Here is a 57671-nt window from a genome sequence, read left to right as displayed (position 1 = left end):
GCCGCCGACGGCCCCTCCGCCACCTTCGCGGGCCTGCCCGAACCGGCCGCGGCCGAGCGGCCCTCGCTGGTCGCCCCGCAGGCCTCCGGGATCTTCCGGCAGCCGACCTCGGTGCTGCGGCTGCCCGGCCGCACCGTCCGGATCGGCCGGGCCGGCGACAACGACCTGGTCCTGAACGACCTGGTGGTCTCCCGCCACCACGCCGAGCTGCGCACCCTGCCGGACGGCGGCCACGAGATCGTCGACCTGTCCAGCCACAACGGCACGTACCTCAACGGCCGGGCGATCGAACGGGCCCCCGTGGGCTCCGCCGACATCATCGGCATCGGCCACGCGGCACTCTGCCTGGCCGACGGCGAACTGGTCGAGTACACCGACACCGGCGAGATCTCGCTCAACGTGCAGGGCCTGGTCGTCCGGGTCGGCTCGGACCACCGGGTGCTGCTGGACGGCGTCAGCTTCCCGCTCGCCGAGAAGGCCCTGCTCGCCGTGGCCGGTCCCTCCGGCGCGGGCAAGTCCACCCTGCTCAACGCCCTCACCGGCCTGCGCCCCGCCGACGATGGAACCGTCCTGTACGACGGCCGCGACCTCTACCGCGACTACGCGGAGCTGCGCCGACGGATCGGCCTCGTCCCGCAGGACGACATCCTGCACACCCAGCTCAGCGTGCGCCGCGCGCTGTCCTACGCCGCCGAATTACGCTTCCCCGGCGACACCGAGCGGCACGAGCGGCAGGCCCGGGTCGACGAGGTGATCCACGAGCTCGGCCTGGACAGCCGCGCCGACCTGGTCATCTCCAGCCTCTCCGGCGGCCAGCGCAAGCGCGTCAGCGTCGCCCTGGAGCTCCTCACCAAGCCCTCGCTGCTCTTCCTGGACGAGCCGACCTCCGGCCTGGACCCGGGGATGGAGCGCTCGGTGATGCAGATGCTGCGCGGCCTCGCCGACGACGGCCGCACGGTCGTCGTGGTCACCCACAGCGTGCTCAGCCTGGACGTCTGCGACCGCCTCCTGGTGCTCGCCCCCGGCGGCCGCACCGCCTACTACGGCCCGCCCGACGAGGCCCTGCCGTTCTTCGGCTTCACCGAGTGGCCGGAGGCCTTCGAGGCCTTCGAGAACGAGGACCACGCCGCCTGGCAGCGCCGCTTCCGCGAGTCCCCGCAGTACGACCGGTACGTGGCCGCCACCGCGCTCCCCCCGGCGCTGCGGGCGCCGCCCCCCGCCTCCCCGATCGGGCCGGAGAAGCCGCAGAGCTGGCCGTCCCAGCTGAGCACCCTGATCCGCCGCTACACCGCGGTGCTGGCCGCCGACCGGCTGTTCCTCACCGTGATGATCGCGCTGCCGTTCATCATCGGCATCATGTGCCGGGCGATGGCCGGCTCGCGGCTGAGCTCGGACAACGCCCTCAACTGCCTGCTCACCCTCTGCATCGGCGGCCTGCTCACCGGCTCCGCCAACGCCGTGCGCGAGATCGTCAAGGAACGGCCGATCTACCAGCGCGAACGGGTGGTCGGGCTGTCCAGATCCGCGTACCTGGTCTCCAAGGTGGTGGTGCTCGGCACGATCACGGTCGTCCAGGCCGCCGTACTGACGCTCGTCGGCCTGGGCGGGGTGGACCTCAGTCCGCCGCTGCCGGGCGGCGGCCAGGTGCCCAGCGGGGTCGTGCTGCCGCCGCTGGTCGAACTCATCCTGGCCGTGGCGCTGCTGTCCTTCTCCGCGATGATGCTCGGCCTGCTGGTCTCCGCGCTGGTGCGCAAGGAGGAGGCCACCATGCCGCTGCTCGTCCTGCTCTCGGTGGTGCAGATCGTGTTCAGCGGGGCCATGCTGAAGCTGCACGGGGTTCCGGGCCTCGAACAGTTCGCCTGGCTGATCCCCTCCCGCTGGGGCCTGGCCGCGATGGCCCAGACCATCGACCTGCACGCGATCCTGCCCACCGCCATCACGGCCGATCCGCTGTTCCGCCCCGACCGCAGCGCCTGGCTGCGCGGGATGGTCCTGCTGGTGGGGCTGTCGGCGGTGTTCGGGCTCGCCGTGCTCGCGCTGCTGCGCCGCCAGGAGCCCGCGATCATGCGCAAGTGAAGCGGCCGCCGATGGACGGAGCCCACGGAGCCCATGGACGAATTCGCCTTCCACCCGACCCACGTCGCCCCGCCGGACGGCATGGCCACCTGGACCGCGCCCGACCCGGCCCGGCCCTCGACCCGGCTGGACCCGCTGCTGCCGGTCCAGCTGATCGGCCGCGAGGGCGACTGGGGGCACGTCCTGTGCTCCAACGGGTGGTCCACCTGGGTGGACGGCCGGCTGCTGATCAGCCTCCCGGACGCGCCGCCCGCCGCCACCGGTCCGCCCAGCCGGACCGCCGACCCCCGGCCGGTGCTCGCCCAGGCGGAGGGCGCACTGGCCCGCTACCGGTCGCTGCTGGAGGACCTCGCCGCCGGGGGCGCCGACCTGGAGACCTTCCAGCAGCGCACCCGGGGGCTGCGCACCGGCCTGGTCATCGACGGCGACGCGCTCTGGGTGTTCGACCCGGTGCACGACCGCTGGTGCTACTGCGACGGGCTCCAGCTCCAGACCTACGCCGCCGCCGTCCGGCCGACCGGCACACCGCCCGCGACGCCCTCCACACCGGTGCCGCGGGTGCCGCCGGAGCCGCCCGGCGCCTACGAGCCGACCCGGGCGGGTGAGCCGTGATCCCCCCGGAGCGGGACGGCGGCGGGGAGCCGGCCGAGGAGGCCGAGACCCGGGGCTCGCCGAGCCTGCCGTCCGGCATGGTAGGACGGCGGGTGGCCGGCTACCGGCTGGAGGAGGAGATCGGGCGGGGCGGCATGGCGGTCGTCTACCGGGCCAAGGACCTGCGGCTCGGCAGGACCGTCGCGGTCAAGCTGCTGGCGCCCGAACTGGCCCGCAACGAGATGTTCCGCCAGCGCTTCACCCGCGAGTCCGAGGCCGCCGCCGCGATCGACCACCCGCACATCATCCCGGTGTTCGAGGCCGGCGAGACGGAGGGCATCCTGTTCATCGCGATGCGCTTCGTCGAGGGCGGCGACCTGCGCGGCCTGATCACCCGCAGCGGGCCGTTCCCGGTCGACCGCGCCGCCCGGCTCGCCCTGCAGGTCGGCTCCGCGCTGGACGCCGCGCACGACCGCGACCTGGTCCACCGGGACGTCAAGCCCGGCAACATCCTGGTCGCCGCCGGGACGGACGACGAGCACCCCGAGCACCTCTACCTGGCCGACTTCGGCCTCACCAAGAAGTCGCTCTCGCTGAGCGGGCTGACCAGCGTCGGCCAGATCGTCGGCACCCTGGACTACGCGGCGCCCGAGCAGATCTCCGGGCGGCCGCTGGACGGCCGGTGCGACCAGTACAGCCTGGGCTGCGTGGTCTTCGAGATGCTGGCCGGGGCGCCGCCGTTCCGCCGGGAGAGCGACCTCGCGCTGCTCTGGGCGCAGCTCAACGACCCGCCGCCCACCCTGCGGACCCTGCGCCCCGACCTGTCCGAGGCCGTGGACGCCGTGGTGGCCCGCTCCCTCGCCAAGACGCCCGAGGACCGCTGGGCCAGCTGTCTGCAGTTCGTCGCCGAGCTGCGCGCCGCCGCGACGCCCGTCCCCGGTCCCTGGGAGTCCGCCGGCCCGCCGACCCAGGTGGTCCCGGCCTTCGGCACGCCGGCCTCGGCCGACGTCCCGCAGCCGCCCGCCTGGGCCACCCCGGTGGTCTACCCGGTCCGGTCTGCGCCGCTCTGAGCGCGGCGCCCGCCTCGCGGCGCTCTCAGGCGCCCGCCTCGCGGCGCTCAGAGCGCAGCCCTGCGACCGTGGCCCTGCGACCCGCGCCCCTCCGGCCGCGTTCCTCCACCCGTTCGGCGGTATGCCGCCGGGTGAACCTCCGGCTACCGCCGCCCCGGCGGCGGGCCTGCGGGGGGCGGCCCGGCGGGTGGCGGCCCCGCGGAGGGCGGGCCGCTCGGAGGTGCCGCGGCGGGGGGCGGCGCCCCGTCCACCGGCACCTCGCCGCGCCGCCCGATCCGCGCGGCCAGCAGGCCGCCCAGCAACCCCGCGACCAGCCCCCAGGCCGCCGCCAGCGGCACGGTCACCCACTGCACCGGGTCCAGCACCAGCGCGCCCCCGCCCAGGCCTGCGACCGGGTTGTCGCCCAGCACCTCGCCGAGCAGGTCCCCCAGCCCGCCCTGCCCGACACCGACGCCGAGCACCGAGAGGCCGTAGGCCGCCGACACCCGCGACCAGACGCCCACCAGCAGCATGGCGACCGCCGCCGCCAGGCCCAGCCGGACGGCGTGCTGCCAGAGCCGCACGCCCCGCGGTGAGCGGTAGGCGGCCAGCACCCCGGCCGCGAGCATCAGCACGGCGGCCACCGGCAGCAGCCACCAGGCCCGGGCGTCGTAGGCGGCCAGCGACCCCAGGTCGACGGTGGCGTCCTGCCCCTCGGGCGCCCGCAGCACGTCGGCGAGGACGGGCGGCATCGGCAGCCCGATCCCGCCCGCCAGGTGGCCCTGCCACTGCCCGCCGAGCCCCACCCCGAACCCCATCCAGGCCAGGTTGGGCATGGCCAGCAGCACGACCGCCATCGTCTCGCGGCCGTTGCCGTGCACCAGGGCGGTGACGATCCCGGCCACCACCCCGACCACCACGTACACCAGCAGCACCAGCAGCACCGCGAAGGCCGCGGGCCGGACGACCCGCTGGAACGGCACCAGGCCGCGCGGCAGCGGCGCCCGGCGGGAGACCGCGAACAGCACCGCCAGCACCACCAGCAGCCAGAGCAGGCCGAACCCGAGCGTGCTCACCGCGTCCGCGTGGAAGCCGATCTCCGGCGTCAGCCCGAGGGCGCCGGAGAGCGACTGCGCGAGGTCCCCGCCGATCGGGACGACGAAGGTGTGCCGGGCGGCCGCGGTGAGCAGTGCGAGGGCCGCCAGCCAGACCACCAGGGTCCGGGCCACCCGGCCGAGCAGCTCACCGCCGCCGGCCACGGCCCGGAAGCGCAGCTGCCGCAGGAACACCTCGGCCGTCACCAGTGCGCCGACCAGGCTGACGGACAGCGGCATCGCGGTGATCCCGGCGTCCACCTGGGCGAAGAAGCCCGCGCCGCCGTCCATCCGGACCGTCCCGCCCACGGCGAGGGTCAGGGTGGCGGCCAGGACGGACGGGAAGCCGCCGCCCGGGAGGTCGTCGGCGCCGGCCAGCCAGAGGCCGAGGGCGGCCACCGCCGCCATCGCGGCGACCCCGGCGAGCACCACCGCCAGGGCGTCCAGCCAGCCGCGCAGGGCGCCGGGCGGGCCGGGCGGCCGGGCCGCCGCGCTGAGGGGCTCCTGGTGCATGCGGGCTCCTGGTTCGACTCGGGTGCCCCCCTCGGGTCTGCCTCCAGGTTCACCCAGGTCGGCCGCCCGCGCGCTGCGCACGGCGACGGCCGCCTCACCTGCTGTTGCGGACTCCGGAAAGCCGGGGCAGAAATAGAAAGCCAGTGGCAGGAGCCCCTCGCGTCGGCGGCTTTCGCCGACCGCCTGCGAAACGGAGCCCCGATGAGTTCCCAACCGCCCCCTTCCGGTCCCCCGTTCGGCCCGCCGTCCGGCCCTCCCTCGGGCCCGCTCGCCGGGCCGCCGTCGGGCGGCGGCTCGGGACCGAATTCCACGCCCCCGCCGCCCTCCGGCCCCGGCGGCCCGCCGAGCGGGCCGGCCAGCGGATCCGGTGCGCCCTCCGGTCCCGGCGGGTCCGGAGGGCGCCCGACGCCCTGGTGGCGGTCGGGGAAGAAGCTGGCGCTGGCCGCGGGCACCGCGGTGCTGGCGGTCGTGGCGACGGTGCTGATCGTCAACAACAACAGCAGCAAGCCCAGTGACGCCATCCCGGCCGCCAACGAGGTCGCCCTGCAGTCCCCCTCCGACCCCGGCGCGGCGCCGTTCACCGAGTCGGTGCAGACCACCGCCGTGTCGGCCCCGGCGCCGTCGTCCGTCCAGCCGACCGCGACCCACAGCGCCGGGACGGCCACGACCGCGGCGACCTCGCCGTCGGGCCTGCACGCCGTCGAGGGGACGAGCAGCGGGCTCTACGCGGGCGAGATGTCCAAGCCGAGCTGTGACACCGAGCGGCTGATCGGCATGGTCTCCGGCGGGGACAACGGCCGGGCCTGGGCCTCCGCCCAGGGCATCGAGCAGTCGGCCATCCCGAGCTACCTGCGCTCGCTCACCTCGACCTACCTGCGGGTGGACACCCGGGTGACCAACCACGGCTACAAGGGCGGCGCCGCGGTCGCGTACCAGTCCGTCCTGCAGGCCGGCACCGCCGTCCTGGTCGACTCGCAGGGCGTGCCGCGCGTGCGGTGCAGCTGCGGCAACCCGTTGAAGCCCCCGACGCTGGTGTCGAACGCCAAGTACACCGGCAAGTCCTGGCAGGGCTTCCAGCCGACCTCGGTGGTCGTCGTGACGCCGGCGCCCGCGCCGGTGAAGGAGCTCGTGCTGGTGAACGTGGTCACCGGCGGCTTCTTCGTCCGGGTGACCGGACGGATCGAGGTGATCGACAAGACCGTACCGGCGCCCAAGGGGCCGCTCGCACCGGGTATTCCGGCGCCCGGACCGATGAAGCCGGTCTCGCCGTCGGCCTCCGTCTCCACCTCGGCGTCCGGCTCGACCTCGGGCTCCGGTTCGGCCTCGACGTCCGGGGCGACCACCTCCTCCGGCGGTCCGACCTCCGGGTCCGCGTCGGCCTCGACCACCTCGGGGTCTCCGTCCGGGCCGTCCTCGGGCTCCTCCACCTCCTCCGGGTCCTCGGGCCCGTCGTCCTCGGCGTCCACGGCCACCGGGTCGTCCGGCCCGACGACCACGGTGGCCAAGCCGACGACCACGGTGGCCAAGCCGACCACCACCGTGGCCACGACCGCCACCACGACCACGACGACCGCGGCGGGAGCGACCACGACGACGACCACGTCCTCGCCCCCGCCGTCCCAGAGCGCCCTCACGGCGACCTGTGCCACCACCGCGCCGTCCACGCTCCCGCCCTGCACCACCGTCTCGGCCGGGTCCTCCGAGTGACGACCTGACCGGAGCCGCTCCCACGCCCCCTCGGCCGCACCTCAACCGCACCTCGGCCCCGCTTCGGCCCCGCTTCGGCGGGGCCGAGGTGCGTCGGCGCCCCCTCCCCCTCTGAGTGAGTTGGAATATCAAACTCACATGGCTATGGTGAGTCCCACATTCCAACTCACCCTGGAGAGCGCCGTGACCCACCTGTCCCCGGAGGTACCCGATGCAGCGCGCTGACCGCGCCGGGCTCGTCCTGCTCGCCGCCTGCCTCGGCCTGTTCACGGTGTTCGTGCAGACCACGCAGACCATCGGCACCCTGGGTGCGGTCCGTGCGGACCTCGGCCTCGACTCCGCGGACCTGGTCTGGGTCCCGAGCACGTACACCCTGGTGGTGGCGTCCTTCGTACTCGGCGCGGGCGCCTTCGCCGACCGCTGGGGGCGGCGGCGGATCTTCCTGGCCGGCACCCTCGCGATGGCCGCCGGCGGCGTGGTCCTGGTGTGCGCCGACGGTCTGCCGGCCGTCCTCGCGGGCCAGGCGGTCGCCGGCCTCGGCGGCGCGCTGATCACCCCCAGCTCCCTCGCCCTGATCACCAACGCCTTCCCCGATCCGCGCCGCCGGGCCGGTGCGATCTCCGCCTGGGCCGCCGCCTCCGGCCTCGGTCTGGCCATCGGCCCGATCACGGCCGGGCTCGCGCTGCGCTGGTCGACCTGGCAGACCGCCTTCTGGCTCGGCCCCGCGATCGCCGCGCTCGCCGCCACCGCCGCGCTGCTCGGCGTCTCCGAGTCCCGGGTCGAGGGCGGCCGACTGGACTGGGCCGGCCAGCTCCTCGCCACCACCGGGCTCGCGCTGCTCGTCCACTGGCTGATCGACGGCGGCCGCCACGGCTACCTCGACGGCCGCCCGCTCGCCGCCGCGGTGACCGCCGCCGTCCTGCTGGCCGCCTTCGCGGTGGTCGAACTACGGCTGCGCCAACCCCTGTTGGACCTGCGACTGATGCGCGACCCGTCGTACAGCGCCGCGCTGCTGCTGGCCGCGACCGTACTGTTCGGCTTCGTCGGCCTGTCGCTGCTCCAGGTGCTCTGGCTCCAGCAGGTGCGCGGGCTGACCGCCCTCCAGGTCGGCGTCCAACTCCTCGCGGAATTCGGCACCTTCATCCTCGCCTCGGTGGCGGCCGGGCTGCTCGGGCGGCGGTTCGGCGCCGCGCCGCTGATCGTCACCGGGCTGCTGCTGGCCGCGGCGGGCGCCGCGCTGTTCGCCACCGTCGAACCCACCGACGCCTTCGGCGGCTACGCCCTCTCGCTGGTGGTCTTCGGGTTCGGCTGCGGCCTGGCCAACGCCCCGTCCACGGCCCTCGCGGTCGGACACGTGCCGCGCGGCAAGGAGGGCGCGGCGGCCGGCACGGTCAACGCCGCCCGCCAGGTCGGGGCGGTGCTCGGCACCAGCATCCTCGGCACCCTGATGACCAGTCGGTTCGAGGAGCGCCTCGGCGGGCTCGGCCGACCGCGGCCCCAGGACGTCGCCCGGGCCTTCACGGAGGCCGTCGGCCACGCGGTCTCGATCGGTGCGGTGGTCCTGCTCGCCGGTACCGCGGCGGCGGTGGGCCTGCTGGCCCTGGCCCGCCGCAACCGGCCCGCCCCGGTGGTGCTGCTCCCCGCGCCCGCCGAACGGGCCGAGGCGGTGGCGCTGTCGGCGCCCGACTCCGTCCAGGGCTGAACGGTCGTCGCCACCGCCGTCGCCACCGCTCGTCGGGCGGGCGGTGGCGACGACCACCCCGCGCCGGGCGGACCCCGGTGCCCCCGCGGACGCCTCAGGGCAGCAGCACCTCGGCGTCCTCCGGCCCGAGCACCCGCCCGTCCGCCGAACGGACCTCCAGCACCGCGACCGGCTCCCCCGCCGAACGGTCCACCAGCCGCGCCCGGGGCTCGCCGTCCTCGAAGAACCAGGCGTCGCCCCACTGGCGCAGCGCCGTGACCACGGGGAAGAGCGCGCGCCCCTTCTCGGTGAGCACGTACTCCTGGTACGGGCTGCCGTCGGCGGCCGGCACCGGTTCGAACACCCCCGTCGCCACGAGGTTGGCCAGCCGCGCGGAGAGGATGTTCTTCGCCAGGCCGAGGTTCCGCTGGAACTGGCCGAACCGCCGCAGCCCGTCGAAGGCGTCGCGGACGATCAACAGCGTCCAGCCGTCGCCGACGACGTCGAGCGGGCGTGCGAGCGGACAGACCGAGTCCTCGTGCGTCGTGCGCTTCGGCACCTGTCCCACCTCTCACCGACCGGGCTGCGCGGGCGGCCTTCGAGCCCACAGGTTGCGCTGCGCAACGCTACCGCGCGCCCGGCGCCCCGACCCTCAACCGGTGACGGCGAGTTCGGCGACCACCGCGCGGTGGTCGGTGCCGGGCACGGTGTGCTCCTCGACGGCCACCGCGCTCAACGCACCGCCGTGCAGGACGTGGTCGATCTGGATCACCGGCGGCAGGAACGGGAAGTCCGCGTTGTCCTCCGGCCAGGTCGGCGAACCGCCCCGGCCGAGCTCGGCATGGGTGTCCGTCAGACCGGTGGCGAGCAGGTCGCGCATCGGCGCGTGGTCCAGGCTGGCGTTGAAGTCGCCCAGGAACACCGCGTTGCGGGTGCTCCCGCTCGCCGCCGCCCGCAGGCCGTCGAAGTCCTCGCCCCACCGCTCGGCGTCGCCCAGCGGGTAGTACGTGTGCACGGCGGTCAGCCGGACGGTCCGCCCGCCCACCGACACCTCGGCGGCCACCTGCGCCCGGGCCGCCGCGGAGGCCGAGGCGTCCAGCCGGGTCAGCGGCAGCCGGGAGTACAGGGCGGTGTCGCCCTCGGGCGCCTCCCGGTAGGGCAGCAACTCGGCGATCCCCGCCCGGTCCAGGGCCCGGGCCGCCGGGGCGCCCAGCTCCTCGACGGCGAGCACGTCCACCCGCTGCTCGCGGACCAGCCGGACCAGGGCGGCCACGTCGACCTGGCCCATGTACGCGTTGCTGGTGGCCACCCGCAGCCTCGGCGCGTCGGCCGCCACGGACCGGCCGTCCGGCACGAAACGCGGGACCAGCCAGCAGAGTTGGACCACCGCGAGCAGCCCGGCCAGACCGGCCGCCCACCAGGAGCGCACGGCCAGCAGCACGCCCAGGAGCAGCAGGGTGCCCGCCGCCGCGTACGGGAGGCCCACCACCGCGAGGGCCAGCGGGCTGCCGTCGTCCAGCCCGGCCAGCCGCACCACGACCAGGGCCGCCGACACCGCGAGCCCGGCTCCACAGAGGGCCACCAGGACCGTCCGCGCCCACCGCCACCGGCTCCGCCCGGCCACCGCGGCCCGTCCGTCTCCCACCCGTCACTCCCGTCCTCGGCTCCGGGAGAAGACGCGACCCGGCACCCACCGGTTCCCCCGGCCACTACGTCGTCCGCCGCCAACGCGAACGTGGCACCGGCTTCGGCACCGTCCTCGGCCGCTCGATGACCCGCCTGGTCTGCGACTGACCACCCGGCCCGGTCCGACCCGGTGGGCCCGCGAGTTCTCCGCTCGCGGGGCCACCGTGGTTAGGGGTGTGCCGGTGTCAGACGGTGGTGCCGAGGTGGGCGGCCCACTTGGCGCGCCAGGTGAGGGCGTCGGTGACGCCCTCGGCGATGGTGCGCCGGGCGGTCCAGCCGAGGAGGTCGCGGGCGGTGTCGACGGAGGTGTAGCAGCCGATCACGTCGCCCGGGCGCGGGGCGGCCTCGCGGACGTCGAGGCGGGCTCCGACGGCCTGTTCGAAGGCGGCGACGAGCTCGCGGACGGTGGTGCCCTCGCCGGTGCCGACGTTGATGACGCGGTAGCGGTCCTCGGCGGTGGGCGGGACGACCTGGTCGAAGCGGGTCAGCGCGGCGACGTGCGCCTCGGCGAGGTCCTGGACGTGGATGTAGTCGCGGATGCCGGAGCCGTCCCGGGTCGCCCAGTCGACGCCGGTCACGGTGAACGGCGCACCCGTGGTGTGGGCCTCGATCAGCTTGCCCAGGGCGTGGGTGGGGTTGAGGTCCTGGAGGCCGGTGCGCAGCTGCGGGTCGGCGCCGATGGGGTTGAAGTAGCGCAGCGCGATGACGCGGATCGCCTCGGCGCCCTCGGCGCGGGTCCAGTCCTGGAGGACCTGCTCCATCATCTGCTTGGTGCGGGCGTAGGGGCTGTTGGCGTCGACCGGGCAGGTCTCGTCGACCCGGGCGTCCGGGGTGGGGGCGTAGATGGACGCGGAGCTGCTGAAGACGACGCGGGTGCAGCCGTTGCGCTGGAGGGAGTCCAGCAGGTCGACGGTCTTGGCCACGTTCTCGCGGTAGTAGTACAGCGGCCTGGCGACGGACTCCGGTACGACGATCTTCGCGGCGCAGTGCACGGCGGCCTCGATGTCGGGGTGCTCGGCGAAGACGCGGTCGAGGAGCGCCGGGTCGGCGATGTCCCCCTGGTAGAAGATCCGGTCCTCGACGAACTCGGCGCGGCCCTTGGAGAGGTCGTCGAGGATGACCGGTGTGATGCCCTGGTCCAGCAGTGCCGAGGCGACGGTGCTGCCGATGAATCCCGCGCCACCGGTGATCAGGACCTTCTTCATACGCGCTGCTCCCTTGCGGTCGGCCGGACGCCTGGGCGGCATCCGATGACTGTGGGGACGGTGGTTCGGGCCCGACGGTTCCCCGGCGGGGCGGATCAGCGCAGGCGGGCGCCGGTGCGGGGGCGGGTCCCGCGGCGGAGCCAGTAGCCGGCGGCGACCAGGAGTACGGCTGCGATCGCGGTGGCGATGGCCGCCCAGGTGGCCGCGTCGGACCCGCCGTCGGACTCCCCCGCGAGCGCCACCGCGGCCGCCCCGGCCGACTGCCCGGCCGACGGCCCCGAGGGCTTCCCGGCGGCGGCCCCGGTCGGTGTGCCGGTCGGCGTCGCGGTCGGGGCGGGGGCCGGAGCGAGGGTCGGGCCGGCCGTGGGGGCGGGGGTCGGCGTGGCGGCGGAGGTGGGCACCGGCAGCGTCGGGTCCGAGATCACGGCCGCGTCGACGTCGAGCTCGCGCTCGCCGTGGCCCAGCGAGGGGAACGCGCAGTCCACCGTGATCCGCCAGTGCCCGGCCGGCAGGATCTCCCGGGTGGTGTACGCCCCGGGGCGGCCGGGGACGGCGACCAGCCGCCACGGGCCGGCCGAGCGCCCGTCGGCGGAGGTGGCGGCGAGCGTCCCCGCGAACTCCTCGGTGACGGGGTCGTGGTCGTTCTCCCAGGTGGCCACGGTGGTGATGTGCCCGCTGTCCTGGCCGGTGACGTCCAGGTGGACGGTGTCGCCGTGGGCGGCGGCGGGCACGGCGGGCGCGAGAACGGCCGCCCCCGCCAGGGCGAGGACGGCCAGGGTGCCGAGCGGACGGGTGTGCATGGTGGGGGCTCCTCGTGGGGGGTGGCGGGCGCGGGCCCGCCGCGCCGTGGCCCGGGGGCGCCCCCCCCCGAGGGGGGCGGGGGGGGGTGGGGGGGGTGGCGGGCCTGGGGGCGTGGGGGGGGGTTGTGATGGGGGGGGCCTCTGGGGGGGGGGGGGGGGGGGGGGCCGGCGCCCGCTGTGCGCGGCGGCGGCCCGCACCCTCGGGTGCCGGGGTGGGTCAGGAGGTCTTCTGCAGCGACCAGGACTGGTAGGCCTGGCCGTTGGGCTTCTGCAGCTCCAGCAGCCACCCGCCGTAGTACCAGCGGCTGCTGACGCCCAGTACCAGGGTCGAGCCCTCGGCGGTGACGGTGAACCCGCCGCCCGACGGGGTCAGCTGCCACTTCTGGGCGGCCGAACCGGAGCAGGGCTGCTGGGCGAGGTACTGGCCGGCCACCGGGTCTCCGCCCAGCTGGAGGCACTTGTCGGAGCGCACGGACTTGATCCGCAGCGCGCCGTTGCCCGCGTCCTCGAAGCTCCACTTCTGGTTGGCGTACCCGGTGCGCTGGTAGGCGATCGCCACGGTGCCGTTGTTGAGCGAGCTGCCCCACAGGTCGGCGGCCTGGCCGGTGAGGCCGTTCACCATCGTGTAGCGGGAGCCGGGCTGCGGGCGGCCCGCGTCGGCCAGGGTGTGGAAGGTCGCCGGGCGTCCGGGCTTGGACACCGCGCCGGCGGCGTCACGGACGGCGATCGCGACGGTGTAGGCGGTGCCGGGGGCGAGGCGGACCACGCCGACGGTGGTGGCGCGCACGGTCCCGATGGCCTGGCCGTTCAGCAGCACGTCGTAACCGGTGGCCGCGGGGACGGCCGGCCAGCTCAGCACGACCGAGTTCGGGGTGACCTGACTGGCCGTCACGTCAGGCCCGGTGGTCCCGGTGCCGGAGGTGGGGCTCGGCGAACCGGTGGGGGTCGCGGTCGGGCTCGACGTCGCGGTGGGCGAGGCGGTGGGGCTCGCGGTCGGCGAGGCGGTCGGTGAGGCGGTGGGGCTCGCGGTCGGGCTCGGGGAGGCCGTCGGCGAGGCGGTCGGCGACGGCGTCCGGGTGGGCGAGGCCGTCGGGGAGGGGGTGTTCGTGGCCGTCGGGCTCGCGGTCGGCGTCGGGCTCGGGTTCGGCCCGGTGCCGCCGCCCGCGATCAGGAAGCGGTTGCTTGCGACGTTCCAGTGCGTGGCCAGGTAACTACCCGCCGCGGGCGAGGTGTTGTAGTAGTCGTCGTGGTGGCAGTCGAGCCGGGCGTCACTCGCGTTGTCCGGGCAGACCGTCTTCATCGCCGGGTAGTAGGGCGTGTCCGAGTAGCACATCAGGTCCCACTCGTCGACGCAGTGGCCGCCCTTGCTGGAGTTGGGCGCGCTGTTGCTCACCGCGCCCAGGTTGTGGCCGAGTTCGTGCGCGGCAGTGTGGCCGCCCCAGCAGCCGGAGTCGGTACGGCCGTACGAGGGGCCGAAGTTGCTCAGGTTGTCCTGGCCGGGGCGCTCGTCACCGGCGAAGGTCCCGATGCCGCAGTACACCTTGGCATCGGTGAACATCATGTACTTGCGGTCCTTGCGGTTGAACCCCTGGGCGGCCACCGCGCGGTTGCTCGCGTTGAAGTCCTGGATCTCGGAGTCGGAGACCTGCACGTTCAACACGGAGGCGGAGCAGTCGGGTTCGGTCACGAACCGGACGTGCCGGACGCCGCCGGTCTCCTGGGCGCTGGCGTTGTAGATGACGTCGACGTCCGCCGCCCACTTCTTGAACGAGGCGAGGTACTGGGCGAACCGGTCGTTGCCGGGCCCGTGGACGTACACCACCTGGACCCGGTTCCCGCTGGTGCCGTCGCCTTCGCAGACCACCCCGGACCCGGCGGCGGGTGCGGCGGCGGGCGCCGCGGCCGGGCCGGCGGCTGCCCCGGCGTCCCCGAGCAGCGCCTTCTGCGCCGCGTCCAGGACCGGTGCCGCGCCCTTCAACAGGTCGGCGGCGGCGGGCGGTTGGGCATCGGCCGGGGGCGTGAGAGCGGGCGCCTGGGCGGCCGCGGCCGCCACCGGGGCAACGTCCTTGCGGATGTCCACGTCCTTCGGCGGCGCGTCCGGGCCGTGGCTGCACAGCTCCCCGCCCGGGACCTCCAGCGAACCCGCGCAGCGGTCGCCGGTCGGCAGCGTCAGACCGGCGTAGACCAGGCCGCGCTCCGGCTGGTCCTTGGGTATCTCCTTCAGCGGTGCGGCCTTCTTCTCCCGCTGCGGCGCGGGCGCCCTGGTGGCCCCCTCCGCCGTCCCGGTCTGCCCGGGATCGCCGTCGTCGCCGGCCGCTCCGACCGTGCCCGCCCCCGCCCGGTCGGCCGAACCGGCCACCGCCGCGGTGTTGCTGGTCCGGTCGGCGGCCGGGTCGAGCGCCGTCTCGATGCCCAGCGCACCGGCGACCAGTCCGGCCGCCACCGCGACCGCCAGGAGCGCCGTCCGGCGCCCGGTCCTTCCGCGCCGCCTGCTGCGGCGCTCTGCGCTCCGGTGTCCCATGCGCTATTCCTCTCCGAGTGCGACGGCCTGAGCGCCACAGAGCGTGACGGTCAGGCCTTCCGACACCCCGGAGACCGAAATCGGCCGGAGGCAATAACAGAAACCTCTTGCGAAAATCGTGCGCGTGCTCGTGAAGGTCCCGTGAGCACCCTCGTCGGCGCGCTCGCGGGCGCGGCCCCCGGCCCGCTCCCCCGGCCCGCTCCCCCGGCCTCGGGCACGGCCCCCGGACCCGGACACGGCCCGGACATGGCGACGCCGCGTCACACGCCCTGCGGCGGCCGGCCCGCAGACCCCTCCGGGGCCGCCACGGTCAGGCTGCCACCCCGACGGCCGGGGCGGTCTCGGCCACCGGGGCCCCCGCCCCGGCGAGCGGCCCGTGCAGCCGCGCGAGCGAGGCCGCCAGTCTGACCGGATCCCCGGCCAGCCAGAGCCGCAGCGCGGCGGCGAGCGCACCACTGGCGGGACCGGTCGGCAGGCCGCTCGTCCGGGTGACCCGATCGCCGACCAGCGGCAGCAGTTCGGCCACCGGCCCGGGCAGCCACAGCGTGACGGCGCACGGCGCCGGCCGGGCGAGGACCCGTGACAGGCGCAGCACATCCGCATCGGCGTACAGCGCGGGGATCACGTCCAGCAGGCCGTCCGCCGCCACGTCGGACACGTCGCTGCCGTGACCGCGCGCCAGTGCGCGCAGCAGCGCCCGCTCGCCGGCGGTGATCCGGACGGTCAGCATGACTTCTTCGCAGTCCATGGTCCCAGTTCCCGTCTTGTGCGTGTGCCCGTCGTCAGGTCGTGAACAGGTCGTGCACGGGTCGTGTCCCCCGTCTGGTGCCGCTGCTCGGTTCCTGCCCATCAACGGGCTTCGGCTACCGCTGTGATCAAGCCGTAGTGACCACCGGTACGGCGCCCGCCGTACCGGCCCGGGCTGCGCCGGCGCGTGCGCGCGGGTGCGGGCGGGCGCCCTGGCGCGGGGGCCCGCCGCGGGATGCGGTGCGCAGGTCGGGGGCGGGCCGGTGGTGCGGACGGGACATCAGGATCCTCCTCGGTTCCGGACCATGCTGGACCCGTGGGGGCGCTCCGGCCGAGGGCCGAAAGACCCTCCGACCCGTCAGGCCGCCAGCACGGCCCCCGACCACCCTGCCGACCGACCACCCTGCCGACCGGCCGGCCTGCCGCCCGCGCCTGCCGTCTCCGCCTCCTCCGCCCGGCACCCGCGCCCGCTCCGCCACCCGTGCCCGCTACCGCCACCCGCCCCGGACCGATCCACCGATGGGGTGATCCGCCCGGGTGCGGCGAAACGCACGCCGGACCGGCGCGTTTCCCAAGGCGTGCGCCCTCAGGCAGTGGCGCGCGCGGGGTTCCGCGCTGGCGGGGCACCGCCTTCCGGCTGCCGCGGCGGCGCATCCGGCGGTACCGCCGCGCTGGTCCATCTGGTGAGAGGTGATGTCATGGTCCTGACGACCGAGACGCGTAGACCAACCGTTTCCCCCAGCACCGTCCGCCCCGGAACCACTCCACCCGCGAGCACTCCACCCAGAACCGACCCGCCCAGAGCCGCCATGCCGAGAAGCACTCCGCCCGGGACCGCCTCACCGGGCACCCCCTGCGCCGTCCCCCCGCTCGCGCCGGGGGCGCTGCCCGGTCTCGGCCACGCCCCCGCCCTGCTGCGCGACCCGCTGGGCTTCCTCGGCTCGCTCTCCCGGTACGGCGGCGTGGTGCGGATCCGCCTCGGGCCCCGCACCGTCTGCGTGGTCACGGACCCCGCCCTGGTGCACACCCTGCTCGTCGCGCTCGCCCACGACTGCCCGCGCGGCGCCGTCCAGGACACCCTGAAGACGGCGTTCGGCGACGGCCTGCTGATGTCCGAGGGCCTGGCCCACCGCGACCGCCGCCGGATCCTCCAACCCGCCTTCGGCCCGGACCGGATGGCCGAGTACGTCGCGGTGATGCACCACGTCACCGAGGAGCGCGCCGGGCGCTGGCGGCCCGGCCAGGTCCTGGACGTGGCCAAGGAGATGAACCACCTCGCGCTGGAGATCGTCACCCGCGCGCTGTTCGACGCCCGGCTCAGCGAGGACGCCACCCTCGCCTTCCACCGGGCCCTTCCCGACCTGGTGAAGGGCCAGATCGTCCAGTCGCTCTACCCCCACCCGGCGCTCGCCCGGCTGCCGCTGCCGGTCAACCGGCGCTTCGACGCCGCCGTCCGGGTGCTCAACCGGGTGGTCGACCAGGCGGTCGGGGGCGGCGCCCGGTCCGGCGCTCCGGCCGGCACCCTGCCCGCGCTGCTGCGCGCCGCCACCGACCCGGCCACCGGGCGGGCGCTGACCGCGGCGGACGTCCGCTCCGAGGCGATCACCATGTTCGGCGCCGGCACCGAGACCGTCTCGACCACGCTCACCTGGCTGTTCGACGAACTGCTGCGCCACCCGCGGGTGGAGGCCCGCGTCCTCGCCGAACTGGACGAGCACCTCCCGGCCGGGGCGGTGCCCACCCCGGAGGTGCTCGCCAGGCTCGGGTACACCCGCAGCGTCGCCCAGGAGGTGCTGCGGCTGCACGCGCCGAACGCCTTCCTGATGCGGACCGCGAGCGTGCCCGTCGAGCTCGGCCGGTACCGGATCCCGGCCGGCACCGAGCTGCTGTACAGCCTCACCGCGCTGCACCGCGACCCGTCGCTGCACCCCGATCCGCTGCGCTTCCGCCCCGACCGCTGGCGGGAGGACGGCGAGGCGGCCGGCGCCGGGCGGCAGTCGTTCCTGCCCTTCGGCGCGGGCAAGCACAAGTGCATCGGCGAGGCCTTCGCCTGGGCTGAGCTGACCGTGGCGGCCGCCACGATCCTGCGCCGCTGGCGGCCGACGGCCGTCCCCGGCGCCCGGGCCCGCGAGGTGGTCTGGACCACTGTGCAGGCCCAGGGCCTGCACGTGCGGCTCGCCCCGCGCGCGACCGACACCCGACCGGCGACCTCCACCCCCGCGGCTACCAGAACAGCTGCCACCGCCACTGCCACCGCCGCAACCCGCGCGGTCTGCCCCGTACCGGGCCGAGCGGCCGCACCCGGGTCCGTGGCACCGGCCCCGGGAGCCGCCCGTCCGCCGGACGAACTGCGCGCCGCCAGCGCCCGACACGCCGACTGGGTCCTCAGCCACGGCCTGCTCACCGCCACCGAGCTGCCCCGCTACCAGGCGTACGCCCTCCCCAAGCTGATCGGCCACGCCTACCCCCGGGCCCGGGGCGCCGAACTCGACCTGCTGGTCGACGTCCTGGGCTGGTTCACCATCCTCGACGACCGCTTCGACGGCCCGCCCGGACACCGCCCCGTCCAGGCCCGTGCCATCGTCGACCCGCTGCTCGCCGTCCTGCACCCGCAGGACCCGCCCGCCCCGGGAGGCCTACCGCCGCAGGCCCTGCCCGCCCCCGGGCTGCTCGGCGCCTGGCAGGAGCTCTGGCACCGCCAGTCCGAACCGATGTCCCCCGCCTGGCGCGCCCGGGCCGCCGGCGAGTGGCGCTCCTGTCTGGAGACCTTCCTCACCGAGAGCACCCACCGGGCCGAGGGCACCGCCCCCGGCCTCGCCGAGACCATGCGGCTGCGGCGCCATGCCAGCTGCCTCTACCCGTTCATGAACATACTGGAGCGGGTCCACGGCGGCGACGCCCCGGCCCGGCTGCACGCCGAGCCCGCGCTGCACCGACTCCGCGCGCACACCGCCGACGCCGCGACGCTGATCAACGACCTCTACTCGCTGGAGCGCGAGGAGCTGCAGCCCGCGGCGGCCTTCAACACCGTGCTGACCGTGCAGCGCGTCCGCGGCTGCACCCGCCGCCGGGCGGCCCGGACGGTCCGCGACCGGATCGTCCGCCTGCGCGAGGAGAGCGAGACCCTCCGCCGCCGGCTGCTGCTCGACCACCCGGGCGGGCAGTGGTACCTCGACGGCACCCGGGAGCTGGTCGACGGCGTCCTGGCCTGGACCAGCACCACCCACCGCTACCTCAGTGCCGGTCCCCGAGGGTGAACAGCAGGATCACGAAGCCCGCGAAGAGGTGCGTGGCGAAGATGTAGATGCCCGCGCGGACGAGCATGGCCCTGCGCCTGCTCTTCTCGTCGCTGATGCCGTCGGTCACGGTCGGGACTCCTTCGGTGGGACGGGCTCGGCGGGGCGCCCGGTGCTCATGCGCTTGTCGTCTGGGCACCGGGCGCCCGCAGCTCGGTGAGCAGGGCGCCCTGGTCGGTGATCAGCTCGGTGAGGATGCGGCGGGCGGCGCGCAGCAGTTCGGCGACGTCGGGGGTGCTCAGCGCGTACACCACGGTGTTCCCCTCACGGGTGGCGGTGACCAGCCGGGTGCGGCGCAGCACGGCGAGCTGCTGGGAGAGGCTGGACGGCTCGATCTCGATCGCCGCCAGCAGCTCGCGCACCGGCCGGGGGCCGTCCTGGAGCAGCTCCAGGACGCGGATCCGCACCGGGTGCCCGAGGGTGCGGAAGAACTCCGCCTTGGCCTGGTACAGCGGGACCGCCATCGTCCGCCCTCTTCCTGGTCTCTGCGCCGTTCCGGTTCGCCGTCGCCGCCTGCCGACGCACGGTCGCGCCTGCGCGCCTGCACGGCCGCCCGCCCGAGCGGCCGGGGAGCATCATCCACGCAGATGAAGAATTCTTCAAGTCGTCATGACCCACCCCGACGCCACGTCCGAGCCCACGGCCGGACCGCCGCACACCCGGCGGTCACGACCCCGCCCCGGCCGGGGCCGTCACGGCTTCGAGCCGGCCGAGGAGGTCGGGTCCGGAGCGCCGGGGGCCGGGAGCTTGGCGCACAGCGCGGTGGGGAACTGCGGCTCGGCCCGCTGGACCGCGGCGCAGCCGGGCTCACCGGCGGCGGTGATCACCGACCAGCCGGTCGGCTGGTAGCGGTAGAACCAGCGCTGACTGCGCGGGTGGCTGTCACAGCCCGAACCGGGGTCGCCGCAGACCGGGCCGGTGGGGTAGGAGATGTCCAGGACGAGCCAGCGCCCGTCGCACCCGCGCGCCCGCCAGGTGCTGTGTTTCGGCGAGTCTGCGCCGGCCATCGCCTTGCCGTAGGCCTCGTCGGTACAGCCGACGGGAGCCGGGTCACAGCCGCCCTGGCCGCATTCGCGCAGGGCCGGCGGGGTGGCACCCCTGGCGGTGTAGAGGTGCGTGTTGTCGATGCTGACCAGCTGGTCGCCGAGTGGCCCGGGCAGCGGGACGCCGATGTTGCTGGGCTCGGACTGGGTGCAGCCGGAGCGGCGGTCCGCGGAGCGGGTCTCGTAGGTGATCCGGACGAAGACGGTGCCGCGTTCGACGGACTGGATCTCGCCCTTCAGCCCGCGTGCGCAGTTCGGCGCGCCGGAGGCGACGGGGAAGTCGACGACCAGGCTACGGCCGCCGTCGGTGGTGCGGACCGCGGTGATGGCCGAAGGGCTGACCGTGGTCCAGGGGATCTCGGCGGTGTCGGTGACCGCGGAGCCGTCCCCGCCGGGCCCGTCCACACTCCCCGAGGGCGCGGCGCGGCTGCCGCAGGCGGTGAGAAGCAGCGCCGCGATCAGGGCCAGGGCCCCGGCAGCGGGCATGCGGGTGCGCACGTGCATGGTCATCGTTACCCCCCGGTACGGTCGTGTGCCCGCCCACCGTACCCGGGACGCCCGCCGCGGACACGCCCGGGCGGCCCTACCGGACCCCACCGGCCCCCAGCGACCGCCCGGCCGTCCCGCGCGCCGCCCAGCCCGCCCCGCCCGGGGCACGCCGGGCGGGGCGGACGGGACGGGTGTCCGGGGCGATCGCCGTGCGGCCGCCTCATCCGGCCCGGGAGCTGCGCGCGCAACTCCCGGACCGGACCGGTCCGATGAGCAGAGGTCAGCAGACCACCGGCACGTCGAGGGTCACCGGCACCGGGCCCCACGGGTAGGTGGCCACGCTGAAGCTGGCGTGCACGGTGGAGCCGCACGGCACGGTGCCGCCGACGCCGCCGACGCGCACGGTCGAGGCGGTGAACAGGGTGCGCCCGCTGACCGAACCGAGCGAGGCACCGCCGACCACCTGGCCGGAGAGGCCGGTGAGGAGCTCCTGGGTCTGCGGCCACGGGGTGCCCGGGCTCGGCGGCCCGGCCAGGCTGATCTGCCCGTACAGCTGGACGCTGTCACCGGTGACCTCGGCACAGACCTTGGTCGACAGTCCGGCCTGCAGGCCGGACGAGCCGCAGGTCACCGTGGTGGTGGCGGTGGTGGTGGCGGCACCGGCCTCGACGGGGACGGCCAGCAGGGCGGCGGCACCGGCGGCGCCAGCCGCGATCAGGGCGATTCGGTTCATCGGAACACTCCTTCAGTCATCTCTGTAACGCCACATGTGAAATTTCACATGTGGCGCTGCAAACTCTCCCATGCGATTCGAATGCCTACGCGATGATCTCCGCCTGAATCCCTCGGCGGACCGGAAATCGACCTTCGATGGCGCGATCCGACCCTCCATCAGATCCGCGAACCGCGCCGCCGTTCAACGCCCCGCCGGTTAACGCCCCGCCGTTCAACGCCCCGCCGGTTAACGCCCCGCCGACCAGCACGCCGCCGACCAGCACCCGGTCCCGCCGGTCAGCACCCCCGCCACCGCTGGTCGACGCCCCCGCCGCACCCCTCAGCGCCCGGGGGTGGCCTCCAGCCCCTCCAGGACGGCCTTGAACTCGTGGGCGATCCTCAGCACGTACTCGCCGTCCTGATAGTCCGTCAACCGGATCACCTCGCCGGGCAACCACCAGTGCAGATGCGGGCTCAGGCCGTCCGGGACCTCGGCGTACCTGGTCCGGGCCCAGCGGGCCAGGGCGGCCAGGCTGGGGTAGAGGCTGCGGCCGCGGATCGCGTGGAAGGCGAGCTGGTAGCGGGACGGGAAGGCGAACACCGCACCCTCCGGGCCGAGCGGCAGGCCCGTCAACTCGTCCACCAGGTCGTCCAGGTAGGTCATCCGGCCGGCGGTGAACACCGAACTGCCGGACACCACGTCGAAGCGGGTGCCGTCCTGGTCCCGGACCACCTCGTGGCGCTCGATCAGCAGACCGCGCAGGTTGTTGCGCGCCTGGAAGCGCAGCGCGACCGGATCCCCCAGCCGCTCCTCGTCCGCCCGGGACAGCGTCCGGGTGCCCTGCGGGGCGTCCACCGCCAGGAACTCGTGGAACCCGGGCGCCACGAACGGCGCGTGGGCGGCGGCCTCCGGAAACGGCAGGGTCGCGGCGTCGACCACCAGCGGGTGGAGCCGGCCGAGGAGTTCCTCCGCCGGGAGCCGCTCCAACGCCGACGGACCGGTCAGCTCCCGCACCAGCTCGGCCACCTCGGCCGCGACCACGGCCCCCCAGTCCTCGCCCGCGAGATCCGCCGCGCGGGCCGCCTCCAGCACCGTGAGCAGGCTGTACTGCCGGCCCTGCCCGTCGGTGGCGACGTCGCCCGCGACGGTCACCGGCAGCCCGTGGTCGTCGAACGCGGCCCGCACCAGCAGGCGCAGCAGCCGGACCCCTTCGGCGGTCGTGAGCCCCGGGCCGCCCGCGCGGTGCGCTCTGACCTCCCCGGCGATGCCGTCGACCATCTCCTCCACGTGAAACGGAGCCAACGGCACACGATCGGCCCGGGCCCTCGCCCGCCGCTCACGCCAGTCCTGGAACCTGCCCACCCGTCACCACTCCCCCTGGTCTCCCCGGGCGCCAGTCTAGGTCCTGTCCGACCGATCTTGGCGGATCAGCGCGGCGCGCGCGGCCGGCGTCGCCCGGCCCGGGTTCCCCCGGTCGGCCGGTATCCGCCGCGCGGGCGGGCGCGTTGGGCGTGATGTGAAGCGCATCCTCGCCGTCGCCGCCGCCGTCCTGGCCCTGGTGACCGCCGCCGCGCCGCCCCCGTACCTGCTCGGCGCCGAGATCCGGCGGATCCCCACGGACGAGCGGGTGATGGCGCTGACCTTCAACGCGGCCTGGGACGAGACCGGGCTGGACACCGTCCTGGCGATCCTGCGGGAGCGGTCGGCCCCGGCCACCTTCTTCCCCACCGGGCAGTACGCCGAGCAGCACCCGGACGCGGTGCGGGCGATGGCGGCCGCCGGCCACGGGCTCGGCAACCACTCCTACAGCCACCCGCAGTTCGACGGGCTCGGCCCGCAGCAGGCCCGCGCCGAGGTGCTGCGCGCGGACGCGGCGATCCGCACGGCCGCCGGTACCGAGCCGCTGCCGTTCTTCCGCTTCCCGTACAGCGAGACCACCCCGCAGGGCATCGCGGACGTCAACGCCCTCGGCTTCGCCGACATCGAGTTCACCACGGACACCAACGGCTACCTCGGCGAGGGCGGCGGCATGACCGTCCGGAAGGCCGTCGACCGGGCCCTCGCCGCCCTCGTCCCCGGCGGGATCCTCCAACTCCACGTCGGCGTGCCCGACCAGGAGGGGACGTGCCTGGACGCGCAGGCCCTGCCCCTGATCCTCGATGCCGCGCGCGCCCGCGGCTACCGGATCCTGGACCTGCGCACCCTGCTCGACGGCGCGACCGCCTCCTGAACCTCCTCCGGACCCGCCTCCTTCACCGGAGCGCCGCGAACTACCCCAGCCCGGAGCGGAGTTCGTCGACCCGGTGGAGGGCCGCCGTGAAGGCCGCGCGGTCCAGGCGGCCGCTGTCCAGGGCCTCGGCGAGGGCCGCGGCGGCCTCCTCGCCCTGCTGGACGTCGCGGGCCGAGCAGAGCAGCAGGTCCATCCCGGCCTCGGCGGCGGCGAGGGCACGCGGGCCGGTCCCGCCGTACGAGGCGAGGGCCTTCGCCTCCAGCGCGTCGGTGACGGTGACGCCCTGGAAGCCGAGGCGCTCACGCAGCTCGCCCTGCACCACGACGGGCGACAGGCCCGCCGGACGCGCCGCGTCGAGGGCCGGGTAGACGGCCCAGGAGGCCATCACCAGCCGGACACCGGCGTCGATCGCGGCCCGGTACGGCTCCTCGCCGCGGGCGCGCAGCTCGGCGAGCGGCACCGGCAGGGTGACCGGCTGCTCGTCGGTGTTCTGGTCGCGGGCGGCGCTGCCGAGACCGGGGAAGTGCTTGGCCGTCGCCGCGACCCGGAGGTCCTGCTGCGCGGCGAGGAAGCTGACGCCCAACTCGCCTACGGTGGAAGGGTCCTGGCCGTAGGAGCGCTCGTGGTGGTCGATGAAGTTGTCGGCGCTGTCGTAGACGTCGAGGACGGGGGCCAGGTTGACGTTGAGCCCGAGGCCCGCGAGGGTGCGTCCGGCGCCGGCGCCGGACCGGGCCGCCCCGGCGACGGGGTCCGCGGACCGGCCGGTCCGGCGGGCCGAGAGGTCGGGCGCGCCGGGCAGCCGGCGAACCTTGCCGCCCTCCTGGTCGGTCATCAGCAGAAGCGGCGCCCCGGTCGGGGACTGCGCCGCCGCCTCGCGCAACTGCCCGACGGCGGCCAGGATCTGGTCCGGTCCGGTGACGTTCTCGCCGAACAGGATCACTCCGGCGGCCCGGCCCTCACGGATGGCCTGGAGCAGTGCGGGCGGCGGGGTCGGGCCCGGGTAGGAGTAGACGATCCGCCGACCGGCGAGCAGTCGGGAGTCCGACGCGGAGCCCGGCTCGGTGCCCGGTGCGGTGCCGGGCGCGGTGTCCGGTGCGGTGCCCGGTATCGACTCCGGCGCGGTCACGGGCGGTGTCCTCTCCGCGGAGGTCGGCGGCTGAAGGGGGGTACGCACCGCGCCGTGCGGCGACGGGAGCAGGACCGCCAGCAGCAGGCCGAGCGCCGCGACAGGGGCGATCCGCCGGAGCCAGAGCACGGGGCCTCCCGGAGGGCGGGGTCGGGTTCGCTGCGCCAGGCTATCGGGGCCGGCGCTCCCCGGCAGCCCGAAAGGCCCGAACCGGCCCGCCACCCGGCCCGCTCGTCGCGCACCCGGCTCACCCCGCCTCGCGCACCAGTCGGCCGAGCACCGCCACCCCCTCGGCGATCTCGCCCGGCGCGCCCGCCGCGTACCCGAGGACCAGGCCCGGCGGGTGCGGCAGCCGGGCGTGCCAGGAGAGCGGCTGCACCTTCACCCCCCGGGCCAGCGCGGCCGTGGCGAGCGCGGTGTCGGAGCAGCGCAGACCGCCCGGGAAGGTGACCATCAGGTGCAGTCCGGCGGCCGCGCCGTGGACGGCCGCGCCCGGCAGCTCGGCGCCGATCGCGGCGATCATCGCGTCCCGGCGGCGCCGGTGGCGGCGGCGCAGCAGCCGCAGGTGCCGCTCCAGCTCGCCGGACTCCATCAGCCGGGCCAGGACCAGCTGCGGCAGCACCGCGTTGCCGAGGTCGGCGAAGCGCTTGGCCGCGAGGGCGGCCTCCCGATAGCGGGACGGGACGAGCAGCCAGCCGGTCCGCAGGGCGGGGGCGAGCAGTTTGGAGATGCTGCCGGTGTAGCAGACCTGTTCGGGGACGGCGGAGTGCAGTGCGGACACCGGGGGCCGGTCGTAGCGGTGTTCGGCGTCGTAGTCGTCCTCGATGACCAGGCCGCCCTCGCCGGCCCAGCGGAGCAGCTCGCGGCGCCGGCCGCCGCCGAGCACCACGCCGGTCGGGAACTGGTGGGCGGGGGTGAGCAGCACGGCCGGGGCCCCGGTGGCGCGCAGTGCGTCGACCCGGATGCCGTCGGCGTCGACCGGGACGGGCGGGGTGGCGGTGAGCCAGTGGCCGAGGTGCTGGCGGACCCCGAGCGAGCCCGGGTCCTCGACCGCGACCTCGCGGATGCCGTCCTGGCCGAGCACCTGGCCGAGCAGGGCGAGGGCCTGAGCGGTGCCGGCGACGATCAGGACGTCCTGCGGGTCGACCCGGATGCCCCGGTTGCGGGCCAGCCAGTGGGCGACGGCCTGGCGCAGCGCGGGTGTGCCGCGCGGGTCCCCGTAGCCGAGGTCGTGCGGGGACAGTCCGTCGAGGACGGCGCGTTCGGCGCGCAGCCAGGCGGCGCGGGGGAAGGCGGCGAGGTCGGGCCGGCCGGGTGAGAGGTCGATCCGGGCGGGGGCGGCGCGCAGCGCGTCGAAGCTCTCGGGGACGGGGTCTCCGTCGAACAGGGCGCGGGCGGGCCGGGCCGGGTGATCGGGCTGCGCCGCCTGAGCCGCCTGCATCACCTGGGTCGCCCGGGTCACCTGGGTCGCCCGGGTCGCCTGGGCGACCACGATGGTGCCGCCCCGGCCGCGTCCGGCGATCTGGCCCTCCTCGGTGAGCCGCCGGTAGGCGTCGGTGACGACCCCTCGGGAGACCCGCAGTTCGCCGGCCAGGACGCGGGTGGCGGGCAGTCGGCCGCCGGTGGGCAGTCGGCCGTCCGCGATCGCCTGCCGCAGATGCCGGGCGAGCCAGTCGGCGAGCCCGCCGGGCGGGGCCTCGGCGGTGTCGAGCTGGAGGAAGTCGGCGCCCGCCGTTTTGGACCTGTCGTCGGGCTGCTGATTGGACCTGTTCACCGGTCCATTGTCGGGGCCAGGGTGGAGGCATGACCACCACGCAGACCACTGTTCCCACGATCGCGCACGACCCTAGCCGCGACTACGTCCACGGCTACTCGGACACCGAGGCCCGGCGGCTCGGCGACCAGGCGGACACCCTCGCGGAGCTGCTGCACGCCGGCACGTCCTACCCGGCGGGCAGCCGGGTGCTGGAGGCCGGCTGCGGTGTCGGGGCGCAGACGGTGCACCTGCTGGCCGCCAGCCCGGGCGTGCACCTCACGGCGGCCGACATCTCGGCCGACTCGCTGGCCCAGGCGCGGGCCCGGGTCGCGGCGCAGGTGCCCGGCGCCCAGCCGGTCTGGCACCACGGGGACCTGCACCGGCTGCCGTTCGCCGACGACTCCTTCGACCACGTCTTCGTCTGCTTCGTGCTGGAGCACCTGGCGGACCCGGCGGCGGCGCTGGCCGCCCTGCGGCGGGTGCTGCGGCCGGGCGGCACGATCACGGTGATCGAGGGCGACCACGGGTCCGCCTTCTTCCACCCGGACGGCGCCGCGGCCCGGGCGGCGGTCGGCCACCTGGTCCGGCTGCAGGCCGGGGCCGGCGGCGACAGCCTGGTCGGCCGCCGGCTCCACCCGCTGCTGGTGGAGGCCGGCTTCGGGGACGTCGCGGTCCGCCCCCGCACCGTCTACGCGGACGGCGGCCGCCCGGCGCTGGTCGAGGGCTTCACCCGGCGCACCTTCATCGCGATGGTCGAGTCCGTCCGCGCGGACGCGCTCGCCGCGGGGCTGGGCACGGCGGCCGAGTTCGACCGGGGCATCGCGGAGCTGCGGCGCACGGCGGAGGACGGCGGGACGTTCCACTACACCTTCTTCAAGGCGGTCGCGGTCAACCCGTAGCCGGCGCCCGGCCGGGAGCTCGCCCGTACGTCGCTCGCGCCCGCGCACCGCTCGCGCCGCCTGTGCGTCGCTCGCGCCCGTGCGCCGCCGGGCTCAGTCGGGGCTGTCGCCGAGCGAGGCGAGGAGGGTGCGCAGGACCTCGACCAGTGCCTCGGTCTGCGCCTCGTCGATCCCGGCCAGGAGGCGGCGCTCGGTGGCGAGGTGGTCGGGCAGGGCGCGGTCCACCAGGGCGTGGCCCTCGGGGGTGAGGGCGACCTCCCGGCTGCGGCCGTCGGAGCCGCTGGTGGTGCGGGTGACCAGGCCCCGCGCCTCCAGCCGGTCGAGCCGCTGGGTGATGGCACCGGAGGTGACCATCGCGGAGCGCATCAGCCCGGTGGGCGTGAGCCGGTAGGGCGGGCCGCTGCGGCGCAGCGTCGCGAGGACGTCGAAGGAGGCGGCGTCCAGGTCGTGCCCGGCGAAGTTCTGCTTCAGCTCGGCCTCGACCAGCCGGGAGAGCCGCTTGAGACGTCCGATCACCTCCATCGGGGAGACGTCCAGGTCGGGGCGCTCGGCGCCCCACTGCTTCACCAGTCGGTCCACATGATCTGCCACCGCTTCAGCCTAGAGGATTGCTTAGCGGTGAGATACATCACAGCACTCGAACGGACGAGATACCTTAGCGCTGAGATACATTGGCTTAGTGCTAAGGAATCGAACCGCCATCGTGCTGGTGACCGCTCTCGCCCCCGCCATCTGGGGCTCGACCTACCTCGTCACCACGGAACTGCTCCCGCCCGGCCGCCCGCTGCTCGCCGGGGTGATCCGGGCCCTGCCCGCCGGACTCCTCCTCATCGCCGTCACCCGCCGTCTGCCGCAGGGCAGTTGGTGGTGGCGCTCGCTCGTCCTCGGCGCGCTCAACATCGGCGCCTTCTTCGCCCTGCTCTTCATCGCCGCCTACCGCCTCCCCGGCGGGGTCGCGGCCACCGTCGGCGCCGTCCAGCCGCTGCTCGCCGCCGGGCTCTCCGCCGGACTGCTCGGCGACCGGCTCTCACTGCGCACCGTCCTGTCCGGCATCGCCGGTATCGCCGGCGTCAGCCTCCTGGTCCTGCGGTCCAACGCCCAGCTGGACGCCATCGGGGTCGCCGCCGCGCTCGGTGGCGCGGTGGTGATGGCCACCGGCGTCGTCCTCTCCAAGCGCTGGACCTCCCCCGCCCCGCTGCTCGCCACCACCGGCTGGCAGCTCACCGCGGGCGGGCTGCTGTTGCTCCCGGTCGCCCTGCTGGTCGAGGGCGCGCCGCCGTCCCACCTCACCGGGGCCAACCTGCTCGGCTACGGCTACCTCGCGCTGATCGGCGCCGCCGTCGCGTACGCGCTCTGGTTCCGCGGGATCCGCGCGCTGCCGCCGACCTCCGTCGCCTTCCTCGGCCTGCTCAGCCCGGTGGTCGCCACCGCCCTCGGCTGGCTCGCCCTCGACCAGGACCTGTCGCCCGTCCAGGGCCTCGGGGCGCTGATCGTGCTCGGCTCGCTGGTCGCCGCCCAGACCCAGCGGCCGCGCGCCGCACAGCCCTCCCGACTCGCCCAGCCCTCCGGACTCGCGCAGCCCGCGCCGGCCACCCCGCCGGTGGCGGAACGCCGGTCCGCCTCCTGAACCCGCACCACCCCCACCCCGCCCCACCCCGCCCACATCGAGGAGAACCCATGAACATCACCGTCTTCGGAGCGACCGGGAACGTCGGCAGCCGCGTGGTCGCCGAGGCGCTCGCCCGCGGGCACCGCGTCACCGCCGTGGTCCGCAACCCGGCCAAGCCGCACGGCCTCCCCGCGGCGGCCGCGATCGCGGTCGGCGACGCCCGCCACCCGCAGGACGTCGCCCGCCTCGCCGCCGGCCAGGACGCGGTGATCAGCGCGACCCGCCCGGCACCCGGCAGCGAGTCCGAACTGGCCGCGGCCACCAGGGGCCTGCTGGCCGGCCTGGCCGGGACGGGCGTCCGCCTCCTGGCCGTCGGGGGCGCGGGCAGCCTCGCCCTGCCCGGCGGGGACGGCGCCACCGTCGTCGACGACCCGGACTTCCCGCCCGCCTGGCTCCCCATCGCCCTCGCCTGCAACGAGCAGCTCGACCTCCACCGGCTCGACACCGAGGTCGACTGGGCCTACCTCAGCCCCGCCGCCCTGCTCGAACCGGGCGAGCGCACCGGCCGCTACCGCCTCGGCCGCGACGAGCTCCTGGTCGACGCCGACGGCACCTCGGCCATCTCCATGGAGGACCTCGCCGTCGTCCTGCTCGACGAGGCCGAGACCCCGGCCCACCACCGCACCCGGTTCACCGCCGCCTACTGACCGCCCGACACCTACCGGTGCCCACCGGTGCCCACCGGCACCGACCGCACCGCACCGCCCAGTGCCCCGGCCCCCACCGGGGCACGCGCGTCGGCTCGACCGGACCCGGCGACCGGCCGGGGAGGCCGGCCCGGCGGCGGGATGCGCCCCCGGCCACCCTCCCCCCGCCGTTCGGGGGGTGTCGCCAGCTCCACCCCCGGAACTGGTGCGCGCGGGATCGACCCGCCTGCGCACCAGCGGCAAGGATCACGACCGTGACCACACGTGAACGCACCACCCGCCGGTGGCGTGCCCCGCTCGCCGCCCTGACCGCCGCACTTCTCGCCGCCGTCGCCCTCCCTGCCACCACCGCCAGCGCCGGCACCGGGACCCGCACGCCCCCCGTCCCGGCCCGCTACGCCCAGCAGCAACTCGCCTGGCAGCCCTGCGCGCAGGAACCGTCGCTGGACTGCGCCACGATGGCCGTCCCGCGCGACTGGCACCACCCCGCGGCGGGCCCGGACCTCACCGTCGCCGTCTCCCGCCACCGCGCCACCGGCCCCGCCAAACGGATCGGCACACTGCTGATGGCGGCCGGCGGCCCCGGCGGCAAGGGCCTGCTGCGCCCGGCCGGCTTCGCCCGCAAGGCACCCGCGGTGGGCGCGGCGTACGACGTCGTGGGCTTCGACCAGCGCGGGGTCGGCCAGAGCACCCTGGCGCACTGCCAGACCGCGCAGGACCTCCAGGAGTTCTTCGCCGGGGACTTCCGGGACGACTCCCCCGCCGCGATCGCCCGGGTGGTGGACAACTCCCGCAAGCTCGCGGCCGATTGCGAGCAGCACAGCGACGGCCTGCTGCCGTACCTGACCACCGAGCAGACCGCCCGGGACATCGACCTGTTCCGCTCGCTGCTCGGCGAGCGGAAGCTCGGCTACTACGGGCCGTCCTACGCCACCATGATCGGCGCGTACTACGCGACGCTGTTCCCGCAGCGGGTCGACCGGATGGTGCTGGACAGCAACATCGGCTTCGAGGGCACCTGGGAGGCGTTCCAGCTCGGCCAGCCGATGAGCTTCCAGCGGCGCTTCGAGGAGGACTTCCTGCCCTGGCTCGCGGCGCGCGACAGCACGTACCACTACGGCGCCACCGCCGCCGAGGCCAAGGCCCGCTGGGAGGCGCGGCGGGCCGCGCTGCACGACCACCCGATGGTGGAAGGCGCCCTCACCATCGGGCCCAACCAGCTGGACAACGGCACCATCCAGGCCGTCTACCAGGCGGACGACGGCTTCCCCGGACTGGCCACCGCGCTCACCGCGCTGGACGACTGGCCGAACGCGGACCCGAAGGCCCGCGCCATGGCCACCCAGCTGTTCGGCCAGTACCTGAGCCCGGACTTCCTCGCCGAGTACTTCGCGGTGACCTGCACCGACACCCCGTGGAGCAGGGACCTGGACGGCTGGATCGCGCAGGAGGCCGCGAACACGGCGCGTTGGCCCCTGGCCGGCGCCCGCACGCTCGCCTTCGCCGCGGTCTGCGCGAGCTGGCCGGCGCCCACCGCGCCCCCGGTCCGGGTGACCGGCGCGGGCCTGCCGCCCACCCTGATGCTCAACTCGGTGCACGACCCGGCCACCTACTACGAGGCCGCGCTCGGCGCCCACCGCGCGCTGCGCGGCTCCCGCCTGGTGACCGTCACCGGCAACGGCGACCACGGCCAGTACCCCGGCCCCAACAGCTGTGTGCGCACCGTCGTCGAGGACTACCTGCTGACCGGCCGCGCTCCGGCCCGCGACGTCACCTGTCCGTCACCGCAGCCCGCCTGACGCCACGTCAGACAAGCCCATCGCACCCGCCACACCAGCCGTACCGGCCGTGGGCGCCCGCACCCGGGTGCCCGCGGCCGGTCCGCTCAGCCGCCCTCCGGCGCGTCCCCGGCCTCGCGCTTCGCGCCCCGGTCGCGCTGCTGCCGCAGCCAGGCGACGCCGCCGACCAGGCCCGCCGCACCGGCCACCCCGACCTTGACCGCGCCCTTGGCCAGCAGCCAGCCGACCCCCGGGAGGGTCCAGCCCAGCGCGTGGAACACCACCAGCAGGAGAACCACCGCGCAGAGCCCGGCCGCGATCGCCACGACGACGGCCACCGCACCGGAAAACTCACGTTCCTCGGACGCCGTACCGTCCGCACCCCCACTGTTCATGGGAGCGATCCTAAACGCCGAGCTCAGCGCGGTGCGTGGTGGGTGTCCCCGGTGTGCTCGCCGGTCTCGTGGTCGGGGAAGCTGACGGCGAGGGTGACCCGGTACTCGAAGACGTCCTCGCGGTGGCCGGGCACCCGCGCCCAGGCGAGCGAGTGGACCTCCGCCTCGGGCGCCTGCCGGCACCAGGCGGCGGCCTCCTCCAGGGCCCGGGCCGCCGACCGGCCGGTACAGACCACGGCGGTGTAGGCGGCGACGGCCACGTCGCCGCCGCTGCGTCCGACGCGCGACACCGCCCGGACGGCGGCCGCGGCCTGGGTCAGATCCCGGGCCAGATCGTCGACCACCCGGGGCGGGGCCGGCAGCACGACCGACGCCTCGGCGATGGTCTCCGGCAGGTTCGCGCTCACGTCACACCCTCCACATCCGCTGAGCAACGGCCCCAGGATGCCGGGCCGCGATTCCTGGCATGACCACTTTCACCAGAACATCACCCGTCCGGGGACGTGATGGTGTACAGCCCGGCGGCAATCCGGCCATGCTGCTAAAGGCCGCGCCCACCGGCCGCGCATCACCCCAGGTCAGACGGGTGCGGCCGGGCGCCGCCGGGAGCCCGGGCCGGCGCAGGCGCGCCACCCCGCGCTCCGAACCGCCCGTTCGCCCCTGCGGCACGCCGGGTTCACGTCCCCGCGCGCTCGCGCAACTCCCTTGGTCGATAAGGCGGTTAGGTGTCAGTGTCGCCCCGTATGATCCTGCCACATCGCAGCCCGCCGATCGGCGGGCACCAGTGGAGGGGGCTCCCCATGCAGGTCGATTCGCCGATCCGGCCCGGGCGCCGGTACGGGTGGCTGCCCGTGCTGGCCCTGACGGCGGCCGCGCTGGCCGGGTGCTCCTCGTCCGGCGGCACCACCACGGCGGCGGACACACCCACCGCCGCGCCCCCGTCCTCCGCCCCCGCACCCGCCGCGCCCCCGTCCTCGACCCCCGCACCCGCCGCGCCCTCGCCCGCCGCGCCGACCGGCACACCCGCACCCGCCGACGCCCCCAGCTCCCCGTCCGGCAAGCGGCCCGCCGAGGCCTGCCCGATGCTGACGTCCGAGCAGATCGTCACCATCGTCGGCACCTCCGGCCCGTTCAGGGGCACCCGCCTCTCCCCGGCGAGCGACGGCAGCCCGGTGTGGGGCTGCACCTGGGGCTCCCGCGAGTCGTACGCCGCCATCCACGAGGTGTCGGCCACCGTCCTCGCCTCGGTCAAGGCCAACCCCGAGCTGGAGGTCAGCCCCCTGCGCCAGGTCGGCCAGGACGCGGTGCTCGTGGTGCGGAAGAAGGACAGCACCCAGCCGACGGTGTACTTCACGGCCGACGGGCACACCTACTCCGTCGAGGTGGTGAAGTCCCGCGCGCCGGGCGACGGCGTCAACGCCCCCGCCGAGGTGATGGCCGAGGGAATCCTCGCGACGCTGCTCGCGAAGGCGCTCACCACCTGAGCGGGCGCCGCCCGGGGCCGTCCGCGAGGGCCGGCGGAGGGCTCCGGGCGGCGCAGCCCGTTCCCCCAGGGGCGTGAACGGGGGCAGGCCCGGGGCTGCGGGCGGATGCGGGTACGGCGGGGACGTCCACACAATGACGCCACGGCGCCGTACCCGGTACTCCCCTCACAGCCAAGGCGGATCGTATGAGCCGACTCCACCCACCCCCGAACGCCCCGGCCGAAGCCGGCCCCCGTCGCCGCGGCAGGCGCCGCCCCGCCGCCCTGTTCGCCGGCCTGGCCCTGGTGGTCCCGGCTGCGGCCGGCTCGCTGACCACCGCGATACCCGCCCGGGCCGACAACCCGACCGTCTCGGTCAACAACCTGCGCACCGCCTGGGACGCGGCCGAACCCGACCTCGCCCCCGCGAAGGTCTCCGCCTCGGACTTCGGCCGGCGCTGGTCCACCGCCGTCGACGGCGCCGTGTTCGCGCAGCCGCTGGTGGCCGGCTCGACCGTGGTGGTCGCCACCGAGACCAACCACGTCTACGGCATCGGCGCGAGCGACGGCCGGATCGTGTGGCAGCGCGCCCTGGGCACCCCCTCGCCGTCCTCCACCGCCTGCCTCTCCCCGGGCACCGGCATCACCTCGACGCCCGTGTACGACAAGGCCGCCGGCACGGTCTACCTGGTGGCCAAGACCAACGACGGCGGGGGCCGGTTCTCCGTGCACGCCCTGGACGCCGCCACCGGCGCCGAGCGCAGCGGCTGGCCGGTACCGGTCCAGGGCGACCCGGTGAACAGCCCGGGCGTCCCGTTCAACCCGGCCACCTCGGCCCAGCGCGCCGGCCTGCTGCTGCTGGACGGCGCGGTGTACTTCGGCTTCGCCTCGGACTGCGGGGTCGGCACCTACGTCGGCCATGTCGCGGGCGTCTCCACCAGCAGCCGCAAGCTGACCCTCTGGTCCACCGAGTCCGGCTCCGCGTCGCAGAACGCGGGCGTCTGGATGAGCGGCGGCGGCCTGGTCTCGGACGGCGCCGGGCGGATCATCATCGCCACCGGCAACGGCGCGGGCCAGGGCTCCTCGCCGCTCAAGGGCCCCGGCGACAAGCCGCAGGGCCACTACGCCGAGTCGGTCGTCCGGCTGGGCGTCAACGCCGACGGCAGCCTCGCCCCGAAGGACTTCTTCAGCCCGACCAACAACCGGGACATGGACCACGGCGACGTCGACCTCGGCTCCGGCGGCCCGGCCGCGCTCCCGGCCGGCTTCGGCACCGGCGCGCACCCGCACCTGCTGGTGCAGGTCGGCAAGGACGGACGGATCTTCCTGCTGGACCGCGACAGCCTGGGCGGCATGGGGCAGGGCCCGAACGGCACGGACGGCGCGGTCGGCATGACCGGTCCGTACAAGGGCGTCTGGGGCCACCCGGGCGTCTGGGGCGGCGACGGCGGCTACGTGTACCTGGTCGAGAACTACGGCGCGCTGCGCGCCCTCAAGTACTCGGTGAACGGCTCCGGCAACCCGCAGCTGACCAGTGCCGGGACGAGCGCCGAGGGCTTCGGCTACGCCTCCGGCTCGCCCGTGGTGACCTCCAACGGCACCGCCTCCGGATCGGCGCTCGTCTGGACCGTCTACTCCGGCACCGGCCCCGGCGGCCAGAACGGCGAGCTGCGGGTGTACGACCCGGTGCCGGTCAACGGCACGCTCAAGATGCGCCGCAGCTTCGCGCTCGGCACGGTGAGCAGGTTCTCCGTCCCGGCGACGGACGGCGGCCGGGTGTTCGTCGGCACCAAGGACGGCCATCTGGTCGCCTTCGGACGCGCCGGCTCCTGACCGCCGCCCGGGGGCCCGGACGCCGGTCCGTCACTCGTTCGAGCGCGATTGTCGGCGCATCTCGCGGGTTGGACCGGCGGCCCGGCCCGGCGGCTCGTAGCGTCCTGACCCACGGGGCCCGCGAGCCCCTCCCCCGCGACTCCCCGCGACTCCCCGACTTCCCCGCAGCTCCTCCCGGAACTCCTCCGGAGTCCCGCAACCCCCAGCCAAGGAGAGCCCCATGAGTACCACCGCCCCCGCCCACCCCGCCGCCGCGCCCGCGGCCGCACCCGCCCGCCCGGAGTCCGGCGGGCCGGCCCGCCCCAAGCCCGCCTGGTCCGCGCCCGCCGTGGAGTGCCACCAGACGGGCGCCGAGGTCACCGCGTACGCCGGACGGGCCGCCCAGTGGCTCAACCGCTGACCCGCGAGCGGTTCGCGGCCAGGCTGTACGACCTGCGCGAGCGGTACTGGGACACCCACCCGTTCCACCTGCGCCTGCACTCCGGTGGCTGCACGCCACCGGAGTTGCGGCGCTGGGTCGCCAACCGCTGGTACTACCAGCTCTGCCTGACCCGCAAGAACGCCGCGATCATCGCCAACTGCCCGCTGCCGGAGGTCCGCCGCTCCTGGGTCGAGCGGCTCGGCTACCAGGACGGGCCCGGCCCGGCCGCCTCCGGCCCGGCCGCGCCGGAGCAGCCCGGCGAGGGCGGGCTGGCCGACTGGCTGGTGCTCGCCGAGGCGGTCGGCCTGGACCGCGCCGAGGTCACCGACGAGCGGCACGTCGCCCGCGGGGTGCGCTTCGCCGTGGACGGCTACCTGCACTTCTGCCAGACCAGGCCGTGGACGGAGGGCGTCGCGGCGGCCCTCACCGAGATGTTCTCGCCCGACCACATGGCCCAGCGCGTCACCGCCTGGCGCACCCACTACGCGTGGATCGACCCGGGCGGGTACGCCTACTTCGAGCACCGCATCCCGACCGCCCGCCGGGACAGCGCCCGCACCCTGGAGCTGGTCCTGGACCACTGCGTGACCGCCGCCCAGCAGCAGGCCGCCGTCGACGCCCTCGCCTTCAAGTGCGAGGTGCTGCGGGCGATGCTGGACGCCGTCGACTACGGGGGCGACCGGTGACCACCGCCCTGGCCGGCCGGGTGCCCGGGCTGCGGCCCGGCGTGCGCCTGGTGTATGACCCGGTCCGGGAGCGGTCCGCGCTGCTCTACCCCGAGGGCGTGCTGCTGCTCAACGACACTGCCGCCGCCGTGCTGCGGCACTGCGACGGACGGCGCGACAGCGGGCTGGTCACCGCCGAACTCGCCGCCGAGTACAACGGGGTGGACGGCGCGCAGGTGGACGAACTGCTCGCCGAGCTGGCCGGGCGCCGGCTGCTCACCCTGGACGGCACCGGCTCGCCCGTCCGGCCGCTGCGGGCCGTCGGCCTGCCCGCGGCGGCCGTCCGGACCCCGGTGCCGCTCGGGCTGATCGCCGAACTCACCTACCGCTGCCCGCTGCAGTGCACCTACTGCGCCAACCCGGTGGAGCTGGCCCGCTACCGCGACGAGCTCGACACCGGGGACTGGCTGCGCATCCTGGACCAGGCCCGGGGGTTGGGCGTCCTCCAGGTCCATCTCACCGGCGGCGAACCGCTGTTGCGCCGCGACCTGGCCCGGATCATCGGCCACGCCCACGGGTTGGGCCTCTACACCAACCTGGTGACCAGCGGCCTCCCGCTGGACGGCCCGCGCGCCGCCGAGCTCGCCGCGGCGGGCCTGGACCACGTCCAGCTCTCCGTCCAGGACGCCGACCTGCGCAGCGCGGACGCCGTCGCCGGGCGGGCGGCGCACGAACGCAAGCTGGCCGCGGCCGCCCTGCTCACCGGACAGGGCCTGCCGCTGACCGTCAACGTCGTCCTGCACCGGGGCAACCTGGCCCGGCTCGGCGCGCTCGCCGACCTGGCGGTGGCGCTCGGCGCCGACCGGGTCGAGCTGGCGCACACCCAGTTCTACGGCTGGGCCTGGCGCAACCGGGCCCACCTGGCGCCGAGCGAGGAGCAGGTCCGGCAGGCCGAGCGGGACGTGGCCGCCGCCCGGGAGCGGCACGCCGGGCGGATCGAGATCGTGCACGTCGCCGCCGACCTGCACGGCGGCACCGCCAAGCCCTGCATGAACGGCTGGGGCAGCCGCCAGCTGGTGGTCGCCCCCACCGGCGACGTCCTGCCCTGTCTGGCCGCCGCCCAGCTACCCGGCCTGACCGTGCCCAACGCCCGCCAGGACGGCCTGGCGGCGATCTGGCACGAGTCGCCGGCCTTCAACCGCTACCGGGGCACCGACTGGATGCCCGAACCCTGCCGCGGCTGCGAGCTGCGCGAGGTGGACCACGGCGGGTGCCGCTGCCAGGCGTTCCAGCTCACCGGCGACCCGGCCGCCACCGACCCGGCCTGCCGCCTCTCCCCGCACCACCACCTGCTCACCGCGCCGGCCCTCGCGGACACCCCGGCGCCCGTCCCCCGGAGGCCGCGCTGAAGATCCGGATCCTGGGCACCGCCGCCGGGGGCGGCCTGCCGCAGTGGAACTGCGGCTGCCCCGGCTGCGCCACCGCCCGCACCACCGGCGCCACCCGCACCCAGGACTGCCTGGCGATCAGCGCCGACGGCGCCGCCTGGTACCTGGTCAACGCCTCCCCCGACCTGCGCGGCCAGCTGCTCGCCGCCCCCGAGCTCGCCCCCGCGCCCGGCACCCGGGAGACCCCGCTGCGGGGCGTCCTGCTCACCAGCGGGGAACTCGACCACACCCTGGGCCTGGTGACCCTGCGGGAGGCCGCCGCGCTGACCGTGCACGCCGGCCTGCCGGTGCGCCGCGCGCTGCACGGGGCCTTCCCGGTGGGACCACTGCTCGCGCCGTACACCAAGGCCCGCTGGCACACCGCCGTCCCGGGCACCGTGCTCGAACTGGACGGCGGGCTGCGCGCCGAGCCGCTGGCGCTCGGCGGCAAGCGGCCGCGCTACGCCGCCGACCAGGCGGGCGAGGAGGGGGAGGAGCGGACGGACTGGGTGACCGGCTACCGCTTCACCGACGCGGCGGGCCGGGCGGCCGCGGTGTACGCACCGGGGCTGGCCGCCTGGACGCCCGCCTTCGACCGGGCGGTGACGGACGCCGATCTGGTCCTCCTGGACGGCACGTTCGCCACCGACGGCGAACTCGCCGGGCACACCGGCGGCTCGCGCACCTCCCGCGGCATGGGGCACCTGGCCGTCGAGGACTCACTGCCCGAGCTGGCCCGCCGCCCCGGACCGCGCTACCTCTACACCCACCTCAACAACACCAACCCGCTCGCCCACCCCGGCTCCCCCGGGTCCGCCGCCCTCGCAGGGGCCCTGACGGAGGCCGGCGCGGCCGTCGCCGACGACGGGATGTTCATCGAGCTGTGAGGCCCCGGCCCGTTTCCGGCCACCGGGGGCGGTTCAGATCGTCGTGATACTAATCATTCCGGTACGACATTCTCCGGGGGCAGTACGGGCACGTTCATGACATCCCGTCCGTTCCCCGAGGGTCTGGACGACGACGGGGAGGGCACGGCGTGAGCGCGAAGTTCGGTACCGAACAGGGTGGTCGGCGGATACGGCTGGGCAAGCGGGTGACCGGCGCGGCCGCGGCGTTCACCGCCCTGGCGGCGCTGACCGGGTCCCACGTGACGGGACTCGGGCTCGTCCCGGTGGCGGCCGCGGACCCGGCGGCGCTCGACAACGCCACCGCCGCATCCGTCGTGGCGGCCTCCAGCACCCTGCCCGACCCCGGCCCGACCGCCACCCGCCTGCCCAACACGCCCGACCCCGCGGCCCCCGGCGGCGGCCCGGTGGACGGCGGCGGCACCATCCCGCTGCCGCAGCCGCCCGGCACCCTCCCCGGCGAGGCCTCGGCGGCCCCCTTCCGGACCGGGCCGGCCCTGCCGGAGACCGTCTTCGCCGCCTACCGCAAGGCCGAGAGCGCACTCGCCCTGCGCTCCCCCGGCTGCCACCTGCCCTGGCAGCTGCTGGCCGCGATCGGCGAGGTCGAGTCCGGCCAGGCCGACCGGGGCCGGGTGGACACCGCGGGGACGACCTACCGGGCCATCCTCGGCCCGGTCCTGGACGGCAAGGGCTTCGCGGCCATCGCCGACACCGACGGCGGACGCTTCGACGGCGACCGGGTCTGGGACCGCGCGGTCGGACCGATGCAGTTCATCCCCTCGACCTGGGCCTACTGGGGCGTCGACGCCAACGGCGACGGCCAGGCGGACCCCAACAACATCTTCGACGCCGCCGAGGGCGCCGGCCGCTACCTGTGCGCGGGCGGCCGCAACCTGTCCGACCCGGCGCAGCTGGACCGCGCCGTCCTCGGCTACAACAACTCGGGCGAGTACCTGCGGACCGTCAGGAACTGGATGGCCCACTTCGGCAGCGGCACCCCGACCACCACCCCGGACCGCCCCGCGGCCCCGGGCGCGGCGGCGGCCCCGACGACCGCTCAGCCGACGACCGCTCAGCCGACGGCGCCCACCACCCAGGCACCGGCCACTCCCGAGCAGGTCACGGCCTCGCCGAGCGCCGCCCAGCCGTCGCCGAGCGCCCAGCCGTCGACCACGCCGTCCGCCACGCCCTCGGCCGGGCCCTCGACCTCGCCCTCCGCGGGCCCGAGCACCTCGCCCACGGCTACGGCCACGGCGGCGCCCAGCACGACGCCCACGACGGCTCCGTCGCCGACCGGTTCGCCGTCGCCCTCCGCCCAGCCGACCGGGACGCCCAGTGCGACCCCGAGCACCACGCCCACCGGCACCCCGACGGCCTGCGCCTCCCCGACCGCGACGGCCACCGGCACCGCCACCGCGACGCCGAGCGGGTCGCCGAGCGGCACGCCCACCAACACCGCGAGCGGCACGCCGAGCGCGACTCCGTCCGGCACCCCGTCGGCGACGCCCACCGGGCCCGGCTGCGTTCCGGCCGCCCCCGGTGCCACCGCGTCGGCCGCGCCCTCCGCCGTGCCCTCCGGATCCGCGGCGGCGAGCCCGTCCGCGACCTCCTCGCCCTCGCCCTCCGCGGCCGCCGCCCGGTAACCACGGTCGGTCCCCGCCCTCCCGGTCGGCGGACCGGGCCGGAGCGTCGCAGCACAACCGCAGTCCGCCCGTTCCAGCGGGTGCTGCGGCTGCTGCCGCCCGCTCCGCCGGTCTGCCGTCCCCACCGCCCGGCGGTCGCCCGGCGCCTATGCTCGCTGCTGACACGTCAGTTGGCGCCTGGCTCCGGAGGGTCGAGCGGGATGAGCGCGGAGATCGCGGAGCTGGTGCAACAGGCCGGCCCCTACCTGACGGCCGCACTGAGCGCCTACGGGCGTGCCGTTCTCACCCCGGCGGAGGACGCCGCTGAGGACACCGCAGAAGACGGCACAGCGGACGCCACCGCCGCCCTCGGCCGCCGCATCCTCCGGGCCGTCCGGCGCCGCCGCGCCGCGCCCGAACAGGCCGGGCTGGAAGCCGCGGTCCTCGACGCCGCGGAGGACCCGGACGACGCGGAAGCCGCCGCCGCGCTGCGCCAGCAGCTCAAGCGGGCGCTGCGCGGGGACGCGGACCTGCGCAGGGAACTCGCCGACCTGCTGCCCGCACCGGCCGCCGGGACGGTGACGATCGCGGCCTCCGGCCCGCGGTCCGTCGCCGCCCACACCATCGGCACCGCCATCACCGGCGACGTGACCGCGCTGCCACCCGAGATCCTTCATGCCGCCCGAGACATCCAGGCGCCACGGGCCCTCACCAACCTGGCGCCCTTCCCCCTGCTGCTGGGCCGGGAGGACGCCCTCGCCTGGCTCCGCGACACACTCACCGAGCAGAGCGGGACCGCGACCGCCCGGGCCTCGACGGTGCACGGCCTGGGCGGAGTCGGCAAGAGCACGCTGGCCCTCGCCTACGCCCACCGCTACCGCCACACCTACAGCCTCATCTGGTGGATCAACGCCGACTCCCCCACCCGCATCGAACAGTCCCTGGCGGGACTCGCCTCGCGGCTGCACCCCGTCGGGGCCGGAGGGGCCTCCCAGACCGAGCGGGCCGAATGGGCCATGACCTGGCTGCAGTGGCACCCCGGCTGGCTGCTGATCTTCGACAACGTCGAGAACCCCGCCGATTCCGACCGCTACCTCGGCGCCCTCGACGGCGGCCACCACATTCTCACCAGCCGCCGCACCACGGGCTGGCCCCGCACCATCCCGACCTACCCCCTCGGGACGCTCGACGCCGACGAAGCCGCCGACCTCATCTGCACCTACGCCCTCACCGACGGCATCACAACGCCGCGCGAACGCCAGGACGCCCGCGCCCTGGCCTCCGACCTCGGCCACCTCCCGCTCGCCCTGCAGCAGGCCGGCGCCTACCTCGGCCAGAACCCGACCATCAGCATCGCCGACTACCGCGGACGCCTGACCGCCAAGCTCGACAAGACCGCCGACGACACCGTCTCCGAACGCACCATCGCCCGCATCTGGACCCAGACCCTCCAGGCCCTCACCGATCGCAACCCCCGCGCCGTCGAGCTCCTGCACACCTTCGCCTGGCTCGCCCCCGACAACATCCCGATCAGCCTCCTCGCAATCCCCGGCGCCGACGACGACAGCCTCCACGAGGCCCTCGGCCTGCTCGCCGCCTACAGCATGGCCACCGTCACCAGACACACCGCCGGCGTCCACCGCCTCCTCCAGACAGTCCTCCGCGCCACCGCCCCGGCGGACCCGCAGGGCCTACCGGCCGGCCGGCGCGAAGCCGAGCTGGCGCTGGTCCGCGTACTCACCGCGCTCGACATCGGCTCGTCCCCCGAGTGGGACGAGCTGCTGCCCCACCTGATCACGATCGCCGCCACCACCCCGCACGGCCACACGAAGGACCCGGCTGCCCCGCTGTACGAGATCGCTGCCCGGTACCTCTACCACCAGGGCCACGACGTCCGTGCCATTCCCCTCCGAGCGGCCGGCCTGACCCAGTACGAGCAGACCCTCGGCCACACCCACCCCGACACCCTGATGAGCCGCAACGGCCTCGCCAACGCCTACCGCGCCGCCGGAGACCTCGACCGCGCCATCCCCCTCTACGAGACCACCCTCGCCCAGTACGAACAGGCCCTCGGCGACACCCACCCCCACACCCTCACCTGCCGCAACGGCCTCGCCAACACCTATCGCGCCGCGGGGTACCTCGGCCGCGCCATCCCCCTGTACGAGACCACCCTCGCCCAACGCGGCGAAGTCCTGGGCGACACCCACCCCGACACCCTGATGAGCCGCAACGGCCTCGCCAACGCCTACCGCGCCGCTGGTTACCTGGGCCGCGCCATCCCCCTCTACGAAGCCACCCTCGCCCAGTACGAACAGGCCCTCGGCGACACCCACCCCCACACCCTCACCTGCCGCAACGGCCTCGCCAAGGCCTACCGCGCCGCGGGGTACCTGGGCCGCGCCATCCCCCTGTTCGAGACCGCCCTCGCCCAACGCGGCGAAGTCCTGGGCGAAACGCACCGCGACACCCTGATGAGCCGCACCGAGCTCGCCAGGGCCTACCGCTCCGCCGGGGACCTGAAGCGCGCGATCCCCCTCTTCGAGGCCACCCTCGCCCAGTACGAACAGGCCCTCAGCAACGCCCACCGCGACACCCTGAGCTGCCGCAACAGCCTCGCCAACGCGTACCGCGCCGCGGGAGACCTCGACCGCGCGATCCCGCTGTACGAGACCACCGTCGCCCAGTTCGAGCAGGTCCTCGGCGAAACCCACCGCGACACCCTGAGCTGCCGCAACGACCTCGCCAACGCCTACCGCGCCGCCGGACACCTCGACCGCGCCATCCCCCTCTACGAGACCACCCTCGCGCAGTTCGAGCAGGTCCTCGGCGAAACCCACCGCGACACCCTGAGCTGCCGCAACGACCTGGTGTGGGCGCGCAGGGCAGCCGAAGAAGGGCCCTGACCGACGTTTTCGCCGGTCAGGGCCCTTCTCCGGGTCCGGTGACCGGGTGGCCGGGTGGCCGATGCAGGCTGCCCGGTGCGCGCCTAGTGCCGCGTCAGGCAACCTTCGCCCCGTCGCGACGCCCAAAAGTTGCCTGACGCGGCACTAGAGGTGCCTGACGAGCTCCGGCATCAGGTCCTGGAAGGTCCGGCCGGTGGCCGGCTGGCCGATCGCGGCCATCTGCCAACCGGCCGCCGTGCGCTGCACCTTGGCCATGATCTGGGCGGTGTAGGGACCGCCGCCGGTGAGCGTGTAGCGGGCCAGTTCGGCGCCGGTCTGCGCGTCCACCAGCCGGCAGAAGGCGTTCTCGACCTCCTGGAAGGTCTGCCCGGTGAAGGAGTTGACGGTGAACAGGATCTGGTCCACCTCCGCCGGCACCCGCGCCAGGTCCACCGTGATGGACTCGTCGTCGGTGGCGTCACCCGCGCCGCCGGTCAGGTTGTCCCCGCTGTGCCGCACCGAGCCGTCGTTGCTGGTGAGGTGCTGGAAGAAGACCACGTCCACCGGGCGCTCACCCGCGAACAGCACGGCGGAGGCGTCCAGGTCGATCTCCTGCGAGGCCAGCAGCTTGGCGAAGAAACCCTTGCGCTGCGCGGCGCGCCAGCCCAGGCCCATCCGCACCAGGCCCAGCTGTCCCCCGCCCGGCTTCTCCAGGCTCAGCTTCTGTCCCTTGGCCAGCGAAACGCTCATCGCGTCCTCCTCGTCCCTCCGCCGGCGCCACGCCGGTGCTTGCGTCGGCGCCGTTGCGGGCGCGCCCTGAATCTACAGCACTGTAGAAAGATTGCGGGTCGCAGCGTCTTCCCTCTCCAGCTCGTACCCCGCTTCTCCGATCATCACCACATGATCCGAGGACCGCGGGAGCCAGCCGACGAGTGACACGCTCCACGTCCAGCCCAGGGCTAAGGACGCTCCAGCCGCACCAGGGCGTCGACGGCCTCGGCCGCCCGGTCCTCCCCCGCCCGGACGTGCGCGGCCTCCGCACCGACCGGGCGGCGGACCCGCTCCGCCCGGACGGTGCGCAGACCGGCCTCCGCGAGGTCGGCGAGCACGTCCTCGGGGGTGAACAGGACGCGCGGATCCTGCGGGCCGCCGACACCCTCGGTCAGGTTGCTGGAGTCGTGGCCGACCACCAGCAGGGTGCCGCCGGGGGCCAGCGCGGCGGCGGCCCGGCGCAGCGCGCTCCGGCGGTCCTCGGCCGGGAGCTGCAGGTAGGCGACCAGGATCAGGTCGTAGCCCCCGGCCGGGGCGTCGAAGGTCCGGGCGTCCGCCTGCCGCCAGGTCAGCCGGGCGGCGGTCGCGGCGGGCAGGCCCTCGGCGAGCCGGGCGGCCCGGTCGAGGGCGACGGCGGAGAAGTCGAGCCCGGTGACCTGCCAGCCCTGGCGGGCGAGCCAGATGCTGTTGCGGCCCTCCCCGGCGGCGAGGTCCAGGGCGCGGCCGCGGGCGGGGCCCTCGGCAGGCTCGTCGGCGCCCTCGGCGAACGCCTCGGCGGGGCCCTCCGCGGGATCGGCCGCAGCCCGCAGGCCGGTCAGCTCGCGGACCACCCAGCGGTTGGGTTCGGCGCCCCAGACCAACCCGCTCGCGGCGTACCGGTCGTCCCAGTCCTGGCTGTCCATCGCGTGTCCTCCGTTCTGCGGATCTTCACCGTACCGCCGGGGCGCCCGTCGGAGCGGGTGCCAACAGTCCGGTGGCCGGACACTCTTGACGGCGAATATTGGTCCAGTCCAATCTGTGGTGTCGTGACGTAGCCGGGACAGTGGAACCGCCGCGTCGCTCGCTCCAGCTCCCACCGCCCGCGCGCCCCCACAGCGCTCGGGTCGGCTCCCTTCGACCCGTCCCGGGTCAGCGCACCGCCGGAATCCCCCACCCATCCGGAGGACAGCACATGCACGACAGAGTCACGCCCGCGCTCCCCGCCGAGCGCCGGGCCGCCGCGCCACGCCGACGGGCCACCGCACTGGCCCTGGCGGCCACGCTCACCACCGGCAGCGCCGCCCTCGCCCTCTCGCTCGACACGGCCTCCGCGGCCGCGGTCAACCTGCTGACCAACGCCGGCTTCGAGACCGGCTCGCTGGCCGGCTGGAGCTGCGCCAACGGCTCGGTCGTCACCACGCCGGTGCACGCCGGCAGTTACGCGCTCAGCGGCGCCGCCTCGGCCTCCGACACCGCGCAGTGCCAGCAGACGGTGGCCGTCCAGCCGAACACCACGTACACCCTGGCCGGCTGGGTGCAGGGCAGCTACGTCTACCTCGGCGCGACCGGTACCGGCATCAACTCCTCGACCTGGGCGCCGAACGCGACCGGTTGGACGCAGCTGAGCACCACCTTCACCACCGGCGCGGGCACCACTTCGGTGACGGTGTTCACGCACGGCTGGTACGGCACCGGCACCTACCGCGCGGACGACCTCACCCTGACCGGGCCGGCCGGGCCGACCGGCAGCGCCAGCCCGACGGCCTCCACCAGCCCCACCGCGTCCGGCAGTCCGACGGCCTCGACCAGTCCGACGGCGAGCAACAGCCCCACCGCCAGCACGAGTCCGACGGCGAGCAACAGTCCGACCGCCAGCACCAGCCCGACCGCCTCCACCAGCCCCACGGCGTCGACCAGCCCGACCGCCACGGCCACCGCCACCTCCACGGCCACCGGCCCGGCCGGCGACGGCAAGGTCACCACGCCCGCCGGGGTGACGGTCAGCAAGGTCACCCACAACGCCGTGGTCCTCACCTGGCAGCCCTCCACGCTGACCAGCGGCGACGGCCCGATCGCCTACAAGGTGTACGCGGGCAACCAGTTGGTGGCGACCTCGATGGGCACCTCGGTGGCCGTCAGCTCGCTGCTGCCGAGCACCGCCTACGCCTTCACCGTGCAGGGCTACTCGGGCAGCCACGGCTCCGCCCAGTCCGCGCGGGTCGCCACCACCACCTCCGCCGCGCCGGCCGCGAGCCCGTTCCGCTCCGCCTACTTCGACCAGTGGGGCGTCTACGAGAACGCGTACAACGCGAAGAACGTCGACACCAGCGGCGCCGCCGGCAAGCTGGACGTCATCAACTACGCCTTCGCCAACATCCACCCCACCTCGCACACCTGCTTCCAGGCCGTGAAGGCCTCCGACTCGGCCAACGAGTCCAACCCCAACGCCGGTGACGGCGCGGGCGACGCCTACGCCGACTACCAGGCCGACTACAACGGCGCCACCAGCGTGGACGGCAGCAGCGACACCTGGGAGCAGCCGCTCAAGGGCAACTTCAACCAGCTGCGCCAGCTCAAGGCCAAGTACCCGAACCTGCGGTACACGATCTCGATCGGCGGCTGGACGTACTCCAAGTACTTCTCGGACGCGGCCGCCACCGACAGCTCCCGCAAGGCCTTCGTCTCCTCCTGCCTGGACATGTTCCTCAAGGGGAACCTGCCGACCGGGATCGCCGGTGACGCCTCCGGCGGCGCCGCCACCGCGGCCGGCCTCTTCGACGGCGTCGACCTCGACTGGGAGTACCCGGGCTCGGCCGGCGGCCACACCGGCAACCACTACACCCCCGCCGACAAGCAGAACTTCACCCTGCTGCTCAAGGAGTTCCGCACCCAGCTGGACGCCCTCGGCAGCGCCCAGGGCAAGCGCTTCCTGCTGACGGCGGCCCTGCCCAGCGGCCAGGACAAGATCGCGCTGCTGGAGACCGACAAGATCGGCGCCTACCTGGACTACGCCGACATCATGACGTACGACATGCACGGCGCCTGGGACGCCAAGGGCCCGACCAACCACCAGGACCCGCTGCACGACAGCCCGGCCGACCCCACCACCCCGATCACCCCGGGCACCCGGAAGTACAACGTGGACACCACGCTCGCCGCGTACACCACCGGCCTGCCGGAGTACGGCATCACCGGCGGGTTCCCGGTGAGCAAGCTGGTGCTGGGCGTCCCGTTCTACTGGCGCGGCTGGACCGGCGTGCCGGCCGGCTCCAACTTCGGCCTGTACCAGACCGCGACCGGCCCGACCCCGGCCAAGCCGCTCAGCGCGGAGGCCGGACTGGCCGCCTGGAAGGAGCTGAACCCCACCGCCGCCACCACCCACTGGGACCCGGTGACGGAGACCTCGTGGGTCTACGACGGCACCAACTTCTGGACGGGTGACACCCCGCAGGCCATCCAGGCGCGCGGGGCGTACGTCAAGAGCAAGGGCCTGGCCGGCATGTTCGCCTTCTCCCTGGAGAACGACGACGCCTCCGGCACACTGCTCAACGCCATGAACAGCAGCCTGCACTGACGAATCGTCAGACATGCCGAAGGGCCGCGCGGATCGCAATGATCCGCGCGGCCCCCGCCGTTCCGGGCAGGCCCCCCATACCCGGCAGGCCCCGGCGGTGAGCGGTCAGGTCCTGTCCGGCACCGGGTCCGCACCGCCGCGCCGCACTGCGCCCGGGCGGCAGCGCAACAGCCGGCCGACCGTCAACCGGGCGCCCCGCAGGGCGCCGTGCCGGTGCAGCGCCTGGACGGCGTAGGTCGAGCAGGTCGGCGTGTACGGGCAGCACGCCGGGCGCTTCGGGCTGACCTCGGCGCGGTAGTATCGCACCGCGCCGTACAGCACGCCGGCCGCGAACCCGCCCGGCACGGGCGCCGCCGGGTCCGCTCCGTGCCCGTGCCCGTTCCCCTTCCTGTGCCCGGTGCTGTGCTCCTGCCCGTGCCGGTGGCCGTTCCGGACGCGTTCGCCCACCCGGGCCCGGCCCGCGCCGAGGGCGAAGCGGACGCCCGAGGCCATCATCACCGGGATCAGCGCGATCAGGCAGGGATCACCCAGGTCGCAGCAGTCGCAGGCGTCGGAGCAGTCGTTGTCGCGCTTCTTCTTGCCGTGGCGGCGCCGGTACTCCTCCCAGGCCCGCCGCTGCTCCCGGCGGCGCCGGCGCTCCTGCTCGGGCAGCCACCACCAGGCCCGCCCGGGGCGCTGCGGCGGATTCGGGGCGCCCTGGCTGGGCGGCGGGTAGGACACGGCTGACGATCCCTTCGACGCGGCCTCCGGGTCTGTCCGGAGATCCGGTCAGACTATCGGAGGAGCTTTCGGCGCCCTGGTCGGATCTCAGTCCTGGCCGCCACCCAGGGGCGGGAAGAGGTCGATGAACGGCTGGGTGGTCACCGAGACGCTCCGGCCGAACGGGTCGTCGAAGTCCCAGATCAGGAACAGCAGGAAGGCGATCAGCGCGCTGAACGCGCCTGCCAGCACCAACTCCCGGGTGGAGCGGCGGATCTGCAGCGCGAACACCATGCCGACGGTGATCAGCGCCCCCACGATCAGACCGAACCAGACCACACCCGGAATGGTCGGCCCGACGTTCTGGCCGCGCGCGGTGCGGGCGTCGTCGGCGCTGCTGATCCGGTCCATGATCGGCTGGTAGGCCTGGGCCTCCAGGTCGCTCGCCGGGGCGCGGTTGGCGAAGTCCTGGCGCAGCTTCTCCAGGAGTTCGGTGCCCCGGTCGGAGATCTCGCCGTGCTCGCGCATGTAGGACCACTCGACGTCGATCACATACGAGACGTAGCCGTCGACGTCGGCCCGGATCTTGTCGCGGAACTCCACCGGGTAGACCTGGGCCCGCTCGCTGACCTCGTGCAGCGACTGCGCCTCGCGCACCACGTCGTCCTGGGCGGCGCCGCGCGCCTCCCAGACGCCCGCGATGGCGAGGCCGAGCACGATCGCGTAGACCACGCCGATCATCATCGTCATGTACTCGATGACGTCGGGTGTCTCGTCGGTGTTCTCGTCCTCGCTGACCCGGCGGTGCCTCAGCACCACCACCGCCACCACGACGGCACAGGCCGCCGACATGGCGATGGCCAGTGCCAACCACTCGGACATCAGGACTCCTTTCCAGTTGTTTTTTGGGGGGGGGAAGGGCGATCGAGCCGGTACGGCCCGGTTCAGGAGCGGTTCAGGACCGGCCGGAGCCACCGCGCCCGGAGCCGCCCCGTCCGGACCGGCCACGCGGGCGCAGGGCCGCGGCGGCGAGCACGGCAGGCACGGTGACCAGCAGCATCGTGGTGGTGGGCGAACTGCCGTGGTGGCGCTGGGCGACGGGCGGCGGCAGCGCCGCCGGAAGCCGGACGGGCTTCGGCACCGGCTTCACCGGGGTGGGCCGTACGGTCGGCGCCGGCGGCGAGGGCTCGGGGGCCGACGGCGGGACCACGGGCTGCACGGTCGGCGCGGGTGACGGCGCGGGTCGCGGCGGCGGGGTGGTGGTCCGCGGCGCGGGCGGCGGGGTGGGCCGCGGTGTCGGAGCGGGCGCCGGAGGCGGCACCGGCGCGGGGGCCGGCGGCGGGGTGGGCACCGGCTTCGGTGGTGGCACGGGCGCCGGTGTCGGCTGGGGCGTCGCGGTCACCGTCGGGCTCGGGCTCGGAGTCGGACGCGGGGTCGGCGTCGGGCTCGGACTCGGCTTGGGAGACGGCGACGGGGTCGGGGTCGGGCTGGGACAAGGGTGGTGGGTCGGCGGGTGGCTCGGTTTGGAGTGGCTGGGCTTGGGCGTCGGCGTGGGCTTGGGGTGGTGCTGAGCGCCGAACGGGTCGACGTGGACACCCACCTCGACGTCGACGTCCACGTCGACATCCACACCGTCCCGGCCTACCGACACCGAGACGTCCGTCCCGGTGCAGACACAGGTCTCGACGACCGGCCCGTGGCCGTGGACGTGGCCGCCGCAGTGCGATCCGGACGCCGTCGCCAGCGGCGCGTCGGCCGCGCCGCCCAGCAGCGCGCAGAGCGCCGCCACGGCGGCGGCCGCACCGACCAATCTGGTCCGGCGCCCTCGGCCGGTACCGCCGGTCGTGATGCTCGGCTCTCCACTCATAACTGCCCGTCCACCGGTATCGGTTGGGCTTGCGGCATGCGTGTCACGCACCTTTCGCGTCTTCCGGTCTGGGGGCGGTCGACACCGGGAGTGGGGGCCGACAGCGGACGGCCCGCCTGCGGGGGCGGGCCGTCCGACATCAGGTGAAACGATCTTGCTGGCGACCGGTTACGGCCCGGCGGCGCTCGACGCGACGCCTTCGGCGGCGGCAGCCGGCCTCAGCGGCGGCTGCGGCTCGGCACCACCAGCGGCTCGGCACCACCAGCGGCTCGATAGGGGCCGCAACTCGGTAACGGCCGCGGCTCAGTGGCCTCAGTGGCGGCCGTGCGCGATCTCGACGTTCTCCAGGACACCCACCGCGTCCGGCACCAGGATCGCCGCCGAGTAGTAGGCACTGACCAGGTAGGAGATGATCGCCTTCTCACTGATCCCCATGAAGCGGACCGAGAGCCCCGGCTGGTACTCGTCCGGGATACCGGTCTGGTGCAGGCCGATGACGCCCTGGTTGTCCTCACCGGTCCGGATCACCAGGATCGAGCTGGTGTTCTCCTTGGTGATCGGGATCTTGCTGCACGGCAGGATCGGCACCCCGCGCCACGCCGGCACCTGCTGCCCGCCGAGGTCGACGTGGTGGGGGTAGAGCCCGCGCGCGTTCAGCTCACGGCCGATGGCCGCGATGGTGCGCGGGTGCGCGAGCAGGTAGTCGGGGTCGCGGCGGCGGCTGAGCAGCTCGTCCAGGTCGTCCGGGGTGGGCGGGCCGGAGTGGGTCTGGATCCGCTGGCCGAAGTCGGCGTTGTTGAGCAGGCCGAACTCCGGGTTGTTGATCAGCTCGAACTCCTGGCGCTCGCGCAGCGCCTCGATGGTCAGCCGGAGCTGGTGCTCGGTCTGGTTCATCGGCTGGTTGTAGAGGTCGGCGACCCGGGTGTGCACCTTGAGCACGGTCTGCGCGACGCTCAGCTCGTACTCGCGCGGCTTCAGCTCGTAGTCCACGAAGGCGCCGGGCAGCTCGTACTCGCCGTGGTGGCCGGCGGACATCGCGATCTCGGCCTCGCCGCGCTCGTTCTGGCGCTGGAGCGGCAGCGCCAGGAAGTCGTGCAGGTGCGCCTGGAGAGCGGGCGAGCCGTCCCGGATGGCCTCGAAGTCCCGCCGGGGCAGGGACAGTACGGTACCGGCGGTGACGGTCTTGGCGGTGTACTCCCAGACCGCGTCCGGGTCGAGCACGGCCTGCTCGCCGAAGCGGTCGCCGTCGCCGAGGGTGCCGACCACGGTCTCGTCACCGTACTTGCCGGTGCCGATCTGGTTGATCTTGCCGTGGGCGATCAGGAAGATCCGGTCCGCCTGGGCGCCCTTCTCGACCAGCAGCTCGCCCGGGCCGAAGTCGCGCTGCTCGCAGCGGTCGGCGAGGGCCGTCAGCACCTCGTCGTCGTCGAAGCCGCGCAGCAGGGCGAGTTCGCCGAGCTCGCGCGGGATGACCCGGACCTCCGAACCGGTCTTGATGAACTCGATCCGGCCGTCACCGACGGTGTAGGTGAGCCGGCGGTTCACTCGGTAGGCACCGCCCGCGGCCTGCACCCAGGGCAGCACCTTGAGCAGCCAGCGGGAGGTGATCTCCTGCATCTGCGGTGCGGACTTGGTGGTGGTGGCGAGGTTGCGGGCAGCGGCCGTGGTCAGGCTCGACTGCGGGGGTACCTGCTGCGTCTCCGGACTCGTGTCCACGGGCATCGGCAGGGGTCTCCTTCATCTGGTCAGGTCACGCCGACCCGTCTCGGCAGAGGCCATGACGGACCGTCAGATAGGCTTATCAGTAGTCGATTTGATGAACTCTCGAGGGGCGCTTGCCGCTCGGTTGGCCCATCCGGAACCCTAGATCACCAGCGCCCGACCGGACCGCTCCGAGCACTCCGCGCCGCCCGATAGGGTGAATCTCAACGATGGAGTGGTTGGCATCCCCCAACCACCTCCGGACACATCTTCGAATCACTGCGCATGCGAATAGCCCGCCCGCGAGAACGCCCACCCCCGTTCGGACGCGACGAACCGGAGTGCGCCGCACCGCCGCACCACCCCCACCGAATGGGCACAGATGTTCGCCTGGTCGAACACGGGGTTCGAGTGGGGCCGGCGGGGCGCCACGGCCCCGCGCGGTCACTCCGCGTGCTCTCCCGGGTCGGGCTCCGACGAGCGGCGGCGCCGGAGGTGGCCGTGGTACCAGCGCCAGCCCACCAGGCTGGAGAGGCCGATCAGGGCGAGCCCGAGGGCGGGCCACCGGCTGCCGGCCAGTCTGACGTCGGCACCCACCACGATGACGATCGCCACCAGCGGCAGGATCAGGGACACCAGCGCGCGCAGACCGCCGGCGGCCATGCCGGGGTCGACCCGGGACGGCCCGGCCCGCCAGTCGGCGGCATCGCCGAAGTGGAAGGTGGCGGCCCGGGCCGCGATCCGGTCCGTCGCGCGGGCGTACGACATCCCCATGTAGGGCAGCCACACCAGGGGCGCGACCAGCCCGACCAGGAAGACCACCGCCACCAGCACCCACCCGCCGATCGTCCGCCACCGGGCGGGCGGTGGGTCGGTGTCCGCCCCGGTCAGCCCGAGCAGCCTCGCCATCCGCGAGATCAGCGACCAGAAGCCGCGCCAGCGGCCCACGCCGGGGCCCGCCGCCGGGCCCGCCACCGAGTCTGCCGCGGCTCCCCGGGCGATCGCGCGCTCGGCGCTCGCGACATCGGGGTAGGCGCCCTGGAGCACCATCAGCTCGGCGGCCCGGGCGGGGTCGGTCGGGTCCTTCCCGGACAGCGCGGCGAGTTCCAGCAGGAGCTGCGCCTGCGCCAGCAGCGCGGTGCAGAACGCGAACGGGACGAGGACGATGAAGGGCCCGCCGACGAACGCGCCCTCGCTCTCGCTCACCCGTTTGGCGTGGGTGACCGCGCGGTCCACCAGCTCGGCGGGGGAGGCCTCGGGGTGCGCCTTCCGCAGCCCGGCGATCCGGCGGGCGGCGCGGGGGCCGCGGTGGCGGACGGCGAAGACGGCGAGCACCTCGGCCAGCCGGGAGGGGTGCGCCCGGACGGAACGCACCAGCTCCTTGACCGGGGCCTCCGGCCCGTCGGGTGCCTCTGCTGCCATGTTCGTCCCACCGCGCAGCGCGCGTCTCGGCCGACGTGGGCCGGGGTGTCCCGGCGTCTCCCAGCAGCCTAGTCGCGGCGGGCCGTCGGCGCCCGCGCCGGCGGTCGGCTCAGGCCGGGCGGGACCGGGCCCTGGGAGCCGGGGCCTGGTGGCCGAGGCCGGGTGGGCGAGGCCGGGGCCGGGTGGGCGGCCGCACCCGGCCCGGGCCGACCGGACGCCTCAGGCCACCTCGAAGCCGTGCCGGACCCGGTCGAAACGGCCGGCCGCCAGGTCCTCGTCGGTGATCCAGAAGGAGATGTTGACGGTCTCGCCCCAGTCGGCCGCCAGGGCGCGGTTCTCCACCTGGAGCAGCGGACGGTGCCCGGCGGGGCGGCCGGTGTCCGTGTCGCACCAGCCGAGTACCCGCACGTCCGGCCGGGGCAGGTGGTCCCGGAAGTCCGAGGCGAGGTCCAGGGCCACCAGGAAGTCGTCGGGGAAGAGGTTCTCCAGCTCCTGGTCCTGGTAGGAGGGGGCGGAGAGCTCCCAGCGGGCCCGGACGGCGACGGCCGGCACCACCGGGTCGCCCGTCCCGCTCGCGGGGGCCGGCCGGGGCGGTGCGTCCCCGGGGACGTGCAGCACCCGGCAGCCGCCGCCGGTGTAGTCGGAGACCCGGTCGTCGTGGAAGAAGAGCAGCAGCCCCGAGGCGGGGAGCGGCCAGACACCGCCGTGGCCGGTGGTCCGGAAGGCCTCGGCCAGACCTGCGCAGTCGAGCTGGGCGAGCAGCTGCATCGGCAGCCCGGCGAACTCGGGCCAGTCGGTGCCGGCCGGCAGCGGGGGCAACCCGCCGAGGCGGCCCGCGGCAGGGCCCTCGAGCGCGGCGGACCCGCCGGTCAGGACGAGCGAGGAGCGCAGCAGCGCCTCGACCAGGGGTGCGGTGTGCTCGTCGGCCCGGGCACGGATCGCCGCGCGGACGGCGTCGGGGACCGGGAGCGACGCGGCCCCGGTCGGGGTGTCGACGAGATGCGGTTCGGCCATGGGCCCAGCCTGCCATCCGGGTCCGACAGTCCGGTGCGGCCGTCCGGTCCGGCGCTCCGGCGCGGGCAGCTCTTCGGGGGCGGACGGCCCGTCAGGTGCCGGTACGGGGGCGGCCGGCACCTGACGGGTGTTCGGGGGGCGACGGGTCAGGAGCAGGTGACCTCGTTGCCGGGTACGCCGAAGATGCCGGAGTCACTGGCCAGGCCGGACTGGTACTCGTAGTAGACGTACGTGTAGAAGTCGATCCGGGCGCCCGAGCCGCAGCCGGAGTCGGCGGCGATGTCGTAGGTCAGCGTGACGGTGGTACTCGCACCGGCCGCGACGGGCACGGTGTGGTGGACGATCCCGCTGGTGGCGCCGGTGTCGCAGCCCCCGACATTGCCGCCGCACGCGGAGAAGGCGTACTTCAGCGCGGTGTTCTGGCTGGTCCCGTAGGTGGGCTGGATCGACTGGTAGACGAACTGCACGGGTGTGTCGTGCGGGTTGGTCAGGGTCAGGGTGAGGGTGACCGAGGATCCCGGGGTCGCCGTCGCCTTGTCGGAGCTCACGGAGAGCAGCGGGGTGTCGGCACGGGCCGGGGCGACGGAGAGGAGCAGACCGACGACAAGGGCCAAGATCGCGGAGAGACCGAAACGGCTCACATGTGTTCTGCGCATGACCAGTGAGCGTAGGGGGCGGCCGCGCCTGCGGCACCAGGCTCCGCCCGGGCCCGTATTGGCATATGACAGCGGAGCGGACGCGACGGGCCATTGTGCCCGCACCCGCCGACCGCCGCGTGGCCCGGCGCCCTAGGCTGCGCCCTTCACCCTGCGCTCCCTCCTGGGCTCCCTCCTGGGCTCCCTCCTGGGCTCGGTCCTGGGCTCGGTCCTGCGCACCGCCCACCGCGCCTCCGCCGTCGGCCGGGGCTCACTCCGGCGACGGGAGGACGTCGCAGAGCGCGGCCAGCGCCGCCGGGTACGCGTGGTCGGGCGGGGTGGCGTAGCCGACCACCAGGCCGTCCGCCGCCGGCATCGCGGTCTCGCCGGTGAGCGGGTGCCGGTAGTCCGCGAGGCCGTCCACGGCCAGGCCCCGGTAGGCGGCGGCCTTCAGGACGGACCGCTCGGTGCCGGGCGGGAGCCGCAGCACGGCGTGCAGGCCGGCCGAGATGCCCGACACCCCGATGTGCGGCGCCCGCTGTTCCAGGGCGGCGACCAGCTGGTCCCGGCGGTCCCGGTAGCGGCGCCGCATCCGGCGCAGGTGCCGGTCATAGCCGCCCGCGTCGATGAAGTCCGCGAGCGTGAGCTGGTCGAGGGCGCTGGCCCAGCCCTCCCGCTCGCCCTTCACGGCGAGCACCCGGTCCACCAGGTGCTCCGGCAGGACCATCCAGCCGAGCCGCAGCGCGGGCGTCAGGCTCTTGCTGGCGGAGCCGAGGTAGACCACCCGGTCCGGGTCCAGGCCCTGCACGGCCCCGACGGGCTGCCGGTCGTAGCGGAACTCCCCGTCGTAGTCGTCCTCCAGGACCAGCCCCGCGCTCCCCCGGGCCCAGTCGACCACGGCCGAGCGCCGGGCGGCATGCAGCGGCCCACCGGTCGGGAACTGGTGGGCCGGGGTGAGCAGCACCGCCCGCACCGCCGGGTGGGCGGCCAGCTCCCGCACCCGCGCGCCGTCCTCGTCCAGCGACAGCGGAACGGTCGGCACCCCGGCCCGGGCCAGCAGCGACCGGTGGAAGGCCAGCCCGTACCCCTCGACGGCCAGCGGGCCCGGCAGCACGGCACCCGCGCCGTCGAACAGCAGCCGCAGCGCGTGCGCGAAGCCGGAGCAGATGACGATCCGGTCCGGATCGGTGCGCACCCCGCGAGCGCGGGCCAGGTAGTCGGCCAGGACGGTGCGCAGCTCCCGGCGGCCCTGCGGGTCGCCCGGCCCGAAGGCCTCGTTGGGCGCGGCGGTGAGCGCCCGGCGGCCGGCGGCCAGCCAGGCGGTGCGGGGGAAGGAGGCGGCGTCGGGCTGGCCCTGGCGCAGGTCGTGGGCGGGGCGCGGCGGCACCGACGGCCGGCGGGAGCGGACCGGTCCGGCGGGCTCGGCGCGTTCGGCGACGGTGGTGCCGGAGCCCTGCCGGGCGGTGAGCCAGCCCTCGGCGACCAGTTCGGCGTAGGCGTCGGCGGCGGTGTTGCGGGCGATGCCCAGGTCGGTGGCGAGCGAGCGGTAGGGCGGCAGCCGGGTGCCGGGGGCGAGCCGTCCGCTGCGGATCGCCTCACGCAGGGCGGTCATCAGGGCGGCGCGGCGGCCGCCGGTGGCGGGCAGCTCCAGGTGCAGGTCGCTGCCGGTCGACCGGGCCGTTACGACCGGGGAGTCCGTCATGATCACGCACTCTATCGCCGGGCGCGCCGCGGCCCCGGGGCGGGCGGTGTCGCCCGCCCCGGGGCCTTCGGATCGAGCGGTCGCGCCGGGCCGGGCGGCCTGTCGGCCCGCCGGTGGCCTTCCCGGCCGAGGGCTCCCCGGGAGCGCCCGTCGAGCCCTCGCACCTCCCGTGCCCCTCGCGCCTCTCTCGCCTCAGTCGATGCGGATCGAGTTCACGATGTAGGTGCGCACCTCGTTGCGGGTGCGCTCGGCGAGCGTCGAGTCCGTCGAGTAGGCGCTCACCGTCATCCAGGTGTTTCCGCCCTGCGGGACGCAGACGATGTTGGCGATCACGTCGTTGTTCCCGCCGATCACCTGGTAGTCGCCGTCGCCGGCGAGGTCCCAGACCTGGAAGCCGCGCTCCCGCAGCGCGCTCTGCGCCAGGCCGAGGCAGTAGCCGAGGGTGTCGTTCTTCGTGAAGGTTCCCCAGTGCACGTACATCCGCGTGTCCCTTTCGTCCGCGGGTCGCGGGCCGTTGCTCCCGGCCCGTGCACCGAGGATCGGGCGGCGGATGTCCCGAGGGCACGGGGCCGGTGTCCCGTTCCGGCCCTGCGCCCTGTCCCGGTCCGGGCCGGTCCCTCGCGGCGGGGGGCAAGTCCCTCGCGGCGGGGGCCGCGCCTAGGGAACGACGGTGACCGGCCAGCGGCCGGCCTTCACCAGCCGGACGGCGACCGAGCCGATGACCCGGTGCCCCGCCTGCTCGGAGGCTCCGACGACGACGGCGTCGGCGCGCAGGTCGTCCGCCATCCTGGCGAGGCCCGTGTACGGGTCGCCGCGGACGGTCAGGAAGCGCCAGTCCAGCTGCCACACGCCGCTCATCCGCTGCTCCGCCTCGCGCAGCGCGGCCAGCAGCTCGTCGGCGATCTCCTGGGTGGTCTCCTCGATCGCCGCGCCCGCGAGCGCGGTGGCGGCCCCGAGGACGGGCTGGATGTAAGCCACGGCGAGGGTCGCCTTCTGCCGACGGGCGAGGCCCGCCGCGTAGGCGGTCGCCCGCCAGGAGGAGTCGGAGCCGTCCAGCCCCGCCAGGATCACCTTGGGCCCGTCGGTCCCCAGCTCGAACCCCGCCGGCGCGACCGCCGCCCCGGGCTCCTCGGCTCCGCCGACGGCCTCTGCATCGCTCTCGTTGCTCATGGCCAGAGGCTATGCCCGACACGGTGCGTGAGCGGAGGGACCACGACGGGTGGGGGCTGTGGTGCGGGCCACCCGGGAGCGGGTCGCCGCCCACCGGTTCCGGTACGGCCCGCGGACGGGTCGTCACGCACCGTCGACGATGTGCGCGGCCTCACAGCCCTCCCGCTGTGGCCCGGACCACTTTCCCCACCCGTTCGATCTTGA

At 75.1% G+C, this 57671-nt stretch carries 49 protein-coding genes (1 of these 49 running past the window's edge); 21 read left to right on the top strand and 28 right to left on the bottom strand.

Annotated features, from left to right (window positions below; genetic code table 11):
• From ACFVVX_RS13340 to ACFVVX_RS13330, 3 genes are all read left to right on the top strand, one after another.
• Positions 1-2076 carry the 3' portion of an FHA domain-containing protein gene (locus ACFVVX_RS13340; protein WP_387944748.1) on the top strand. The gene continues 285 nt to the left of window position 1, outside the view, so 2076 of the gene's 2361 nt are visible here — the last part of the coding sequence; its start codon lies off the left edge, out of view; it ends in the stop codon at positions 2074-2076.
• 33 nt (positions 2077-2109) lie between these two features.
• Entirely contained in the window at positions 2110-2688 is a 579-nt protein-coding gene (locus ACFVVX_RS13335) for a hypothetical protein (protein WP_387944746.1), read from the top strand.
• A 77-nt stretch (positions 2689-2765) separates the two neighbouring features.
• The gene (locus ACFVVX_RS13330; RefSeq protein ID WP_387945042.1) at positions 2766-3737 is read left to right on the top strand and encodes a serine/threonine-protein kinase; all 972 of its coding nucleotides are present in this window, start codon (positions 2766-2768) and stop codon (positions 3735-3737) included.
• Positions 3738-3880: 143 nt separating this feature from the next.
• Here the strand turns inward: ACFVVX_RS13330 and ACFVVX_RS13325 are convergent, their stop codons facing one another.
• Positions 3881-5323, bottom strand: a complete 1443-nt coding sequence (locus ACFVVX_RS13325; RefSeq protein ID WP_387944744.1) for a streptophobe family protein — start codon at positions 5321-5323, stop codon at positions 3881-3883.
• 468 nt (positions 5324-5791) lie between these two features.
• Here ACFVVX_RS13325 and ACFVVX_RS13320 point away from each other — a divergent pair, with 468 nt between their 5' ends.
• Together ACFVVX_RS13320 and ACFVVX_RS13315 are read left to right on the top strand one after the other, a co-directional pair.
• Positions 5792-7030, top strand: coding sequence for a DUF6777 domain-containing protein (locus tag ACFVVX_RS13320; RefSeq protein WP_387944742.1), 1239 nt, complete (start codon positions 5792-5794; stop codon positions 7028-7030).
• A 211-nt stretch (positions 7031-7241) separates the two neighbouring features.
• Positions 7242-8732 (top strand): MFS transporter, encoded by a 1491-nt coding sequence (locus tag ACFVVX_RS13315; RefSeq protein ID WP_387944740.1) that lies wholly within the window; start codon positions 7242-7244, stop codon positions 8730-8732.
• Positions 8733-8826: 94 nt separating this feature from the next.
• On the opposite strand, the gene ACFVVX_RS13310 is transcribed toward ACFVVX_RS13315, so the two are convergent.
• The 6 genes from ACFVVX_RS13310 to ACFVVX_RS13285 all read right to left on the bottom strand — a co-directional run bounded on the left by ACFVVX_RS13310 (position 8827) and on the right by ACFVVX_RS13285 (position 15671).
• Complete coding sequence (locus ACFVVX_RS13310; protein WP_387944738.1) at positions 8827-9270, bottom strand: winged helix-turn-helix transcriptional regulator; 444 nt, start codon at positions 9268-9270, stop codon at positions 8827-8829.
• A gap of 93 nt (positions 9271-9363) precedes the next feature.
• Positions 9364-10356, bottom strand: coding sequence for an endonuclease/exonuclease/phosphatase family protein (locus tag ACFVVX_RS13305; protein ID WP_387944736.1), 993 nt, complete (start codon positions 10354-10356; stop codon positions 9364-9366).
• A gap of 226 nt (positions 10357-10582) precedes the next feature.
• Positions 10583-11602, bottom strand: coding sequence for a UDP-glucose 4-epimerase GalE (gene galE / locus ACFVVX_RS13300; protein WP_387944734.1), 1020 nt, complete (start codon positions 11600-11602; stop codon positions 10583-10585).
• Positions 11603-11697: 95 nt separating this feature from the next.
• Positions 11698-12402 carry a hypothetical protein gene (locus ACFVVX_RS13295; protein ID WP_387944732.1) on the bottom strand — a complete coding sequence of 235 codons (705 nt, stop codon included), beginning with the start codon at positions 12400-12402 and terminating at the stop codon, positions 11698-11700.
• A gap of 217 nt (positions 12403-12619) precedes the next feature.
• Positions 12620-14923, bottom strand: coding sequence for an RICIN domain-containing protein (locus tag ACFVVX_RS13290; protein ID WP_387944730.1), 2304 nt, complete (start codon positions 14921-14923; stop codon positions 12620-12622).
• Positions 14924-15233: 310 nt separating this feature from the next.
• Positions 15234-15671, bottom strand: a complete 438-nt coding sequence (locus ACFVVX_RS13285; protein WP_387944729.1) for a hypothetical protein — start codon at positions 15669-15671, stop codon at positions 15234-15236.
• Positions 15672-16479: 808 nt separating this feature from the next.
• Between ACFVVX_RS13285 and ACFVVX_RS13280 the strand changes: the two genes are divergently transcribed.
• Positions 16480-18927 (top strand): cytochrome P450, encoded by a 2448-nt coding sequence (locus ACFVVX_RS13280; protein WP_387944727.1) that lies wholly within the window; start codon positions 16480-16482, stop codon positions 18925-18927.
• On the opposite strand, the gene ACFVVX_RS13275 is transcribed toward ACFVVX_RS13280, so the two are convergent.
• The 5 genes from ACFVVX_RS13275 to ACFVVX_RS13255 form a co-directional block, all read right to left on the bottom strand.
• Positions 18905-19036 carry a DUF6126 family protein gene (locus ACFVVX_RS13275; protein WP_387944725.1) on the bottom strand — a complete coding sequence of 44 codons (132 nt, stop codon included), beginning with the start codon at positions 19034-19036 and terminating at the stop codon, positions 18905-18907. The two genes, ACFVVX_RS13280 and ACFVVX_RS13275, sit on opposite strands and share 23 nt — an antisense overlap.
• A gap of 46 nt (positions 19037-19082) precedes the next feature.
• Positions 19083-19430 (bottom strand): ArsR/SmtB family transcription factor, encoded by a 348-nt coding sequence (locus ACFVVX_RS13270; protein WP_387944723.1) that lies wholly within the window; start codon positions 19428-19430, stop codon positions 19083-19085.
• 228 nt (positions 19431-19658) lie between these two features.
• On the bottom strand, positions 19659-20519 hold the full coding sequence (locus tag ACFVVX_RS13265; RefSeq protein WP_387944721.1) for a hypothetical protein: 861 nt from the start codon (positions 20517-20519) through the stop codon (positions 19659-19661).
• 259 nt (positions 20520-20778) lie between these two features.
• Positions 20779-21231 (bottom strand): hypothetical protein, encoded by a 453-nt coding sequence (locus ACFVVX_RS13260; protein ID WP_387944719.1) that lies wholly within the window; start codon positions 21229-21231, stop codon positions 20779-20781.
• Between the two features lie 321 nt (positions 21232-21552).
• Positions 21553-22515 (bottom strand): hypothetical protein, encoded by a 963-nt coding sequence (locus ACFVVX_RS13255; protein WP_387944717.1) that lies wholly within the window; start codon positions 22513-22515, stop codon positions 21553-21555.
• Positions 22516-22729: 214 nt separating this feature from the next.
• Between ACFVVX_RS13255 and ACFVVX_RS13250 the strand changes: the two genes are divergently transcribed.
• Positions 22730-23443: a polysaccharide deacetylase family protein gene (locus ACFVVX_RS13250; protein ID WP_387944715.1), complete on the top strand. Its 714-nt coding sequence runs from the start codon at positions 22730-22732 to the stop codon at positions 23441-23443.
• Positions 23444-23483: 40 nt separating this feature from the next.
• On the opposite strand, the gene ACFVVX_RS13245 is transcribed toward ACFVVX_RS13250, so the two are convergent.
• A complete protein-coding gene (locus tag ACFVVX_RS13245; protein ID WP_387944713.1) occupies positions 23484-24698 on the bottom strand; it encodes a glycoside hydrolase family 3 N-terminal domain-containing protein in 1215 nt (404 codons plus the stop codon).
• 118 nt (positions 24699-24816) lie between these two features.
• A complete protein-coding gene (locus tag ACFVVX_RS13240; protein WP_387944711.1) occupies positions 24817-26343 on the bottom strand; it encodes a PLP-dependent aminotransferase family protein in 1527 nt (508 codons plus the stop codon).
• 29 nt (positions 26344-26372) lie between these two features.
• Here ACFVVX_RS13240 and ACFVVX_RS13235 point away from each other — a divergent pair, with 29 nt between their 5' ends.
• Positions 26373-27224 carry a methyltransferase domain-containing protein gene (locus tag ACFVVX_RS13235; RefSeq protein ID WP_387944709.1) on the top strand — a complete coding sequence of 284 codons (852 nt, stop codon included), beginning with the start codon at positions 26373-26375 and terminating at the stop codon, positions 27222-27224.
• A 93-nt stretch (positions 27225-27317) separates the two neighbouring features.
• On the opposite strand, the gene ACFVVX_RS13230 is transcribed toward ACFVVX_RS13235, so the two are convergent.
• On the bottom strand, positions 27318-27815 hold the full coding sequence (locus tag ACFVVX_RS13230; protein WP_387944707.1) for a MarR family winged helix-turn-helix transcriptional regulator: 498 nt from the start codon (positions 27813-27815) through the stop codon (positions 27318-27320).
• Positions 27816-27903: 88 nt separating this feature from the next.
• Here ACFVVX_RS13230 and ACFVVX_RS13225 point away from each other — a divergent pair, with 88 nt between their 5' ends.
• From ACFVVX_RS13225 to ACFVVX_RS13215, 3 genes are all read left to right on the top strand, one after another.
• Positions 27904-28851, top strand: a complete 948-nt coding sequence (locus ACFVVX_RS13225) for an EamA family transporter (protein ID WP_387944705.1) — start codon at positions 27904-27906, stop codon at positions 28849-28851.
• Between the two features lie 50 nt (positions 28852-28901).
• Positions 28902-29540 (top strand): NAD(P)-dependent oxidoreductase, encoded by a 639-nt coding sequence (locus ACFVVX_RS13220; RefSeq protein ID WP_387944703.1) that lies wholly within the window; start codon positions 28902-28904, stop codon positions 29538-29540.
• Positions 29541-29794: 254 nt separating this feature from the next.
• Entirely contained in the window at positions 29795-31339 is a 1545-nt protein-coding gene (locus ACFVVX_RS13215) for an alpha/beta hydrolase (RefSeq protein ID WP_387944701.1), read from the top strand.
• Positions 31340-31425: 86 nt separating this feature from the next.
• Here the strand turns inward: ACFVVX_RS13215 and ACFVVX_RS13210 are convergent, their stop codons facing one another.
• A complete protein-coding gene (locus tag ACFVVX_RS13210) occupies positions 31426-31713 on the bottom strand; it encodes a hypothetical protein (RefSeq protein ID WP_387944699.1) in 288 nt (95 codons plus the stop codon).
• Between the two features lie 23 nt (positions 31714-31736).
• A complete protein-coding gene (locus ACFVVX_RS13205) occupies positions 31737-32120 on the bottom strand; it encodes a hypothetical protein (protein WP_387944697.1) in 384 nt (127 codons plus the stop codon).
• Positions 32121-32513: 393 nt separating this feature from the next.
• On the opposite strand from ACFVVX_RS13205, the gene ACFVVX_RS13200 reads away from it, so the two are divergent.
• The 8 genes from ACFVVX_RS13200 to fxsT all read left to right on the top strand — a co-directional run bounded on the left by ACFVVX_RS13200 (position 32514) and on the right by fxsT (position 42954).
• Positions 32514-33197 (top strand): hypothetical protein, encoded by a 684-nt coding sequence (locus tag ACFVVX_RS13200; protein ID WP_387944695.1) that lies wholly within the window; start codon positions 32514-32516, stop codon positions 33195-33197.
• A 185-nt stretch (positions 33198-33382) separates the two neighbouring features.
• Positions 33383-35008 (top strand): PQQ-binding-like beta-propeller repeat protein, encoded by a 1626-nt coding sequence (locus tag ACFVVX_RS13195; RefSeq protein ID WP_387944693.1) that lies wholly within the window; start codon positions 33383-33385, stop codon positions 35006-35008.
• 220 nt (positions 35009-35228) lie between these two features.
• Positions 35229-35408, top strand: coding sequence for a hypothetical protein (locus ACFVVX_RS13190; RefSeq protein WP_387944691.1), 180 nt, complete (start codon positions 35229-35231; stop codon positions 35406-35408).
• Complete coding sequence (gene pqqC / locus ACFVVX_RS13185; protein WP_387944689.1) at positions 35393-36115, top strand: pyrroloquinoline-quinone synthase PqqC; 723 nt, start codon at positions 35393-35395, stop codon at positions 36113-36115. Before ACFVVX_RS13190 ends, pqqC begins: the two co-directional genes overlap by 16 nt.
• Entirely contained in the window at positions 36112-37503 is a 1392-nt protein-coding gene (gene pqqE, locus ACFVVX_RS13180; protein WP_387944687.1) for a pyrroloquinoline quinone biosynthesis protein PqqE, read from the top strand. Before pqqC ends, pqqE begins: the two co-directional genes overlap by 4 nt.
• Complete coding sequence (gene pqqB / locus ACFVVX_RS13175) at positions 37419-38408, top strand: pyrroloquinoline quinone biosynthesis protein PqqB (protein ID WP_387945040.1); 990 nt, start codon at positions 37419-37421, stop codon at positions 38406-38408. The genes pqqE and pqqB overlap by 85 nt, the downstream gene beginning before the upstream one ends.
• Positions 38409-38557: 149 nt before the next feature.
• On the top strand, positions 38558-40069 hold the full coding sequence (locus ACFVVX_RS13170; protein WP_387944685.1) for a lytic transglycosylase domain-containing protein: 1512 nt from the start codon (positions 38558-38560) through the stop codon (positions 40067-40069).
• A gap of 200 nt (positions 40070-40269) precedes the next feature.
• Positions 40270-42954: an FxSxx-COOH system tetratricopeptide repeat protein gene (gene fxsT, locus ACFVVX_RS13165; RefSeq protein ID WP_387944683.1), complete on the top strand. Its 2685-nt coding sequence runs from the start codon at positions 40270-40272 to the stop codon at positions 42952-42954.
• Between the two features lie 144 nt (positions 42955-43098).
• On the opposite strand, the gene ACFVVX_RS13160 is transcribed toward fxsT, so the two are convergent.
• Both ACFVVX_RS13160 and ACFVVX_RS13155 read right to left on the bottom strand, forming a co-directional pair.
• Positions 43099-43683, bottom strand: coding sequence for a TerD family protein (locus tag ACFVVX_RS13160; protein WP_387944681.1), 585 nt, complete (start codon positions 43681-43683; stop codon positions 43099-43101).
• Positions 43684-43892: 209 nt separating this feature from the next.
• Positions 43893-44606 (bottom strand): class I SAM-dependent methyltransferase, encoded by a 714-nt coding sequence (locus ACFVVX_RS13155; RefSeq protein WP_387944679.1) that lies wholly within the window; start codon positions 44604-44606, stop codon positions 43893-43895.
• A 269-nt stretch (positions 44607-44875) separates the two neighbouring features.
• Between ACFVVX_RS13155 and ACFVVX_RS13150 the strand changes: the two genes are divergently transcribed.
• Positions 44876-47257 (top strand): glycosyl hydrolase family 18 protein, encoded by a 2382-nt coding sequence (locus ACFVVX_RS13150; RefSeq protein ID WP_387944677.1) that lies wholly within the window; start codon positions 44876-44878, stop codon positions 47255-47257.
• A gap of 105 nt (positions 47258-47362) precedes the next feature.
• Here the strand turns inward: ACFVVX_RS13150 and yidD are convergent, their stop codons facing one another.
• Complete coding sequence (gene yidD, locus ACFVVX_RS13145; RefSeq protein WP_387944675.1) at positions 47363-47977, bottom strand: membrane protein insertion efficiency factor YidD; 615 nt, start codon at positions 47975-47977, stop codon at positions 47363-47365.
• Positions 47978-48064: 87 nt separating this feature from the next.
• Positions 48065-48838 carry a hypothetical protein gene (locus tag ACFVVX_RS13140; protein ID WP_387944673.1) on the bottom strand — a complete coding sequence of 258 codons (774 nt, stop codon included), beginning with the start codon at positions 48836-48838 and terminating at the stop codon, positions 48065-48067.
• A gap of 164 nt (positions 48839-49002) precedes the next feature.
• Here ACFVVX_RS13140 and ACFVVX_RS13135 point away from each other — a divergent pair, with 164 nt between their 5' ends.
• A complete protein-coding gene (locus tag ACFVVX_RS13135) occupies positions 49003-49527 on the top strand; it encodes a hypothetical protein (RefSeq protein WP_387944671.1) in 525 nt (174 codons plus the stop codon).
• A gap of 608 nt (positions 49528-50135) precedes the next feature.
• On the opposite strand, the gene ACFVVX_RS13130 is transcribed toward ACFVVX_RS13135, so the two are convergent.
• The 7 genes from ACFVVX_RS13130 to ACFVVX_RS13100 form a co-directional block, all read right to left on the bottom strand.
• Positions 50136-51545: a family 2B encapsulin nanocompartment shell protein gene (locus tag ACFVVX_RS13130; RefSeq protein ID WP_387944669.1), complete on the bottom strand. Its 1410-nt coding sequence runs from the start codon at positions 51543-51545 to the stop codon at positions 50136-50138.
• Positions 51546-51968: 423 nt separating this feature from the next.
• Positions 51969-52946 (bottom strand): hypothetical protein, encoded by a 978-nt coding sequence (locus ACFVVX_RS13125; protein ID WP_387944667.1) that lies wholly within the window; start codon positions 52944-52946, stop codon positions 51969-51971.
• Between the two features lie 219 nt (positions 52947-53165).
• On the bottom strand, positions 53166-53960 hold the full coding sequence (locus tag ACFVVX_RS13120; RefSeq protein ID WP_387944665.1) for a DUF1963 domain-containing protein: 795 nt from the start codon (positions 53958-53960) through the stop codon (positions 53166-53168).
• Positions 53961-54106: 146 nt separating this feature from the next.
• Positions 54107-54616 carry a hypothetical protein gene (locus tag ACFVVX_RS13115; protein ID WP_387944663.1) on the bottom strand — a complete coding sequence of 170 codons (510 nt, stop codon included), beginning with the start codon at positions 54614-54616 and terminating at the stop codon, positions 54107-54109.
• Between the two features lie 250 nt (positions 54617-54866).
• Positions 54867-56297, bottom strand: coding sequence for a PLP-dependent aminotransferase family protein (locus ACFVVX_RS13110; RefSeq protein WP_387944661.1), 1431 nt, complete (start codon positions 56295-56297; stop codon positions 54867-54869).
• Between the two features lie 192 nt (positions 56298-56489).
• Positions 56490-56777, bottom strand: coding sequence for a hypothetical protein (locus ACFVVX_RS13105; RefSeq protein WP_387944659.1), 288 nt, complete (start codon positions 56775-56777; stop codon positions 56490-56492).
• A gap of 177 nt (positions 56778-56954) precedes the next feature.
• Positions 56955-57467 carry a universal stress protein gene (locus ACFVVX_RS13100; protein ID WP_387944657.1) on the bottom strand — a complete coding sequence of 171 codons (513 nt, stop codon included), beginning with the start codon at positions 57465-57467 and terminating at the stop codon, positions 56955-56957.
• Between the last annotated feature and the right edge of the window lie 204 nt (positions 57468-57671).

It is taken from the genome of Kitasatospora sp. NPDC058170 (assembly GCF_042883905.1).
In the GTDB taxonomy this organism is placed as follows: domain Bacteria; phylum Actinomycetota; class Actinomycetes; order Streptomycetales; family Streptomycetaceae; genus Kitasatospora.
Note: the sequence above shows the minus strand (reverse complement) of the source record. Positions and strands in the feature narration are given on the sequence as shown.

Bases quoted from the DNA above. Each gene is read 5' to 3' on its own strand.
- ACFVVX_RS13335 (WP_387944746.1), top strand. From the start codon at position 2,110: ATGGACGAATTCGCCTTCCACCCGACCCACGTCGCCCCGCCGGACGGC.
- ACFVVX_RS13330 (WP_387945042.1), top strand. From the start codon at position 2,766: ATGGTAGGACGGCGGGTGGCCGGCTACCGGCTGGAGGAGGAGATCGGG.
- ACFVVX_RS13325 (WP_387944744.1), bottom strand. From the start codon at position 5,323: ATGCACCAGGAGCCCCTCAGCGCGGCGGCCCGGCCGCCCGGCCCGCCC.
- ACFVVX_RS13315 (WP_387944740.1), top strand. From the start codon at position 7,242: ATGCAGCGCGCTGACCGCGCCGGGCTCGTCCTGCTCGCCGCCTGCCTC.
- galE (WP_387944734.1), bottom strand. From the start codon at position 11,602: ATGAAGAAGGTCCTGATCACCGGTGGCGCGGGATTCATCGGCAGCACC.
- ACFVVX_RS13295 (WP_387944732.1), bottom strand. From the start codon at position 12,402: ATGCACACCCGTCCGCTCGGCACCCTGGCCGTCCTCGCCCTGGCGGGG.
- ACFVVX_RS13290 (WP_387944730.1), bottom strand. From the start codon at position 14,923: ATGGGACACCGGAGCGCAGAGCGCCGCAGCAGGCGGCGCGGAAGGACC.
- ACFVVX_RS13285 (WP_387944729.1), bottom strand. From the start codon at position 15,671: ATGGACTGCGAAGAAGTCATGCTGACCGTCCGGATCACCGCCGGCGAG.
- ACFVVX_RS13280 (WP_387944727.1), top strand. From the start codon at position 16,480: ATGCCGAGAAGCACTCCGCCCGGGACCGCCTCACCGGGCACCCCCTGC.
- ACFVVX_RS13270 (WP_387944723.1), bottom strand. From the start codon at position 19,430: ATGGCGGTCCCGCTGTACCAGGCCAAGGCGGAGTTCTTCCGCACCCTC.
- ACFVVX_RS13265 (WP_387944721.1), bottom strand. From the start codon at position 20,519: ATGACCATGCACGTGCGCACCCGCATGCCCGCTGCCGGGGCCCTGGCC.
- ACFVVX_RS13260 (WP_387944719.1), bottom strand. From the start codon at position 21,231: ATGAACCGAATCGCCCTGATCGCGGCTGGCGCCGCCGGTGCCGCCGCC.
- ACFVVX_RS13235 (WP_387944709.1), top strand. From the start codon at position 26,373: ATGACCACCACGCAGACCACTGTTCCCACGATCGCGCACGACCCTAGC.
- ACFVVX_RS13220 (WP_387944703.1), top strand. From the start codon at position 28,902: ATGAACATCACCGTCTTCGGAGCGACCGGGAACGTCGGCAGCCGCGTG.
- ACFVVX_RS13210 (WP_387944699.1), bottom strand. From the start codon at position 31,713: ATGAACAGTGGGGGTGCGGACGGTACGGCGTCCGAGGAACGTGAGTTT.
- ACFVVX_RS13200 (WP_387944695.1), top strand. From the start codon at position 32,514: ATGCAGGTCGATTCGCCGATCCGGCCCGGGCGCCGGTACGGGTGGCTG.
- ACFVVX_RS13195 (WP_387944693.1), top strand. From the start codon at position 33,383: ATGAGCCGACTCCACCCACCCCCGAACGCCCCGGCCGAAGCCGGCCCC.
- ACFVVX_RS13190 (WP_387944691.1), top strand. From the start codon at position 35,229: ATGAGTACCACCGCCCCCGCCCACCCCGCCGCCGCGCCCGCGGCCGCA.
- fxsT (WP_387944683.1), top strand. From the start codon at position 40,270: ATGAGCGCGGAGATCGCGGAGCTGGTGCAACAGGCCGGCCCCTACCTG.
- ACFVVX_RS13160 (WP_387944681.1), bottom strand. From the start codon at position 43,683: ATGAGCGTTTCGCTGGCCAAGGGACAGAAGCTGAGCCTGGAGAAGCCG.
- ACFVVX_RS13155 (WP_387944679.1), bottom strand. From the start codon at position 44,606: ATGGACAGCCAGGACTGGGACGACCGGTACGCCGCGAGCGGGTTGGTC.
- ACFVVX_RS13150 (WP_387944677.1), top strand. From the start codon at position 44,876: ATGCACGACAGAGTCACGCCCGCGCTCCCCGCCGAGCGCCGGGCCGCC.
- ACFVVX_RS13140 (WP_387944673.1), bottom strand. From the start codon at position 48,838: ATGTCCGAGTGGTTGGCACTGGCCATCGCCATGTCGGCGGCCTGTGCC.
- ACFVVX_RS13130 (WP_387944669.1), bottom strand. From the start codon at position 51,545: ATGCCCGTGGACACGAGTCCGGAGACGCAGCAGGTACCCCCGCAGTCG.
- ACFVVX_RS13125 (WP_387944667.1), bottom strand. From the start codon at position 52,946: ATGGCAGCAGAGGCACCCGACGGGCCGGAGGCCCCGGTCAAGGAGCTG.
- ACFVVX_RS13120 (WP_387944665.1), bottom strand. From the start codon at position 53,960: ATGGCCGAACCGCATCTCGTCGACACCCCGACCGGGGCCGCGTCGCTC.
- ACFVVX_RS13115 (WP_387944663.1), bottom strand. From the start codon at position 54,616: ATGCGCAGAACACATGTGAGCCGTTTCGGTCTCTCCGCGATCTTGGCC.
- ACFVVX_RS13110 (WP_387944661.1), bottom strand. From the start codon at position 56,297: ATGACGGACTCCCCGGTCGTAACGGCCCGGTCGACCGGCAGCGACCTG.
- ACFVVX_RS13105 (WP_387944659.1), bottom strand. From the start codon at position 56,777: ATGTACGTGCACTGGGGAACCTTCACGAAGAACGACACCCTCGGCTAC.
- ACFVVX_RS13100 (WP_387944657.1), bottom strand. From the start codon at position 57,467: ATGAGCAACGAGAGCGATGCAGAGGCCGTCGGCGGAGCCGAGGAGCCC.